This window comes from Streptomyces aculeolatus (assembly GCF_020400605.1).
GTDB lineage: Bacteria > Actinomycetota > Actinomycetes > Streptomycetales > Streptomycetaceae > Streptomyces > Streptomyces aculeolatus.
Genome location: NZ_JAINRD010000008.1, coordinates 228,104 through 285,774, shown reverse-complemented (window position 1 = coordinate 285,774; position 57,671 = coordinate 228,104). Strand labels below are relative to the sequence as shown.

The 57,671-nt window shown below is 73.0% G+C and carries 53 protein-coding genes (2 of these 53 running past the window's edge); 41 read left to right on the top strand and 12 right to left on the bottom strand.

The annotated features are described in order from the left end of the window. The 4 genes from metH to LG396_RS17020 form a co-directional block, all read left to right on the top strand. A protein-coding gene (metH, locus tag LG396_RS17035; protein WP_130455533.1) for a methionine synthase crosses the window boundary here: on the top strand, positions 1-1,174 show its 3' end. 2,366 nt of this gene lie to the left of the window's left edge; the window shows 1,174 of its 3,540 coding nt (coding positions 2,367-3,540); its start codon lies beyond the left edge, outside the window; its stop codon occupies positions 1,172-1,174. A gap of 168 nt (positions 1,175-1,342) precedes the next feature. Beyond that, positions 1,343-2,077, top strand: coding sequence for an HAD family hydrolase (locus LG396_RS17030; RefSeq protein WP_018852840.1), 735 nt, complete (start codon positions 1,343-1,345; stop codon positions 2,075-2,077). Positions 2,078-2,417: 340 nt separating this feature from the next. Beyond that, positions 2,418-4,022 (top strand): ABC transporter substrate-binding protein, encoded by a 1,605-nt coding sequence (locus LG396_RS17025; protein WP_225795387.1) that lies wholly within the window; start codon positions 2,418-2,420, stop codon positions 4,020-4,022. A gap of 59 nt (positions 4,023-4,081) precedes the next feature. Beyond that, positions 4,082-5,683 carry an ABC transporter substrate-binding protein gene (locus tag LG396_RS17020; RefSeq protein WP_225795386.1) on the top strand — a complete coding sequence of 534 codons (1,602 nt, stop codon included), beginning with the start codon at positions 4,082-4,084 and terminating at the stop codon, positions 5,681-5,683. A gap of 65 nt (positions 5,684-5,748) precedes the next feature. On the opposite strand, the gene LG396_RS17015 is transcribed toward LG396_RS17020, so the two are convergent. Continuing rightward, a complete protein-coding gene (locus LG396_RS17015) occupies positions 5,749-6,420 on the bottom strand; it encodes a response regulator (RefSeq protein ID WP_018836882.1) in 672 nt (223 codons plus the stop codon). Positions 6,421-6,452: 32 nt separating this feature from the next. Then, entirely contained in the window at positions 6,453-7,493 is a 1,041-nt protein-coding gene (locus LG396_RS17010; protein ID WP_225795385.1) for a RecB family exonuclease, read from the bottom strand. A gap of 115 nt (positions 7,494-7,608) precedes the next feature. Here LG396_RS17010 and LG396_RS17005 point away from each other — a divergent pair, with 115 nt between their 5' ends. The 8 genes from LG396_RS17005 (at position 7,609) to prcA (ending at position 16,452) form a co-directional block, all read left to right on the top strand. After that, entirely contained in the window at positions 7,609-8,778 is a 1,170-nt protein-coding gene (locus LG396_RS17005) for a site-2 protease family protein (RefSeq protein WP_018836880.1), read from the top strand. Positions 8,779-8,805: 27 nt separating this feature from the next. Then, a complete protein-coding gene (locus LG396_RS17000; protein ID WP_225795384.1) occupies positions 8,806-9,711 on the top strand; it encodes a tRNA (adenine-N1)-methyltransferase in 906 nt (301 codons plus the stop codon). 110 nt (positions 9,712-9,821) lie between these two features. Beyond that, positions 9,822-10,397 (top strand): hypothetical protein, encoded by a 576-nt coding sequence (locus LG396_RS16995; protein ID WP_018836878.1) that lies wholly within the window; start codon positions 9,822-9,824, stop codon positions 10,395-10,397. Positions 10,398-10,689: 292 nt separating this feature from the next. Continuing rightward, positions 10,690-12,456 (top strand): proteasome ATPase, encoded by a 1,767-nt coding sequence (gene arc, locus LG396_RS16990; protein WP_018836877.1) that lies wholly within the window; start codon positions 10,690-10,692, stop codon positions 12,454-12,456. Between the two features lie 244 nt (positions 12,457-12,700). Continuing rightward, positions 12,701-14,212, top strand: coding sequence for a depupylase/deamidase Dop (gene dop, locus LG396_RS16985; RefSeq protein ID WP_078523978.1), 1,512 nt, complete (start codon positions 12,701-12,703; stop codon positions 14,210-14,212). A 161-nt stretch (positions 14,213-14,373) separates the two neighbouring features. Further along, the gene (locus LG396_RS16980) at positions 14,374-14,592 is read left to right on the top strand and encodes a ubiquitin-like protein Pup (protein ID WP_018836875.1); all 219 of its coding nucleotides are present in this window, start codon (positions 14,374-14,376) and stop codon (positions 14,590-14,592) included. A 129-nt stretch (positions 14,593-14,721) separates the two neighbouring features. After that, positions 14,722-15,567: a proteasome subunit beta gene (prcB, locus tag LG396_RS16975; protein WP_225795383.1), complete on the top strand. Its 846-nt coding sequence runs from the start codon at positions 14,722-14,724 to the stop codon at positions 15,565-15,567. 54 nt (positions 15,568-15,621) lie between these two features. Further along, on the top strand, positions 15,622-16,452 hold the full coding sequence (prcA, locus tag LG396_RS16970; protein ID WP_225795382.1) for a proteasome subunit alpha: 831 nt from the start codon (positions 15,622-15,624) through the stop codon (positions 16,450-16,452). Between the two features lie 136 nt (positions 16,453-16,588). Here prcA and LG396_RS16965 read toward each other — a convergent pair whose 3' ends face one another. Then, positions 16,589-17,698, bottom strand: coding sequence for a LacI family DNA-binding transcriptional regulator (locus LG396_RS16965; RefSeq protein WP_225795381.1), 1,110 nt, complete (start codon positions 17,696-17,698; stop codon positions 16,589-16,591). Between the two features lie 101 nt (positions 17,699-17,799). On the opposite strand from LG396_RS16965, the gene LG396_RS16960 reads away from it, so the two are divergent. From LG396_RS16960 to LG396_RS16900, 13 genes are all read left to right on the top strand, one after another. Next, positions 17,800-19,050 carry an MFS transporter gene (locus tag LG396_RS16960; protein ID WP_037750988.1) on the top strand — a complete coding sequence of 417 codons (1,251 nt, stop codon included), beginning with the start codon at positions 17,800-17,802 and terminating at the stop codon, positions 19,048-19,050. Positions 19,051-19,059: 9 nt separating this feature from the next. After that, a complete protein-coding gene (gene pafA / locus LG396_RS16955) occupies positions 19,060-20,421 on the top strand; it encodes a Pup--protein ligase (RefSeq protein ID WP_018836870.1) in 1,362 nt (453 codons plus the stop codon). 127 nt (positions 20,422-20,548) lie between these two features. Further along, on the top strand, positions 20,549-21,532 hold the full coding sequence (locus LG396_RS16950; RefSeq protein WP_027746330.1) for an FKBP-type peptidyl-prolyl cis-trans isomerase: 984 nt from the start codon (positions 20,549-20,551) through the stop codon (positions 21,530-21,532). Between the two features lie 111 nt (positions 21,533-21,643). Further along, positions 21,644-22,018, top strand: a complete 375-nt coding sequence (locus LG396_RS16945; protein ID WP_018836868.1) for an FKBP-type peptidyl-prolyl cis-trans isomerase — start codon at positions 21,644-21,646, stop codon at positions 22,016-22,018. A gap of 185 nt (positions 22,019-22,203) precedes the next feature. Beyond that, positions 22,204-23,220, top strand: a complete 1,017-nt coding sequence (locus LG396_RS16940; RefSeq protein WP_225795380.1) for a helix-turn-helix transcriptional regulator — start codon at positions 22,204-22,206, stop codon at positions 23,218-23,220. 47 nt (positions 23,221-23,267) lie between these two features. After that, positions 23,268-24,194: a helix-turn-helix transcriptional regulator gene (locus LG396_RS16935; protein WP_037751024.1), complete on the top strand. Its 927-nt coding sequence runs from the start codon at positions 23,268-23,270 to the stop codon at positions 24,192-24,194. Between the two features lie 115 nt (positions 24,195-24,309). Further along, positions 24,310-24,522: a hypothetical protein gene (locus LG396_RS16930; protein WP_372483516.1), complete on the top strand. Its 213-nt coding sequence runs from the start codon at positions 24,310-24,312 to the stop codon at positions 24,520-24,522. Positions 24,523-24,656: 134 nt separating this feature from the next. After that, positions 24,657-24,965, top strand: a complete 309-nt coding sequence (gene tatA / locus LG396_RS16925; RefSeq protein ID WP_018836864.1) for a Sec-independent protein translocase subunit TatA — start codon at positions 24,657-24,659, stop codon at positions 24,963-24,965. A 125-nt stretch (positions 24,966-25,090) separates the two neighbouring features. Next, the gene (gene tatC, locus LG396_RS16920) at positions 25,091-26,032 is read left to right on the top strand and encodes a twin-arginine translocase subunit TatC (RefSeq protein ID WP_027766421.1); all 942 of its coding nucleotides are present in this window, start codon (positions 25,091-25,093) and stop codon (positions 26,030-26,032) included. Positions 26,033-26,049: 17 nt separating this feature from the next. Beyond that, complete coding sequence (locus LG396_RS16915; RefSeq protein ID WP_018843155.1) at positions 26,050-26,940, top strand: diacylglycerol kinase; 891 nt, start codon at positions 26,050-26,052, stop codon at positions 26,938-26,940. 117 nt (positions 26,941-27,057) lie between these two features. After that, entirely contained in the window at positions 27,058-29,895 is a 2,838-nt protein-coding gene (locus tag LG396_RS16910; RefSeq protein ID WP_130455527.1) for a DEAD/DEAH box helicase, read from the top strand. 38 nt (positions 29,896-29,933) lie between these two features. Next, a complete protein-coding gene (locus tag LG396_RS16905; RefSeq protein ID WP_225795378.1) occupies positions 29,934-31,415 on the top strand; it encodes an oxidoreductase in 1,482 nt (493 codons plus the stop codon). Between the two features lie 97 nt (positions 31,416-31,512). Beyond that, positions 31,513-32,199 (top strand): L,D-transpeptidase, encoded by a 687-nt coding sequence (locus LG396_RS16900; protein ID WP_225795377.1) that lies wholly within the window; start codon positions 31,513-31,515, stop codon positions 32,197-32,199. A gap of 30 nt (positions 32,200-32,229) precedes the next feature. Here LG396_RS16900 and LG396_RS16895 read toward each other — a convergent pair whose 3' ends face one another. Then, entirely contained in the window at positions 32,230-32,514 is a 285-nt protein-coding gene (locus LG396_RS16895) for a prealbumin-like fold domain-containing protein (RefSeq protein WP_372483515.1), read from the bottom strand. A gap of 24 nt (positions 32,515-32,538) precedes the next feature. Between LG396_RS16895 and LG396_RS39730 the strand changes: the two genes are divergently transcribed. The 4 genes from LG396_RS39730 to LG396_RS16875 all read left to right on the top strand — a co-directional run bounded on the left by LG396_RS39730 (position 32,539) and on the right by LG396_RS16875 (position 36,098). After that, positions 32,539-32,784, top strand: a complete 246-nt coding sequence (locus LG396_RS39730; protein ID WP_225795392.1) for a hypothetical protein — start codon at positions 32,539-32,541, stop codon at positions 32,782-32,784. Between the two features lie 623 nt (positions 32,785-33,407). Then, on the top strand, positions 33,408-34,109 hold the full coding sequence (locus LG396_RS16885) for a PadR family transcriptional regulator (RefSeq protein ID WP_018852852.1): 702 nt from the start codon (positions 33,408-33,410) through the stop codon (positions 34,107-34,109). 184 nt (positions 34,110-34,293) lie between these two features. Beyond that, positions 34,294-35,325, top strand: coding sequence for an ATP-binding cassette domain-containing protein (locus tag LG396_RS16880; protein ID WP_225795376.1), 1,032 nt, complete (start codon positions 34,294-34,296; stop codon positions 35,323-35,325). After that, the gene (locus LG396_RS16875; RefSeq protein ID WP_225795375.1) at positions 35,322-36,098 is read left to right on the top strand and encodes an ABC transporter permease; all 777 of its coding nucleotides are present in this window, start codon (positions 35,322-35,324) and stop codon (positions 36,096-36,098) included. The genes LG396_RS16880 and LG396_RS16875 overlap by 4 nt, the downstream gene beginning before the upstream one ends. Positions 36,099-36,134: 36 nt before the next feature. Here the strand turns inward: LG396_RS16875 and LG396_RS16870 are convergent, their stop codons facing one another. Together LG396_RS16870 and LG396_RS16865 are read right to left on the bottom strand one after the other, a co-directional pair. Further along, entirely contained in the window at positions 36,135-37,007 is an 873-nt protein-coding gene (locus tag LG396_RS16870) for a siderophore-interacting protein (protein ID WP_225795374.1), read from the bottom strand. A gap of 105 nt (positions 37,008-37,112) precedes the next feature. After that, the gene (locus tag LG396_RS16865; protein ID WP_018836854.1) at positions 37,113-38,024 is read right to left on the bottom strand and encodes a 5'-3' exonuclease; all 912 of its coding nucleotides are present in this window, start codon (positions 38,022-38,024) and stop codon (positions 37,113-37,115) included. Positions 38,025-38,259: 235 nt separating this feature from the next. On the opposite strand from LG396_RS16865, the gene LG396_RS16860 reads away from it, so the two are divergent. Together LG396_RS16860 and LG396_RS16855 are read left to right on the top strand one after the other, a co-directional pair. Continuing rightward, positions 38,260-39,330, top strand: a complete 1,071-nt coding sequence (locus LG396_RS16860; RefSeq protein WP_078523976.1) for a quaternary amine ABC transporter ATP-binding protein — start codon at positions 38,260-38,262, stop codon at positions 39,328-39,330. Continuing rightward, on the top strand, positions 39,323-41,953 hold the full coding sequence (locus LG396_RS16855) for an ABC transporter permease/substrate binding protein (protein ID WP_225795373.1): 2,631 nt from the start codon (positions 39,323-39,325) through the stop codon (positions 41,951-41,953). The genes LG396_RS16860 and LG396_RS16855 overlap by 8 nt, the downstream gene beginning before the upstream one ends. Before the next feature lie 75 nt (positions 41,954-42,028). Here the strand turns inward: LG396_RS16855 and LG396_RS16850 are convergent, their stop codons facing one another. Then, positions 42,029-42,751, bottom strand: coding sequence for a helical backbone metal receptor (locus tag LG396_RS16850; protein ID WP_225795372.1), 723 nt, complete (start codon positions 42,749-42,751; stop codon positions 42,029-42,031). Between the two features lie 4 nt (positions 42,752-42,755). After that, the gene (locus tag LG396_RS16845) at positions 42,756-43,859 is read right to left on the bottom strand and encodes a TDT family transporter (RefSeq protein WP_225795371.1); all 1,104 of its coding nucleotides are present in this window, start codon (positions 43,857-43,859) and stop codon (positions 42,756-42,758) included. A gap of 70 nt (positions 43,860-43,929) precedes the next feature. Between LG396_RS16845 and LG396_RS16840 the strand changes: the two genes are divergently transcribed. The 4 genes from LG396_RS16840 (at position 43,930) to LG396_RS16825 (ending at position 46,795) form a co-directional block, all read left to right on the top strand. Continuing rightward, the gene (locus LG396_RS16840) at positions 43,930-44,874 is read left to right on the top strand and encodes a LysR family transcriptional regulator (protein WP_225795370.1); all 945 of its coding nucleotides are present in this window, start codon (positions 43,930-43,932) and stop codon (positions 44,872-44,874) included. Positions 44,875-44,926: 52 nt separating this feature from the next. After that, positions 44,927-45,271: an ArsR/SmtB family transcription factor gene (locus tag LG396_RS16835; protein ID WP_225795369.1), complete on the top strand. Its 345-nt coding sequence runs from the start codon at positions 44,927-44,929 to the stop codon at positions 45,269-45,271. Then, positions 45,268-45,753: an SRPBCC family protein gene (locus tag LG396_RS16830; protein ID WP_225795368.1), complete on the top strand. Its 486-nt coding sequence runs from the start codon at positions 45,268-45,270 to the stop codon at positions 45,751-45,753. The genes LG396_RS16835 and LG396_RS16830 overlap by 4 nt, the downstream gene beginning before the upstream one ends. Positions 45,754-45,937: 184 nt before the next feature. Beyond that, complete coding sequence (locus tag LG396_RS16825) at positions 45,938-46,795, top strand: SAM-dependent methyltransferase (protein WP_225795367.1); 858 nt, start codon at positions 45,938-45,940, stop codon at positions 46,793-46,795. Between the two features lie 6 nt (positions 46,796-46,801). On the opposite strand, the gene LG396_RS16820 is transcribed toward LG396_RS16825, so the two are convergent. The 3 genes from LG396_RS16820 to LG396_RS16810 form a co-directional block, all read right to left on the bottom strand. Continuing rightward, positions 46,802-47,497 carry a gamma-glutamyl-gamma-aminobutyrate hydrolase family protein gene (locus LG396_RS16820; RefSeq protein WP_225795366.1) on the bottom strand — a complete coding sequence of 232 codons (696 nt, stop codon included), beginning with the start codon at positions 47,495-47,497 and terminating at the stop codon, positions 46,802-46,804. Beyond that, positions 47,497-49,041 (bottom strand): ethanolamine permease, encoded by a 1,545-nt coding sequence (gene eat, locus LG396_RS16815; protein ID WP_225795365.1) that lies wholly within the window; start codon positions 49,039-49,041, stop codon positions 47,497-47,499. The genes LG396_RS16820 and eat overlap by 1 nt, the downstream gene beginning before the upstream one ends. A gap of 134 nt (positions 49,042-49,175) precedes the next feature. Continuing rightward, the gene (locus LG396_RS16810) at positions 49,176-49,916 is read right to left on the bottom strand and encodes a FadR/GntR family transcriptional regulator (RefSeq protein ID WP_225795364.1); all 741 of its coding nucleotides are present in this window, start codon (positions 49,914-49,916) and stop codon (positions 49,176-49,178) included. Between the two features lie 96 nt (positions 49,917-50,012). On the opposite strand from LG396_RS16810, the gene LG396_RS16805 reads away from it, so the two are divergent. Genes LG396_RS16805 through LG396_RS16795 form a run of 3 tightly spaced genes read left to right on the top strand, consistent with a single transcriptional unit; the run spans position 50,013 to position 53,619 of the window. After that, positions 50,013-51,413: a glutamine synthetase family protein gene (locus tag LG396_RS16805; protein WP_225795363.1), complete on the top strand. Its 1,401-nt coding sequence runs from the start codon at positions 50,013-50,015 to the stop codon at positions 51,411-51,413. An 11-nt stretch (positions 51,414-51,424) separates the two neighbouring features. Continuing rightward, positions 51,425-52,828 carry an aldehyde dehydrogenase family protein gene (locus LG396_RS16800; protein ID WP_225795362.1) on the top strand — a complete coding sequence of 468 codons (1,404 nt, stop codon included), beginning with the start codon at positions 51,425-51,427 and terminating at the stop codon, positions 52,826-52,828. 5 nt (positions 52,829-52,833) lie between these two features. Further along, the gene (locus LG396_RS16795) at positions 52,834-53,619 is read left to right on the top strand and encodes a 3-oxoacyl-ACP reductase (RefSeq protein WP_225795361.1); all 786 of its coding nucleotides are present in this window, start codon (positions 52,834-52,836) and stop codon (positions 53,617-53,619) included. 52 nt (positions 53,620-53,671) lie between these two features. Here the strand turns inward: LG396_RS16795 and LG396_RS16790 are convergent, their stop codons facing one another. Further along, positions 53,672-54,892, bottom strand: a complete 1,221-nt coding sequence (locus LG396_RS16790; RefSeq protein WP_225795360.1) for an amino acid deaminase/aldolase — start codon at positions 54,890-54,892, stop codon at positions 53,672-53,674. A 485-nt stretch (positions 54,893-55,377) separates the two neighbouring features. Here LG396_RS16790 and LG396_RS16785 point away from each other — a divergent pair, with 485 nt between their 5' ends. The 3 genes in view from LG396_RS16785 to LG396_RS16775 are tightly spaced (each overlapping or abutting the next) and all read left to right on the top strand, a layout consistent with a single transcriptional unit that may run on beyond the window. Further along, entirely contained in the window at positions 55,378-56,232 is an 855-nt protein-coding gene (locus LG396_RS16785; RefSeq protein WP_225795359.1) for a hypothetical protein, read from the top strand. After that, positions 56,229-57,560: a type VII secretion-associated serine protease mycosin gene (gene mycP, locus LG396_RS16780; RefSeq protein ID WP_225795358.1), complete on the top strand. Its 1,332-nt coding sequence runs from the start codon at positions 56,229-56,231 to the stop codon at positions 57,558-57,560. The genes LG396_RS16785 and mycP overlap by 4 nt, the downstream gene beginning before the upstream one ends. Further along, positions 57,538-57,671, top strand: partial view of an SseB family protein gene (locus tag LG396_RS16775; protein WP_225795357.1) — the beginning only. The gene runs 619 nt beyond the window's last position; 134 of the gene's 753 nt are visible here — the first part of the coding sequence; its start codon is at positions 57,538-57,540; the stop codon falls past the right edge of the window. Before mycP ends, LG396_RS16775 begins: the two co-directional genes overlap by 23 nt.

The following is a 57,671-nucleotide window of genomic DNA, read 5'->3' as shown; positions in this document are numbered from 1 at the left end:
CGAGGCCGCCGAGGAGCACGCGGCCGACGTGATCGGGATGTCCGGGCTGCTGGTGAAGTCCACCGTGATCATGAAGGAGAACCTGGAGGAGCTGAACCAGCGCCGGCTGGCCTCCCGGTACCCCGTGATCCTCGGCGGCGCGGCGCTCACCCGCGCGTACGTCGAGCAGGACCTGCACGAGGTCTACGAGGGCGAGGTCCGCTACGCCCGCGACGCCTTCGAGGGGCTGCGGCTCATGGACGCCCTCATCGGCGTCAAGCGCGGCGTCCCCGGCGCCGAGCTGCCCGAGCTGCGCCCCCGCCGGGTGCGCGCGAGCGCCGCCGCACCCGCCGGCGAGGAGGAGGACGCCCCCGCCCGCTCCGACGTGGCCACCGACAACCCCGTGCCCGCCCCGCCGTTCTGGGGCACCCGCGTCGTCAAGGGCATCCAGCAGGCCGACTACGCCTCCTGGCTGGACGAGGGCGCGCTCTTCAAGGGCCAGTGGGGGCTGAAGGCGCCGCGCGGCAGCGGTCCGTCGTACGAGGACCTGGTCGCCACCGAGGGCAGGCCGCGGCTGCGCGGGCTGCTGGACCGGCTGCAGACCGGCAACCTGCTGGAGGCGGCCGTCGTCTACGGCTACTTCCCCTGCGTCTCCAAGGGCGACGACCTGATCGTCCTCGGCGACGACGGCGCCGAGCGCACCCGCTTCACCTTCCCGCGGCAGCGGCGCGGCCGGCGGCTGTGCCTGGCGGACTTCTTCCGCCCGGAGGACTCCGGCGAGACGGACGTCGTCGGCTTCCAGATCGTCACCGTCGGGTCCAGGATCGGCGAGGCCACGGCCGAGCTGTTCGCCGCCGACTCCTACCGCGAGTACCTGGAGCTGCACGGCCTCTCCGTGCAGCTCGCCGAGGCGCTGGCGGAGTACTGGCACGCGCGGGTACGCGCCGAGCTGGGCTACGGCGGCGAGGACCCGGCCGAGATCGAGGACATGTTCGCGCTGAAGTACCGCGGCGCCCGGTTCTCCCTCGGCTACGGCGCGTGCCCGGACCTGGAGGACCGGGCGAAGATCGCCGAGCTGCTGGAGCCGGAGCGGATCGGGGTGAAGCTCTCCGAGGAGTTCCAGCTGCACCCGGAGCAGTCCACGGACGCGATCGTCATCCACCACCCGGAGGCGAAGTACTTCAACGCCCGCTGAGCGCCGCCGGCGCCCGGCCCGTACCCGCGCACCCGGCCGCTGTCCGAAAAGGGCCCAGAAGGGCGCTCCACGGGCGCTTTTCGGACAGTCGGCATACACTGGTCGGTCCGGAACAGGCCGGTCGCTTCTGGCGGCCGGCCTTTGCGCCCCTTCGAGGGAGGTGAGCGGATGACCAGCAGCATTCCCGCTGAAGGCACCCGAACGGCTCAGAGCACCGCCCCGGCCCGCCGCGTGCGGTCCATCCGCGGTACGACCCCGCAGGCCGTACTGCTCGACATGGACGGCACCCTGGTCGACACCGAGGGCTTCTGGTGGGCCGCCGAGGTCTCGGTCTTCGCCGAGTTCGGCCACGAGCTGACCGAGGAGCAGCGCCAGGTCGTCGTCGGCGGACCGATGTCGCGCAGCGCCGCGTACCTCATCGCCACCACCGGTGCCGACATCGGCCTGCCCGAGCTGACCGTCCGCCTCAACACCCGCTTCGAGGAGCTGATCGACGGCGACGTGCCCCTCATGCCCGGCGCCCGGCGGCTGCTCCTCGAACTCGCCGCGCACGACGTGCCCACGGCCCTGGTCTCCGCGTCCCACCGGCGCATCATCGACCGGGTGCTGCGCTCGCTCGGGCACGAGTTCCACCTCTCCGTGGCGGGCGACGAGATCGCGCGGACGAAGCCGCACCCCGACCCGTACCTGCACGCCGCGGCCGCCCTCGGGGCCGATCCGCGGCGCTGCGCCGTGGTCGAGGACACCCTCACCGGCGTGACGGCGGCGGAGGCGGCCGGCTGCGCCGTCGTGGCGGTGCCGTCGGTGGCGCCGATCGACCCCGCGCCGGGGCGGCACCTCGTCGGTTCCCTCACGGAAGTCGATCTCCCCTTTCTCCGCTCCGTAGTCGAGCGCCTCCAGTGAGAAAGCGGCGGGGAAACTCCGCGCAGCGGTTCATGTATTTTGCGTGACGAAAGCCGTTACCCCATTGCTGCGTCACGGCGCGGATTCGCCGAGGTGAGCTTTCTCACGCGCACAGCTCTCGACAGGTGAGCGGCGGTGTGCTGGACCCGTCTCCGGGGTCCGGCGGAGTGCCGCCCTGTGCCCGGTTTGATTCGGGTTCGCGGCCATTGTTCCCGCGTCCGGTTATCGGAAGGGTGCCGGGCGTAATCGGCACGTGATTCTTTCTCAACTTCCCTGCGGCCCAGCCCGGCTGGGTGCTCCGGCTAATCTCTCCGGGGACGCCCGAGGGAGAAAGTCGACCATGATTCGTAAGTCGTTGGTGCTGCCCGCGCTGCTGGGCATGCTGGTCCCGGTTCTTGCCTCCTGCGGCATGGTGGGCGGCTCCGGCGGAGACGGCGACGCGATCGTGGTGGGCACGACCGACAAGCTGGAGCTGACCGAGGAGAACCCCGCCCCCCTCGACCCCGCCACCGCGTACGACATCAACTCCTGGAACATCCTGCAGAACACCTTCCAGACGCTGATGCGCATGCCGCGTACGGGTTCGGAGCCCGAGCCGGACGCCGCCGAGCGGTGCGCCTTCGCCGACCGGCTCAGCGAGCAGTACCGCTGCACCCTCCGCGACGGCCTCACCTTCACCAACGGGCACGACCTCACGGCCGAGGACGTCAAGTTCTCCGTCGAGCGGATGCTGAAGATCAAGAACCCCAACGGCCCCTTCCCGCTGCTCGCCAACGTCGACACGGTGGAGACCCCCGACGAGCTGACCGTGGTCTTCCACCTCAAGACGCCGGACGCGACGTTCCCCCTCAAGCTCGCCACCCCGGCCGCCGCCATCGTCGACAGCGAGGTCTACGAGAAGGACAAGCTCTACGAGGGCTTCGAGATCGCCGGCTCCGGCCCGTACAGCCTGAAGGTCGAGCACGAGGACGACGTCGCCACCAAGGCCGTCTACACCGGCAACGGCGACTACAAGGGCGAGGTCGAGCCGCAGAACGACGGCGTCGAGGTCCGCTACTTCGACACCTCCCAGCACATGGAGGACGCCATCTCCGGCGGCGACATCGACGTGATGGGCCGCAGCCTGAAGCCCGAGCAGATCAACCGCCTCGACGAGGGCGCCGACGGCGACGTCAGCCTCTTCGAGACGCCCGGCGCGGAGATCGCCTACCTCGTCTTCGACGTGGAGAACCCGACCGTGAAGGACCGGGCCGTGCGCCAGGCGACGGCCGAGGTGATCGACAGGACGAAGCTCGCGCGCGACGTCTACCAGCGCACCGTCGAGCCGCTGTACGCGATGATCCCGCGCGGCATCATCGGCCACAACACGGCGTTCCACGACTCCTACGGCGACCGCCCGGACCCCGACGCCGCCCGCGAGCTGCTCCGGGAGGCGGGCGTCGAGACCCCCGTCGAGCTGACCCTGAACTACACCACGGACCACTACAGCGAGACGACGAAGGCGGAGTTCGAAGAGCTGCGCGACCAGCTCAACAAGTCCGGCCTCTTCGACGTGACCATCAAGGGCGAGACCTGGGAGACGTACAAGAAGAACTACGCGGAGAACCGGTACGCCGTCTACGGCCTGCACTGGTACCCCGACTTCCCCGACCCCGACACGTTCACCGCGCCGTTCGTCGGCGAGGAGAACTTCACCTACAACAACTACGAGAGCTCCGTCATCGAGGACCTGATCCCGCGGACCCGCCAGGAGGCGCAGCGGGAGCGCACGACGGACAGCTTCGAGCGGGTGCAGGACGTCCTCGCGACCGACGTCCCGTACCTCCCGCTCTGGCAGGGCAAGCAGTACATCGCGGCGCGCGACACCGTCACGGGGGCGGAGTGGGCGCTCAACTCGTCGTCGACGCTGCAGCTCTGGGAGCTGCGGCGCGGGCTGAGCGAGTAGGGGCCACCGGCGGTGCCGCGCCGGGCCAAGAACCGACCCGAGTGAAGGAACCCACACACGTGAAGAAGGCTGTCCCGCGGCTCGCCCCACCCCTCGGCGCCGCCATGGCCACCGTACTGCTCGCTGTCGGCTGCGGCTCGGACTCCGGATCGGGGGCCGGCTCCGGCGACGCGGTCGTGATGGGAATGACCGACAAGGTCACCGCCATCGACCCCGCGGCGGGCTACGACCCCGGCTCCTGGCTGGTGTTCAACAACGTCTTCCAGTCCCTGCTGAGCTTCCCCAAGGGGTCCACGGAACCCGAGCCCGAGGCGGCGGAGGAGTGCAGCTTCGAGGACTCCGACAGCCGCGTCTACACCTGCAAGCTGCAGGACGGGCTGAAGTTCTCCGACGGCTCCGAACTCACCTCCGAGGACGTGAAGTTCTCCTTCGAGCGCACCATCGCCATCGACGACCCCGACGGCCCCGCCGTCATGCTCGACTCGATCGGCGGGATCGAGACGCCCGACGAGCTGACCGTGACGTTCCGGCTGGACTACCCCGACGCGACCTTCCCCATGAAGATCGCCTCCGGCGCCGGCTCGATCGTCGACAGCGAGTCCTACCCGAAGGACAAGCTGCGCGACGACGACAAGGCCATCGGGTCGGGGCCGTACAAGCTGGACTCCTACCAGGAGGGCAAGGAGGCCGACTTCTCCGTCAACTCCGGCTACAAGGGCACCGCCAAGGTGCAGAACTCCGGGATGACGCTGAAGCTCTACGGCGGCACCGGCGGCGACGACAAGCTGAAGGAGGACCTGGAGAGCGGCGACATCGACCTGGCCTACCGCGGCCTGGCGATGAAGGACATCGCCGAGCTGCAGGACCAGGCCGGAGCCGGCCAGAAGATCCAGCTCGTCGAGGGCACCAGCGCCGAGGTCCAGCACCTGGTCTTCAACATGGACGACCCGGTCGCCGGCAACCCGGCGGTGCGCAAGGCGTTCGCGTACCTCATCGACCGCAACGCGCTGGTCCGCGAGGTCTACCAGGGCACGGCCGAGGAGCTGTACTCGATCGTCCCGGCCGGCATCACCGGCCACAACACCGCCTTCTACGACACCTACGGCGACCGCCCCGACCCGGCCAGGGCCGAACAGGTGCTGCGCCAGGCGGGCATCGACCAGAAGGTGAAGGTGACGCTGCACGCCACGCCCGAGCGCTACGGGCCCGGCACGGTGCCCTCCTTCGAGCTGATCGCCGAGCAGCTCAACGCCAGCGGCCTGTTCGAGGCGGACGTGGAGTCCGTGCCGCTGGACGACTTCGAGCAGGGCGTCGAGAAGGGCGCGTACGGCGTCTACGTCAAGGGCTGGGTGCCGGACTACCCGGACCCCGACAACTTCACCTCGCCCTTCTTCGGCGACGGCAACGTGCTGGCCAACAACTACCAGCCGGGCCGCATCACCAGCGAGCTGATCCCGGCGGCCGCCGGGCAGTCGGAGCGTACGGCCACGGTGGACGCCTACGGCGAGCTGCAGGACATCGTCGCCGACCAGCTCCCGGTGATACCGCTGTGGCAGGGCAAGCAGTACGCGGCCGCGCGGGAGAACATCCTCGGCCTGGAGTGGACGCTCGACGCCTCGACGGTCTTCCGCTTCTGGGAGATCTCGAAGGGCTCGGAGTGACCCGCGGCACCGCCTGACGCCGTACGGAACCGGGAGCCCTGCGCGGCGGGGCTCCCGGCCGGCGCTCAGGACCCGCCGGGGCGCACCAGCCCGCTCTCGTACGCGTAGACCGCGGCCTGCACCCGGTCGCGCAGGCTCAGCTTGGTCAGCACATGGCCCACATGCGTCTTCACGGTCGTCTCGCTGACGAAGAGGTCGGCGGCGATCTCCGCGTTCGACAGCCCGCGGGCGACCAGCTTGAGCACCTCCACCTCGCGCTCGGTGAGCGTGTCCAGGGTGTCCGGCACGTCCTGCTCTCCCGTCGGCAGCTTGGTCGCGAACTTGTCCAGCAGCCTCTTGGTGATGCTCGGGGCCAGCATCGCGTCCCCGGCGGCGACCACGCGGATCGCCTGCACCAGCTCCCCGGCCGGCGCGTCCTTCAGCAGGAAGCCGCTGGCCCCGGCGCGCAGCGCCTCCACCACGTACTCGTCGAGGTCGAAGGTGGTCAGCACCAGCACCTTCGCGGGCCCGTCCCGGCCGGCGCCGGTGATCTGCCTGGTGGCCTCCACGCCGTCCATCCGCGGCATCCGGATGTCCATCAGCACCACGTCCGGCTGCAGCGCCCGGACCTGGTCGAGCGCCTGCAGCCCGTCGCCGGCCTCGCCGACGACGGCGATGTCCTGCTCGGCCTCCAGGATCATGCGGAAGCCGGTGCGCAGCAACGGCTGGTCGTCGACGAGCAGGACGCGGATGGCCACAGGGTCTCCTCTTCCTCGGCCGGACCGAACTGTCAGGCGGTGTCCATTCTGCCCTGTGCACCGTCACCGGCCCCGGCCGGGCGGGGCTGCGGCAGGCCCAGGTCGACGCCGGTCAGCGGATACGGGGGCGGGGTCCCGCCGAAGGCGGGGCAGGAGTCCTTGAAGTCGCACCAGCCGCACAGCCGGCCCGGCCGCGGCCGCCAGTCGCCGCTCTCCGTCGCCCGCCGGATCGCCTCCCACAGGGCGAGGACCTTGCGCTCCACGCCGCGCAGATCGGCCTCGTCGGGGTCGTACGTCAGCACATCGCCGCTGCCCAGATAGACCAGCTGCAGCCGGCGCGGGACGCTGCCGCGCAGCCGCCACAGCACCAGCGCGTAGAACTTGATCTGGAAGAGGGCGTCCGCCGCGTACTCCGGCGGGGGCGCCTTGCCCGTCTTGTAGTCCACGACGCGGACCTCGCCCGTCGGCGCCACGTCGAGCCGGTCGATGACGCCGCGCAGCTTCAGCCCGGAGGCGAGCACGGTCTCCACGAACAGCTCCCGCTCCGCGGGCTCCAGCCGCGCCGGGTCCTCCAGCGTGAACCACCGCTCGACGAGCCGCTCGGCCCCCGCCAGCCACTCCGCCAGCCGCTCGGCGGCCCCGGCCGCGGCGGCGTCCCCGCCGTCGCCGGACCCCCCGTCACCGTCCCCGCCGACGTCTCCGCCGCCGTCCCCGTCACCGTCCGTGAACAGCTCCGCCAGCTCCGGCCGGTCCGCGAGCAGCCGCTCCCACGCCGGCGCCACCAGCGATCGCGCCCGCGGCGGCGTACGCTCGGCGGCAGGGTCGTCGAAGAGCCGCTCCAGCACCGCGTGCACCAGCGTCCCGCGGGCCGCGGAGGCGCGCGGCTTCTCCGGCAGCCTGTCGATCACCCGGAAGCGGTACATCAGCGGGCAGGTCATGAAGTCCGCCGCGCGGGACGGCGACAGTGCCCGGGGCGGCGCCGGCGCCCGTGGCGCGTCCGGCCCGCCGCCCTCCCCGGACGGCGGCGGGGCGGGGTCCGCGGGGTGGTTCCCGGTGTCGGTGCGGGTACTCATGGTGTACGACCCTAGAGCCCGGGACCGACAACCGGCGGCATACGATGCAGACCGGACCGGCGGGCAGGAGAACGAGCGCCACGAGCGGGTACACGAGCGGGCAGGAGTGGAAGTCGTGAGCGAGGAGCGCAGGGGCGATCGGCCCGGCCGCGGCGGCGGCATCCTCATGGGCCGCCCCTTCGGCGTGCCCGTGTACGTCGCCCCGAGCTGGTTCCTCGTCGCCGCCCTCATCACCTGGGTCTTCGGCGGCCAGCTCGAACGGATCCTGCCCGAGCTGGGCGCCCTGCGCTATGTCATCGCGCTCTTCTTCGCCGTCGCCTTCTACGCCTCCGTGCTCGTCCACGAGCTGGCGCACACCCGCGTCGCCCTCCACTACAAGCTGCCCGTACGCCGCATCCAGCTGCAGTTCTTCGGCGGCGTCTCGGAGATCGAGAAGGAGTCCGAGACCCCGGGCCGCGAGTTCTGGCTCGCCTTCGCCGGACCGCTGCTCTCCCTCGTGCTCGCCGGCGGCTTCTACGGCGCCCTCCAGCTCGTCGAGCAGGACACCGTCCCCGCCGTGCTGCTCGCGGCGCTGACGATCTCCAACCTCATCGTGGCGATCTTCAACCTGCTGCCCGGCCTGCCGCTCGACGGCGGCCGGATGCTGCGCGCCGTGGTGTGGAAGGTCAGCGGCAAACCGATGACCGGCACCGTCGTCGCCGCCTGGGTGGGCCGTGCGCTGGCCGTGGCCACCCTCATCGGCCTCCCGCTCTTCACCCACTCCCGCGCCTCCGACCCCGGCAGCGTCGACACCGTCACCGACGCCCTGCTGGCCGCGATCCTCGCCGCGATCATCTGGACCGGCGCCGGCAACAGCCTGCGCATGGCCCGGCTCCGCGAGCGGCTGCCCGAGCTGCGCGCCCGCGCCCTCACCCGCCGTGCGGCGCCCGTCACCGCCGACACCCCGTTGTCCGAGGCGCTGCGCCGGGCCGACGCCGCCGGCGCCCGCGCCCTCGTCGTCGTCGACGGCCGCGGCGACCCCACCGGCGTCGTACGCGGCGCCGCCATCGCCCAGACGCCCGCCCACCGGCGCCCCTGGGTGGCCGTCAGCTCGCTCTCCCAGGACCTCACGGACGAGATGAAGCTCTCCGCCGAGCTGACCGGTGAGCAGCTGCTGGAGCACCTGCGCGAGAGCCCCCACAGCGAGTACCTGGTGCTGGAGGAGACCGGCCACATCTACGGGGTGCTCGCCACCTCCGACGTCGAGCGCGCCTTCGTCGCCGCCATGGCCCGGCCGCAGGTCTGACCCCCGCCGGCCGGTAGGGTGAGCGGCATGTCCGAGCCGACCGGTGCCGCCCGCCGCCGCGGGCCCTTCCAGGTCGGGGACCAGGTACAGCTCACCGACCCCAAGGGCCGCCACTACACGTTCACGCTCGAAGCCGGGAAGGCCTTCCACACCCACAAGGGTTCCTTCCCGCACGACGAGCTGATCGACGCCCCCGAGGGAACCGTCGTGCGCACCACGGGCAACGTCCCGTACCTCGCGCTGCGCCCCCTGCTCCCCGACTACGTCCTGTCCATGCCGCGCGGAGCGGCCGTCGTCTACCCGAAGGACGCCGGCCAGATCCTGGCGTTCGCCGACGTCTTCCCCGGCGCGCGCGTGGTCGAGGCGGGCGTCGGCTCCGGGTCGCTGACCAGCTTCCTGCTGCGCGCCGTCGGCGACAGCGGCATGCTGCACTCCTACGAGCGCCGCGCGGACTTCGCCGACGTCGCCCGGCAGAACGTCGAGCGCTACTTCGGCGGCCCCCACCCGGCCTGGCAGCTCACCGTCGGCGACCTCCAGGACAACCTCTCCGACACCGAGGTCGACCGCGTCATCCTGGACATGCTCGCGCCCTGGGAGTGCCTGGACGCGGTCGCCAAGGCCCTCGTGCCGGGCGGCATCGTCTGCGCCTACGTGGCCACCACCACCCAGCTCGCCCGCACCGTGGAGTCCATTCGCGAGCACGGCAACTTCAACGAGCCCCAGGCGTGGGAGACCATGCTGCGCAACTGGCACGTCGAGGGCCTGGCCGTACGGCCCGACCACCGCATGATCGGCCACACCGGTTTCCTGCTCACCGCCCGCAGGCTCGCCGACGGCGTCGAGCCGCCGCTGCGCCGCCGCCGGCCCGCGAAGGGGGCGTACGGGGAGGATTACACCGGTCCCGGCCGCCAGCGGGCCGCCGCCGACAGCTGAACGGGCACAGAACCCGCAGAGAAGCGGCAGGGGACGTTCCGCGGGCGGCCGGCGTGTGACACCATGCTGGCCTCCCCACGGCCCTCCCAGCCCTCACAGGAGCCTCACCCGTGCAGCCTCTGCCCGGCGCCGACCTCCCGCACGCACACCCCCGCGCGGTGCACTGGATCGCCACCGCGGCCGCCATGGCCGCCGTCGTCGCCCTCGCGGCCCTCATCCAGCCCCCGACCGTCGCCGCCGGCAACGACGGCAAGAGCGACCACGGCGGCAGACCCGCCCCCGGGCCGGACCCGAGCGCCGCCCACTACCCGGTGGACTGCGCCGGGACCGAGCCGGAGGTGTTCAAGCACGGCTCCGCCGACTTCGACGCCGACGGGCGGGCCGAGACCGTGGCCGTGGTGCGCTGCCGGGCCGCCGCCGGCTCCCCGCCCAGCGGGATGTACGTCGTCTCCGCCACGAAGCCCGGGGTGTCACCGCGCGTGACCGAGACACTCCTCGACCCCGCCGAGGGCATGAGCGTCGGGGCATTCGCTGTCCGCGAAAACGAGATTTCGGCCACCCTCCTCGGCTACTCCTCGCCGGACGTCCCCCGCAGCAAGCCGGACAAGCAGCGCAACGTGACCTGGAAGTGGGCGGACGGCCGCTTCCGTCTCACCGCCGAGCCGGTCCCCGGCACCCAGGTCTGAGCCGTTCCGCCGCGACCCCTCCGCGCCGACTTCCCGCCGGTCCCGGGAACGGACGGGGGAGGAGTCGTCGTTCCGCTGCAATTCCAGGCACCCTTGGCGGGTGTTGAACGTTGTAGACGAAACAAATGGCTGCTTTCCGATGTTGCTGGATGGGTATTTGCCTGGCGTGAGGACGGGCGCACGGGTGAAGATCGGATGCACCCCGACCGTCTTTGTGATCTAGGGGTTTCAAGTGGGACGCGGCCAGGTAGGGTCAGGAAGCGTCCAGCTCCCCTTGGAGGAGGTGAGGACCGTGGCAGCCCACGACGACGACACCAACCGCGGCATCCGGCCGGGTCGAGGGTCCGAAGACCCTGCCGGTCAGGTCGCCTACCTTGAGCAGGAGATCGCCGTCCTGCGACGAAAGCTCGCCGACTCGCCGCGTCACACGAGGATCCTCGAAGAACGCATCGTCGAGTTGCAGACCAACCTCGCCGGAGTGTCCGCGCAGAACGAGCGCCTGGCCAACACTCTCCGTGAGGCGCGCGACCAGATCGTCGCCCTGAAGGAAGAAGTCGACCGGCTGGCCCAGCCGCCCGCCGGCTTCGGAGTCTTCCTCCAGGCCACCGACGACGGCACGGCGGACATCTTCACCGGCGGCCGCAAACTGCGGGTGAACGTCAGCCCCAGCGTGGAGCTCGACGAGCTCCGCCGCGGGCAGGAGCTGATGCTCAACGAGGCGCTGAACGTGGTCGAGGCCATGGAGTTCGAGCGCTCCGGCGACATCGTCACCCTCAAGGAGATCCTGGAGGACGGCGAGCGCGCCCTCGTGATGGGGCACACCGACGAGGAGAAGGTGGTGCGGCTCGCCGAGCCGCTCCTGCACACCACCATCCGCGCCGGCGACGCCCTGCTCCTGGAGCCCCGCTCCGGGTACGTCTACGAGGTCATCCCCAAGAGCGAGGTCGAGGAGCTGGTCCTCGAAGAGGTCCCCGACATCGACTACACCAAGATCGGCGGCCTGGGCAACCAGATCGAGCTGATCAGGGACGCCGTCGAGCTGCCGTACCTCTACCCCGACCTCTTCAAGGAGCACGAGCTGCGGCCCCCCAAGGGCGTGCTCCTCTACGGCCCGCCCGGCTGCGGCAAGACGCTGATCGCCAAGGCGGTCGCCAACTCGCTGGCCAAGAAGGTCGCCGAGCACACCGGCCGCCCCGCGGGCAAGAGCTACTTCCTGAACATCAAGGGCCCCGAGCTGCTCAACAAGTACGTCGGCGAGACCGAGCGGCACATCCGCCTGGTCTTCCAGCGGGCCCGTGAGAAGGCCAGCGAGGGCACCCCCGTCATCGTCTTCTTCGACGAGATGGACTCCCTCTTCCGCACCCGCGGCTCCGGCGTCAGCTCGGACGTGGAGAACACCATCGTCCCGCAGCTGCTCTCCGAGATCGACGGTGTCGAGGGCCTGGAGAACGTCATCGTCATCGGCGCCTCCAACCGCGAGGACATGATCGACCCCGCGATCCTGCGCCCCGGCCGGCTCGACGTGAAGATCAAGATCGAGCGCCCCGACGCCGAGGCCGCCAAGGACATCTTCTCCAAGTACCTCACCCGGACCCTGCCGCTGCACGCCGAGGACATGTCCGAGCACGGCGAATCCGCCGAGGCCACCGTGGACGCGATGATCCAGTCCGTCGTGGAGCAGATGTACGCCGAGTCCGAGGAGAACAGGTTCCTCGAAGTCACGTACGCCAACGGCGACAAGGAAGTCCTCTACTTCAAGGACTTCAACTCCGGCGCAATGATCGAGAACATCGTCGACCGCGCCAAGAAGATGGCCATCAAGGCGTTCCTCGACCACAACCAGAAGGGCCTGCGCGTCTCCCACCTCCTCGCCGCCTGCGTCGACGAGTTCAAGGAGAACGAGGACCTGCCCAACACGACCAACCCCGACGACTGGGCCCGTATCTCCGGAAAGAAGGGCGAGCGGATCGTGTTCATCCGCACCCTCGTCACCGGAAAGCAGGGCGCGGACACCGGCCGGTCGATCGACACGGTGGCCAACACCGGTCAGTACCTGTAAATGCGGCGATCCGGCTGCGGGGGGCACCACACGGCCGCCCGCAGCCGGACACGTATTTCCACGGGTGCGAACCGACCGGAGCAAAGACTGTAATGATCTCCCCACTGCCGCCAAGGCGTTCTAGGCTCTTCCGTACCGGCGCGCGGCGCAGCGCATTGCCGCCGCAGGGACCACACGTGCCGCAGACGCAGCGGTACTTGAGTGCCGTCCAGGGCCACGGACGGTACCGGGCAAGGAGGGCCGCATGACCGTACGGCGAGTAATGGGCATCGAGACGGAGTACGGAATCTCCGTCCCGGGCCATCCGAACGCCAATGCCATGCTCACCTCATCCCAGGTCGTCAACGCCTACGCGGCGGCGATGCACCGGGCGCGCCGCGCCCGCTGGGACTTCGAGGAGGAGAACCCGCTGCGGGACGCCCGCGGCTTCGACCTCGCCCGCGAGGCCGCGGACGCCAGCCAGCTGACCGACGAGGACATCGGCCTCGCCAACGTCATCCTCACCAACGGCGCCCGGCTCTACGTCGACCACGCCCACCCCGAGTACAGCGCCCCCGAGGTCACCAACCCACGCGACGCCGTCCTCTGGGACAAGGCGGGCGAGCGCATCATGGCCGAAGCCGCGGAACGCGCCGGCCAACTGCCCGGTGCCCAGCCCATCCACCTCTACAAGAACAACACCGACAACAAGGGCGCGTCCTACGGCTGCCACGAGAACTACCTGATGAAGCGGGAAACCCCCTTCTCGGACATCGTGCGCCACCTCACGCCCTTCTTCGTCTCCCGCCAGGTCTTCACCGGCGCCGGCCGCGTCGGCATCGGCCAGGACGGCAACGAGCACGGCTTCCAGATCAGCCAGCGCGCCGACTACTTCGAAGTCGAGGTCGGCCTGGAAACCACCCTCAAACGCCCCATCATCAACACCCGCGACGAGCCGCACGCCGACGCCGAGAAATACCGCAGGCTCCACGTCATCATCGGCGACGCGAACCTCTCGGAAATCTCCACCTACCTCAAGCTCGGCACCACCGCCCTGGTGCTGTCGATGATCGAGGACGACTTCATCGCCGTCGACCTGGCCGTCGAGCAGCCCGTGCGCACCCTGCACCAGGTCTCCCACGACCCAACGCTGCGCCACCAGGTCGTGCTGCGCAGCGGGCGCACGCTCACCGCCGTACAGCTCCAGATGGAGTACTGCGAGCTGGCCCGCAAGTACGTCGAGGAGCGCTTCGGCGCGGACGCGGACGACCAGACCAAGGACGTGCTCACCCGCTGGGAGGACACCCTCAACCGGCTGGAAGCCGACCCCATGAGCCTCTCCGGCGAGCTGGACTGGCTGGCCAAGAAGGAGCTCCTGGAGGGCTACCGCCGCCGCGACGCCCTGGAGTGGGACGCGGCGCGCCTCGCCCTGGTCGACCTCCAGTACGCCGACGTCCGCCCCGAGAAGGGCCTGTACAACCGGCTGGCGGCCCGCGGCCGCCTGAAGCGGCTCCTGACCGAGGACGAGGTCCTCCAGGCCGTGAAGAACCCGCCGGAGGACACCAGGGCGTACTTCCGCGGCCGCTGCCTCGAACAGTACGCGGACGACGTCGCCGCGGCCTCCTGGGACTCGGTCATCTTCGACCTCCCCGGCCGCGACTCCCTGCAGCGGGTCCCCACGCTGGAACCCCTCCGGGGTACCCGCAACCATGTCAAGGAGCTGCTGGACCGCTGCCGCACGGCGGAGGAGCTGGTCCGGGTCCTCTCGGGCGGCTGATCCGGGACGGACCGGGCTAAAGGCGGCGCGGCGGGGAATCATCCGGGTGGCCTCCGAGCGTTGAGAGAGCACCGGGCCGATGTCGGCCCCAGCTTGTAGGGTCGGATCTTGTAGGGCGACGCAGTCAGGACCATCGGGCGACACCGAGCGGGGTGAGGGATATGGCGACCAAGGACACCGGCGGTGGTCAGCAGAAGGCCACGCGGTCCCAGGAAGAGGTCGAGGAGCAGGCGCAGGACGCCGAGGTCTCCGAGGACCTGAAGGAGCGGCAGGAGAAGCTGTCGGAGGACGTGGATTCCGTCCTCGACGAGATCGACGATGTGCTCGAAGAGAACGCCGAGGACTTCGTGCGTTCGTTCGTGCAAAAGGGCGGCGAGTAGCCGCCCCGGGCGTCCGTCCGGGTAGCAACCGGGCGGACGCCCGGACGGGGGCACGGGTAAGGTCCGTGCCCAGCGCAAGTCACCGGCTCGGCCCGTGGGGGGCGGGCCGCCGTACCCGGAAGGATTCGCGTGGAAGCCAACCCTCGGAGTACCGGGCGTCTGCCAGCCGCCTTCCTGACGCCGGGCTCGTCCTCGTTCATGGACTTCCTGGGTGAACACGCTCCGGCGGCTCTGCCGGGCAATCGGGAGGTGCCGCCCGTGAAGGGTGCCGTCGAGGCACCGCACGGCACCACCATCGTGGCCGTGACCTTTCCCGGCGGGGTCGTCCTCGCCGGGGACCGGCGCGCCACCATGGGGAACATGATCGCGCAGCGTGACATCGAGAAGGTCTTTCCCGCGGACGAGTTCTCGGCCATCGGCATCGCCGGCACCGCGGGCGTCGCCGTCGAGATGGTGCGGCTGTTCCAGCTGGAGCTGGAGCACTTCGAGAAGGTCGAGGGCGCGCAGCTCTCCCTGGAGGGCAAGGCCAACCGGCTGTCCACGATGATCCGGTCCAACCTGGGCATGGCGATGCAGGGTCTGGCAGTCCTGCCGCTCTTCGCGGGCTGGGACCCGGCGCGGGAGAAGGGCCGCATCTTCTCGTACGACGTGACGGGCGGCCGGACCGAGGAGCGGGGCTTCGCCTCCGTGGGCTCGGGATCGGTGTTCGCGCGCGGTGCGTTGAAGAAGCTCTTCACGGACGAGCTGACGGAGGCGCAGGCCGCCACCGTCGTCGTCCAGGCGCTCTACGACGCGGCGGACGACGACTCCGCCACCGGCGGGCCGGACATGACCCGCCGTATCTTCCCCATCGTCACGTCCATCACCGACGAGGGCTTCCGCAGGTTGAGCGAGGCCGAGGTCTCCGAGATCGCCCGCTCGGTGGTCGACGGCCGGCTGGAGCAGCCCGACGGCCCGCGCGCGTCCGTGCTGTGACGGTCGTGCGGCCCCACGAGATTTCTCAACGAGCAGAGAGGGACGGATAAGCCGGTGTCGACACCGTTCTATGTCTCACCCCAGCAGGCCATGGCGGACCGCGCGGAGTACGCCCGCAAGGGCATCGCGCGCGGGCGCAGCGTGGTGGTGCTGCAGTACAGCGACGGCATCCTGTTCGTCGCCGAGAACCCGTCCCGGGCCCTGCACAAGGTCAGCGAGATCTACGACAGGATCGCCTTCGCCGCCGTCGGCAAGTACAACGAGTTCGAGAACCTGCGGATCGGCGGCGTCCGCTACGCCGATCTGCGCGGGTACACGTACGACCGCGAGGACGTCACGGCCCGCGGCCTCGCGAACGTCTACGCGCAGACACTCGGCACGATCTTCTCCAGCGGCGCGGAGAAGCCGTACGAGGTGGAGCTGATCGTCGCGGAGGTGGGGGAGACCCCCGCCGACGACCAGATCTTCCGGCTGCCGCATGACGGTTCGATCGTCGACGAGCATGGTTCGGTCGCGGTCGGCGGCAATTCCGATCAGATCAGCAGCTATCTCGATCAGCGGCACCGCGAGGGCATGACCCTGGCGGAGGGGCTGAAGCTGGCGGCGGAGTCCCTCGCCCGGGACAACAACGGCGGCGAGCGCGAGCTGACGTCGAAGCAGCTGGAGGTCGCGGTCCTGGACCGCAACCGGCCGCAGCAGCGGAAGTTCCGCCGGATTCTGGGCAGTCAGCTCTCCCGGCTGCTGGAGGAGGACGGCGACGGCGCTGCGGGCGCCGCCGGCGCGGACGACGCCGAGGGAGCCGAGGCCGCCGAGGCCGCCGAGTCGGACAAGGACGCCGCGGCGGAGAAGCCCGAGGGCGGCTCCGGCACCAAGAAGAAGAAGTAGCAGAAGTACGGCGTCGACCGGGCGGGCCCAGAGACGGGCCCGCCCGTCGTCGTGTCCGGACCCGCCGGAGGCGGGCCCGTCGTCCCCGGCAACCCGCTGCCGAAACCGGCCGCCCCGTCCGGATGTCCGCTCCCCGTCACCGGCGCTGTGCGTCCGGTGCCGGGGCCGTGGAGGTGCGTACCGTCAGCCGGGCCGGGACCGTCGTGCTCTCCGCGCCGCGGCCCGCGACGGCGTCGAGCAGCGCCGTCATGCCGGCCGCGCCCACGGTGCCGGCCGGGAGCCGCACCGTGGTCAGCTCGGGCTCGACGGCGGTGGCCAGCGCCAGGTCGTCGAAGCCGGTGACGGACACGTCGTACGGGACCCGCAGCCCGAGGCGCCGTACGGCCTTCAGGGCGCCGGCGGCGAGCAGGTCGTCGTCGCAGACCAGCGCGGTGGGCCGGGCGGCGGCCGGGCCCGCCAGGGCGCGCTGCGCCGCCGCCAGCCCGCCGGCGACGGACAGTTCGGCGGGCTCGGTGCGCAGCCGGGCGCCGGGCACGGCGATCAGCGCGTCGGCCAGGGCGCGGCCGCGGGCGGTGAAGGTCCAGGAGTCTATGGCCGCGGCGAGGTGGGTGATCCGCCGGTGGCCCAGTTCGAGCAGGTGCCGGGCGACCTGGCGCATGCCGTCGGCGACGTCGGCGTTGACGGTGGCGACGGCGCCGGCGTCCGCCGGGTCGCTGTCGAGCATGACGAGCGGCAGTCCGCCGGCGCGCAGGGCCCGTACGGCGTCGGTGGCCATGGAGGAGGCGATGACGCCGTCGACGGCGGTGTGGGCGGCGGCGAAGGGGTCGCGGGCGGGCCCGATGCCTTCGGGGGAGGGGTAGAGCACCACGCCGAAGTCGTGGGCGGCGGCGGCGCGGGCGGCGCCGGCGTGGACGCCGGCGAAGAACTCGTTGGTGAGCGCGGGGACGACGAGGAGCGCGGTGCGGGTGCCGCCCGTGCGCAGGGTGCGGGCGGCGGCGTTGGGGCGGTAGTCCAGTTCGCGGGCGGCGGCGCGGACGGCGTCGGCCTTGGCGGCGGAGACGCGGCCGCGCCACTTGTCGCCGAGGACGAGGGAGACGGCCGCCTGGGAGACGCCCGCGGCGCGGGCGACGTCGCGGCTGGTGACGCCGCCGCCGCGGCCGGCGGCGGACCGCGGGGCCGGCTCGCGGGCCTCGGGCGGCCCGGTGCGCGCCGCGGCGTGCCTTCCGTCCTCGTGCGCGCCCCGCATGGTGCCTCCTCGTCCCGTTCCGGCGTACGGGGTCGACCCTCGCCCGTGTTACGTATAACCTACGACGTTATACGTAACACTTCAGCGTCTCGGGAGGGCCAGTGCTGCGCGGATACACCGAGCTGCTGCGCGTCAGACACGTCGGCCGGCTGCTCGCCGGAACGCTCATCGGGCGGCTGCCCAACGCCACCGCCGCGTTCGCGATCGTGCTGTTCGTCCGGGCCGAGGGCGGCTCGTACACCCTGGGCGGGGTCCTCTCCGGCGGCTACGGCCTGGCCACCGCCGTCGGGCAGCCGCTCCTCGGCCGCGCCGTCGACCTGCGCGGCCAGCCGCGCGTGCTGCTGCCCAGCGCCCTGCTGTCCGCCGCCGGCATGGCCCTGTTCGCCGTCGTGGGCACCGACCCGCTGCCGCTGGCCTGCGCCGCCGTCCTGGTCGCCGGGCTCTTCACACCGCCGCTGGAGGGCGCCCTGCGGGCGCTGTGGCCCAGCGTCCTCAAGCGACAGGACCGGGTGCACGGGGCGTACGCGCTGGACGCCGTCGCGCAGGAGGTGATGTTCGCCGTCGCGCCGCTGATCGTCACCCTGCTGGTCGCCACCGGCTCCGAGGCCGCCGCGCTGCTCGTGCTCAACGCCCTCGGCGTGCTCGGCGCCCTGTGGGTCGTCCTCTCGCCACCGGCCCGCCGGTGGCGCTCCGAGCCGCGCGAGGCGCACTGGCTGGGGGCGCTGCGCGCGCCGGGGCTGCTGGTGATCCTCGGCGCCTTCTTCTTCGTCGGCGTCGCCCTCGGCGGTACGGCCGTCGCCTCCGTCGCGTACGCAGACGCCCGCGGCGACGACGCCATCGGCGGATACCTCCTCTCCGCGCTCGGCGCCGGCGCCCTGGTCGGCGGCGTCGTCTACGGTGCCCGGCAGTGGCCGGGCCGGGCCGAGCGTCGGCTTCAGTTGCTGCTGGCGGGCCTGGCGGTCGGCTACCTGCCGCTGATGCTCACCCCCGGCACGGTCCCGATGACCCTGCTCTCCGGTGTCGCGGGCCTCTTCCTCGCCCCCGCGCTCGCCTGTTCCTTCGTCGTCGTCGACCGGCACGCGCCGCGCGGTACGGCCACGGAGGCGTTCTCCTGGCTGGTGACGACCTTCGGTTTCGGCGCCGCTGCCGGCACGGCGATCAGCGGTCCCGCGGTCGAGCACGGCGGCGGGACCGGCGGCTTCGCGGTCGTCGGACTCGGCGGTGCGGCGGCGCTGCTGGTGCTGACCGGCTTCGTCCGGGTTCTCGCGCGGACCGGCCCTTCGGCCCGGCCGGTCGAAAAAGATCGAATCGGCGGAGCTGCACCCGGTTTCGAAACAGAGCGACAGGCGTAATGTTCAGTCATGGACCGCCGCATTTTCGGGCTTGAGAACGAGTACGGCGTCACGTGCACGTTCCGGGGACAGCGCCGCCTGTCCCCGGACGAGGTGGCGCGCTACCTCTTCCGCCGGGTCGTCTCCTGGGGCCGCAGCAGCAACGTCTTCCTGCGTAACGGCGCACGCCTGTACCTGGACGTCGGCTCGCACCCCGAATACGCAACTCCCGAGTGTGACAACGTCATCGAGCTGGTCACCCACGACAAGGCGGGCGAGCGCATCCTCGAGGGCCTCCTCGTGGACGCGGAGCGCCGGCTGCACGAGGAGGGCATCGCCGGCGACGTCTACCTCTTCAAGAACAACACCGACTCCGCCGGCAACTCCTACGGCTGCCACGAGAACTACCTGGTGGCCAGGCACGGCGAGTTCTCCCGGCTCGCCGACATCCTCATTCCGTTCCTCGTCACCAGGCAGCTCATCTGCGGCGCCGGCAAGGTGCTGCAGACGCCGCGCGGCGCGGTCTACTGCGTCAGCCAGCGTGCGGAGCACATCTGGGAGGGCGTCAGCTCCGCCACGACGCGCTCCCGGCCGATCATCAACACCCGCGACGAGCCGCACGCCGACGCCGAGCGCTACCGCCGGCTGCACGTCATCGTCGGCGACTCCAACATGTCCGAGACGACCATGCTGCTCAAGGTCGGCGCCACCGACCTCGTGCTGCGCATGATCGAGGCCGGCACGGTGATGCGTGACCTGACCCTGGAGAACCCGATCCGGGCCATCCGCGAGGTCAGCCACGACATGACCGGGCAGCGCAAGGTGCGGCTCGCCAGCGGGCGCGAGGCGTCCGCGCTGGAGGTCCAGCAGGAGTACTACGAGAAGGCCGTGGACTTCGTGGACCGCCGGGGCATCCGCACCGGTGTCGTCGAGCAGGTCCTGGAGCTGTGGGGCCGCACCCTGGAGGCGATCCGCTCCCAGGACCTCGCCAAGGTCGGCACGGAGATCGACTGGGTGATGAAGCACCAGCTCATCGAGCGCTACCGGGCGAAGAACAACATCACCCTCTCCCACCCCCGGATCGCGCAGATAGACCTCGCCTACCACGACATCCACCGCCGCCGCGGGCTGTACTACCTGCTGGAGAAGCGGGGCCAGGCCGCCCGGGTCTGCAACGACCTGAAGATCTTCGAGGCCAAGTCGGTCCCGCCGCAGACCACCCGCGCCCGGCTGCGCGGCGACTTCATCCGCCGGGCGCAGGAGCAGCGCCGGGACTTCACGGTGGACTGGGTGCACCTGAAGCTGAACGACCAGGCGCAGCGGACCGTGCTGTGCAAGGATCCGTTCCGCTCCGTGGACGACCGGGTGGAAAAGCTGATCGCCGGAATGTAGGCGGGGCGCGCGGTGTGGACGGGACCGATGTGATGACGGGGATCCGGGCGCGAAGGCCGTAGAGTGGCCGGAGCTGCCCGGACCCCCTACACGAGTTGGACTCATGACACATCGCAAATTGACCCGCATGGGGGCGGCCCTCGTCGTGCCCGCCCTGCTGTTCGCCGCGGCCTGTGGCTCCGAGGACTCCTCCGATTCCGACAACGGGGGCAAGGGCGCCGCCGTGACCAAGGTCACGGGTGCCTTCGGCAAGGAGCCGAAGTTCGACGTACCGGACGACGCCAAGGCGTCCGACGAGCCCGTCGTCAAGGTCCTCAGCGAGGGCGACGGCGCCAAGGTCGGCAAGGGCGACCAGGTCCGGCTGGACTTCGCCGGCAAGACCATGAAGGACGACCAGGACCTGGGCAGCACCTGGGCGGCGCAGGCCGCGGGGGGCGGCGGCCGGCAGGGCGCGGGCGCCGTGCACCAGCAGCTCATGGGCAAGGTCGGCGAGCCGAACCAGTCGCTGCCGCCGGACGTCCTCGACTCCGTCGAGGGCCACACGGTGGGCAGCCGCCTGCTGGTCGAGGGCACCGCGGGCGCGCTCGTCGGCGAGAGCCTCAACCCCGAGTCGGGCATCAAGAAGAGCGACGGCCTGGTCTGGGTCATCGACGTCGCCGGCGCCGGGAAGGTCGACCCCAAGGCCGAGCTGAAGGGCGAGTCCGCCGAGCCGCGCGACGGCATGCCGGAGATCGAGATCCCCGCGGGCAAGGCCGCGAAGATCACCATCCCGGACGGCGCGGACGCCCCGAAGGAGCTGGAGGAGCAGGTCCTCATCAAGGGCAAGGGCGCCGAGGTCGAGGCCGGCCAGGGGCTCGTCGCCCAGTACACCGGCTACGCCTGGGAGGACGGCAAGAAGTTCGACGCCTCCTGGGACAACGCCGGCGCGGCCACCTTCCAGATCGGCACCGGCTCGGTCGTCGAGGGCTGGGACAAGGCGCTGGTCGGCAAGAAGGTAGGCGACCGGGTGCTGCTGGTCATCCCGCCGGACCTGGGCTACGGCAAGTCCAAGGGCCACGAGCTGGAGAAGAAGACGCTGGTCTTCGTCGTCGACATCCTCGGCACCGTCTGAGCTGCGGTCCGCGCGGCCGGTCCGGTCCTGCGGCCCGCGACGCGGGGCGTCCGGGGTGTCTGCGAGACTTGGCAGCCCACTCACCCCCATCCATGCGCGAGGAGTTCTTCCGTGAGCATCGACAAGCCCGAGGTCGACTTCCCCGAAGGCCCGCCGCCGGCCGACCTGGAGGTCCAGGACCTGTGGGAGGGCGAAGGGCCCGTCGCGAAGGCCGGTGACACCGTCTCCGTCCACTACGTCGGCGTCGCCTTCTCCAGCGGCGAGGAGTTCGACGCGAGCTGGAACCGCGGCAAGCCGCTGCAGTTCCAGCTCGGTGCCGGCCAGGTCATCCCCGGCTGGGACCAGGGCGTGGCGGGCATGAAGGTCGGCGGCAGGCGCCGGCTGACCATCCCGCCGAACCTGGCCTACGGCGAGGCCGGCGCCGGCGGCGGCCGGATCAAGCCGGGCGAGACGCTGATCTTCGTCTGCGACCTGGTCGCGGTCTGACGCCGGCGGCACCGTCCGCACCAAGCAGAGCGCAGGGCCCTCGCCGCAAGGCGGGGGCCTTCGCTTTGGCCGCCGGGCCCAGGCGGAGTACGGTCGTCATCTGCGAACACCAGCGACACGTGCGGACGACGGTCGCCGGCGGCGGCCGAGCGCCGCGCCGGACGCGCAATAAGGAGACCCCCTCGATGGCGATCGCCAAGGCGGAGCGGCTGATGTGCCTGGCGCTGTGCCTGCTCGGCACCGGCCGCCCGCTCAGCAAGCGTGAGCTGCGCACGTCCATCGAGGCGTACGTGGAGGCTTTCGGGCCCGGCCGCGGGACGGCCTTCGGCTCCGACACCTCGGGTGAGGACGCCTTCAACCGGATGTTCGAGCGGGACAAGGACGACCTGCGCGAGCTGGGGATGGTCATCGACACCGTCGAGAGCCTGGACGGCGAGCCCGGCTATCTGGCGCGCCGCGACAACAACCGGCTGCCGCCCGTCACCCTGGACGCCGAGGAGGCCGCCGCACTCGGAGTGGCCGCGAAAGTCTGGCAGCAGGCCCGGCTCGCGGGCGCGGCCAGCGGGGCGCTGCAGAAGCTCCGCGCCGCCGGGATGCCGCTCGCCGGGGCCGCCGACGACCCCGAGACGGGCGCAGCAGAGCAGGTCAGCGCCTTGGAGCCGAGGATTCCGGTACGTGAGGCGGCGTTCGAGCCGCTGATGCTGGCCTGCCGCGACCGCCGGCCCGTGGTCTTCCCGTACCGCAAGGCCAATGCGGCCCGCCCGGAGGACCGGCACGTGGAGCCGTGGCAATTGGAGTGCTGGCGGGGCCACTGGTACCTCGTCGGCCACGACCGCGGCCGCGACGCCGAGCGGGTCTTCCGGCTCTCGCGCATCACCGGCCGGGTCCGCAACCGCGGCCGCGGCTTCACCGCCGAGGTGCCGGACCGCGTGACCGTACGCGAGACCGTCGAGCGCTGGGCCGGCGAGAGCGCCGACCGCTCGGCGCTGATCCGGCTGCGCGCCGGCGCCGGCTACCCGCTGCGCGCCCGCGCGTACGGGATCCGCGAGGCCGTGCTGCCCGGCTGGGACGAGCTGGAGATCCCGTACGGGCACGGACTCGACGCCTGGCTGGTGGAGTTCGGGCCCGACGTGGTCGTTCTGGAGCCCACCGAGCTGCGGGCCGACGTCATCGACCGGCTGCGCGCCGTGGCCAAGGGCTGAGGGGGAGCGGGGGAGCAGTGGCCAGTGCCATCGACCAGACCAGGCGGATGCTGTCGCTGGTGACGTATCTGAGCGAGCGCAACGGCGCGTACCTCTCGGACGTCGCCCGCGCCTTCGGCGTCACCGAGGACGAGCTGATCTCCGACCTGGACGTGCTGCCCATGTGCGGGACGAGCTTCCGCGGCGGCGACCTCCTCGACATCGACACCGACGGCGAGCGCATCTGGTTCCGCAATCCCGAGTCCACCGGCACCGGCGAGCCGCTGCGACTGGCCGCGGACGAGGCCACCGCCCTGCTGGTGGCGGCCCGGGCAGTGGCCACTTTGCCCGGACTGCGGGCCGGCGACCGGCAGGCACTGCTGCGGGCCACCGCGAAGCTGGAGGCCGCGGCCGGTGAGTCGGCGGCGGCCAGCTCCAGCCTTTCGGTGACGTTCGAGTCCGAGGGTGGTGTCTTCGCCGAAGTGGACCGGGCCATCTCGGAGCGGCGCCGGCTGTGGCTGCGGTACTACTCGCCGTCACGGGACGAGCTGACCGAGCGGGAGATCGACCCGATCCGGCTCGTCTCCGTCGGGCACACGTACGTGGAGGCGTGGTGCCGGCTGTCGGAGGCGCGGCGTACGTTCCGGCTCGACCGGGTCGCCGCGATCCGGATCCTCGACGCCCCGGCCGACCCGCCGCCCGTCGAGCTGCGCGACCTGTCGGAGGGCATCGTCCAGCCGTCCGCGGAGGACCCGGAGGTCGTCATCGAGGTGGGCCCGGGCGGCCGTTGGGTCGCCGAGTACTACCCGCACGACAGCGCGGAGGAGCTGCCCGACGGCGGCCTGCGGATCTCGCTGCGCGCGCCGGACCCGGCTTCGCTGCGCCGGCTGGCGCTGCGGCTGGGGCGGGACGGGCGGATCGTCGCGCCGGGGGACCTGGCGGACAGCGCGCGGGACGCGGCGGTCAAGGCGCTTGCGGCGTACGACGTCCAGTGAGGAAAGCCCTGATTCCGGTAGGTACGGCATGTCGTACGTATCGGTCGTGGCCCGTGCCGACGCCGGTGACTTCCGCGGCCGCGGCGGCCGCTAGGCTTCGCCCATGCTGTGGCCCATGACCGCCGTCGCGCTCGGTTTCCTCGGCCTCGTCGCCCTCGCCGTCCCCGCCGCTAGAGTCGGACTGGAGGCGCGCCGGCTGGCCCGCCGGCTCGACGACGCGGCGCAGCAGGTCAGCCGGGCGACACGGGATCTCGAACACTCGGCGGCGGACGTCGCCAGGCGGGCGGGCTCGACACGTGACCTCCCCGGATCCGAATTCGAGAGGTAGGCTGCAGATCGCGGCGCCGGTGCGAGGCGGGGGCCGCGATTGGTGGACGACGGGGGATTGCCTGAAGTTCACCCCCGGGGGTTACGATCGATCACGCCCAAACCCACGCAGCCTCGGTGAGAAGGTAGACGCATATGTTCGGACGGCTCGGCCCTACCGAGATCATCCTCATTCTCGTCGTCGTCATCCTGCTGTTCGGCGCGAAGAAGCTTCCGGACATGGCCCGTTCGCTGGGCAAGTCGGCCCGCATCCTCAAGAGCGAGGCCAAGGCCATGAAGAACGAGGGGAAGACGGACGAGGCCGCCCCGGCGGACCCGCCGCAGCCCGCACCCAAGACCATCCAGGCCGCCCCCGGCGACGTGACCAGCTCCCGCCCGGTCAGCGAGCCGCAGGTGAACGAACAGCAGCCGCAGACGCAGCAGCAGTCGCAGTCGCAGCGCTGAACGAATCCGCAGGGGCACTCCGCGGCCGGAGACGGCCTCGCGGCACGAGATGAGGACGTGGGTTGCTAAGCGTTGCCCGCCGTAAGGAGCGCAAGGAGCGCGAGGAGAAGGACCCCGAGGGGCGCATGCCGCTCGCGGAGCACCTCAGGGAGCTACGCGACCGGCTCGTGAAGGCCGTCGGGGCCATTCTCGTCGTCTGTATCGCGTCGCTCTTCTTCTATCAGGACATCGTCGACTTCCTGATGGACCCGGTGCTCGAATCCGTCGGCTGCCCGGACGACCTGAAGGCGTCGGACGTCGGCAAGGAGGAGGACTGCGCCTCCTTCACCGTCAACGGCCTCATCTCGCCGTTCACCATCATGCTGAAGGTCTCCTTCATGACCGGCATGGTGGTCTCGACGCCGATCTGGCTGTACCAGCTGTGGGCCTTCCTCGCGCCCGGGCTGCACAAGGAGGAGAAGAAGTACTCCCTCGGCTTCGTCGCCGCGGGCGTGCCGCTCTTCCTCGGCGGCGCCTTCTTCGCGTACAAGATCCTGCCGACGACGGCAGAGGTGCTGCTGGAGTTCACCCCGTCGAACGCCACCAACCTGCTGCCGCTGCCGGAGTACCTCGACCTGCTGACCCGCATGGTCGTGGTCTTCGGGCTCGCCTTCGAGCTGCCGCTCGTGCTGGTGATGCTCAACATGGGCGGCGCCGTCACCGGGCGCCGCATGCTCGGCTGGTGGCGGGCCATGATCTTCGGCATCGTCGCCTTCGGCGCCATCGCCACCCCCAGCACCGACCCGATCGGCATGTTCGCGCTGGCCGGCCCGGTGATCGTGCTGTACTTCCTGGCGACCGGGTTCTCCCTGCTCAACGACCGCCGAAGGGCCCGTATCGCGGCCCGCGGCCCGGCGGACGACGAGGCGTCCGACCTCGACCTCACCCCCGAGGACGTGGGCGACGCGGAGTCCGTGACGGCCTCGGCGACGCTGCCGGAGCAGTCCACCGGCGAGGCCGACAGCGACGGCGGCACCGGGAGCGGCGACAGCACGCCCCGCAGAAATGGTTACGACGACGCCACCTGACCGCTAGGGTCACGCGGGTGACCAGCGATATCACCGTGTTCGTCAACCCCACCGCGGGCCGCGGCCGGGGTGCCAAGGCCGCCCCCGTCGTCGCCGAGGCGCTGCGCGACGCCGGGTACGAGGTGACCACCGTCCAGGGCAGCGACGCCGCCACCGCGCTCGCCGGCGCCCGCGAGGCCGTCGCCGCGGGCACCGGGGCGCTCATATCGGTCGGCGGCGACGGCATGGCGGCCCTGGCCCTGCAGGCCGTGGCCGGCACCGAGGTGCCCGTGGGCCTCGTGGCCGTGGGCACCGGCAACGACTTCGCCCGCGCCACCGGGCTGCCCGTGCGCGACCCGGCCGCCGCGGCGGAGGTCGTCGTCGGCGCCCTGGAGTCCGGCAGCACCCGGGCGATCGACCTGGGCAAGGCGGGGGACACGTACTTCGGCACCGTGCTGGCCTCCGGATTCGACTCCCGCGTCAACGACCGCGGCAACCGGATGAGCTGGCCGCCCGGCCGGTTCAAGTACGACGTGGCGATGGTCGCCGAGCTGGCCTCGTTCCGCCCGATCCCGTACAGGATGCGGCTCGACGACGGCCCCGAGACCGAGATCGAGGCGACCCTCGTCGCCGTCGGCAACGGCCCGTCGTACGGCGGGGGCATGCGGATCTGCCACGAGGCGCGGATGGACGACGGGCTCTTCGACATCACCGTCGTCGGCCGGTGCAGCCGGCGCACGCTGCTGCGGGTCTTCCCGCGGGTCTACAAGGGCACGCACCTGACCCATCCGGCCGTCACCGTGCACCGGGCCGCGCGCGTGTCGCTGACGGCCGCCGACGTCACCGGGTACGCGGACGGGGAGCCGCTGGGACCGCTGCCGCTGACCGCGGAGTGCGTGCCGGGCGCGGCGCGGGTGCTGGTGCGCTGAGCAGCCCCCGCGGGCGCCGGACGCGCTCCCGGAGCTGCCGCCGCCGTCCTGCTGACCTGGGGGGGTCCGTAAAGATCGGGTGCGCTGTCGGTGCTGCCCGGTAGGCTCGTACTCACGATGACCGACGAGCACATCCCTCCCGCCGAGGCGTACGCGGCGCACCGCCGCCGGGCCGCCGAGGAAGCCACCGCACTCGGCTCCTTCCGCGGGCTGTACGAGTTCGCGCTCGACCCCTTCCAGCTCGACGCCTGCCGGGCCCTGGAGGACGGCCGCGGCGTGCTGGTCGCGGCGCCCACCGGCTCCGGCAAGACGGTCGTCGGCGAGTTCGCCGTGCACCTCGCCCTGGAGCAGGGCCGCAAGTGCTTCTACACGACGCCCATCAAGGCGCTGTCCAACCAGAAGTACGGCGACCTCGTCCGGCGCTACGGCCCCGCGAACGTCGGCCTGCTGACCGGCGACAACACCATCAACTCCGACGCCCCGGTGATCGTCATGACCACCGAGGTGCTGCGGAACATGCTGTACGCGGGCTCCCAGACCCTCCTCGGCCTGGGCTACGTGGTCATGGACGAGGTGCACTACCTCTCCGACCGCTTCCGCGGCGCCGTCTGGGAAGAGGTGATCATCCACCTCCCGGAGTCCGTCACCCTGGTCTCCCTGTCGGCGACGGTCTCCAACGCCGAGGAGTTCGGCGCCTGGCTCGACACCGTGCGCGGCGACACCGCCGTCATCGTCTCCGAGCACCGCCCCGTGCCCCTGTGGCAGCACGTGATGGCCGGCCGCCGGATGTACGACCTGTTCGAGGAGCGCACCGCCGCCGGCGGCCGGCAGGAGCCCGCCAAGGCGGTCAACCCCGACCTGCTGCGGCTGGCCCGGCAGGAGTACTCCCGCCCGTCCGGCCCCCGCGAGCGCCGCCGCGGCCGGGGCCGCGAGGCGGACCGGGAGCGCGAGCGCCGCTCCCGCTCCCGGGTCTGGACGCCCAGCCGGGTCGACGTCATCGAGCGGCTGGACGCCGAGGCGCTGCTGCCGGCGATCACGTTCATCTTCAGCCGTGCCGGCTGCGAGGGCGCCGTACAGCAGTGCCTCTACGCGGGCCTCAGGCTCAACGACGAGGAGGAGCGCGCCGCGGTCCGCGAGATCGCCGAGCTGCGCACGGCGGCGATCCCCCGCGAAGACCTGCACGTGCTGGGCTACTTCGACTGGCTGGAGGCCCTGGAGCGGGGCATCGCCGCGCACCACGCCGGGATGCTGCCGACGTTCAAGGAGGTCGTCGAGGAGCTGTTCGCCAAGGGCCTGGTCAAGGCGGTGTTCGCGACCGAGACGCTGGCCCTGGGCATCAACATGCCGGCGCGCTCGGTCGTGCTGGAGAAGCTGGTGAAGTGGAACGGCGAGACCCACGCCGACGTCACGCCCGGCGAGTTCACGCAGCTGACCGGCCGCGCGGGCCGCCGCGGCATCGACATCGAGGGCCACGCGGTGGTGCTGTGGCAGCGCGGCATGAGCCCGGAGTACGTGGCGGGCCTGGCCGGCACCCGGACGTATCCGCTGCGCTCCTCCTTCCGCCCCTCGTACAACATGGCGGTCAACCTCGTCGCCCAGTTCGGCCGGCACCGTACGCGCGAGCTGCTGGAGATGTCCTTCGCGCAGTTCCAGGCGGACAAGTCCGTCGTCGGCATCTCCCGCCAGGTGCAGAAGAACGAGGAGGGCCTGTCGGGCTACCGCGAGGCGATGACCTGCCACCTCGGTGACTTCGAGGAGTACGCGCGGCTGCGCCGCGACCTGAAGGACCGCGAGACGGAGCTGGCCCGCCAGGGCGCCGCGCAGCGCCGCGCCGCCGCCGCGGGCTCGCTGGAGAAGCTCCGCCCCGGTGACGTGATCCACGTGCCCACCGGCAAGTTCGCGGGCCTCGCCCTCGTCCTCGACCCCGGCACGCCCGCCGGCCGCACCAACGGCCACCGCGGTCTCGAGCAGCACGACGGCCCCCGCCCGCTGGTGCTCACCGCCGCACGGCAGGTCAAGCGGCTGGCCGCGATGGACTTCCCGGTGCCGGTGGAGCCGCTGGAGCGGATGCGCATCCCCAAGTCGTTCAACCCCAAGAGCCCGCAGTCCCGGCGCGACCTGGCCTCCGCGCTGCGCACCAAGGCGGGGCACCTGGAGCCGCGCCGGCACCGCAAGGAGCGCGCCCCCGCCGCCGACGACACCGAGATCGCCCGGCTGCGCAAGGCGATCCGCGCCCACCCCTGCCACGGCTGCGACGAGCGCGAGGACCACGCCCGCTGGGCCGAGCGCTACCACCGGCTGCTGCGCGACACCCACCAGCTGGAGCGCCGTATCGAGGGCCGGACGAACACCATCGCCCGCACCTTCGACCGGGTCTACGCGCTGCTCACCGAGCTGGGCTACATCGCGGAGGAGCGCGGCGGCGAGCAGGTCACCGAGGACGGCCGCCGCCTCGCCCGGCTCTACGGCGAGCTGGACCTGCTGGCCTCCGAGTGCCTGCGCGAGGGCGTCTGGGAGGGTCTGGGCCCCGCCGAGCTGGCCGCCTGCGCCTCCGCGCTGGTCTACGAGGCCCGGCAGTCCGACGACGCCATGGCGCCGAAGCTCCCCGGCGGCGGCGCCAAGCGGGCCCTGGGCGACATGGTGCGCATCTGGGGCCGGCTCGACGCCCTGGAGGAGGAGCACCGCATCAGCCAGACCGAGGGCGTCGGCCAGCGGGAGCCGGACCTCGGCTTCGCCTGGGCCGCGTACCAGTGGGCGTCCGGGGCCGGCCTGGACGAGGTGCTGCGCGAGGCGGACATGCCGCCCGGCGACTTCGTGCGCTGGTGCAAGCAACTGATCGACGTGCTCGGGCAGCTGTCCGCCGCGGCCGACCCCGAGGGGACGGTCGGGGGCAGCGCCCGCAAGGCGGTCGACAAGCTGCTGCGCGGCGTCGTGGCGTACAGCTCGGTGGGCTGAGCAGGACCGCTCCGGCGGGCGGGCACTACCCTTCCCGGGTGATCTCCTACGACGATCTGACGCCCCCGGAGCGGGAGTTGTGGGCCGCGTTCCCCGAAGGCCGCGCGGTGGACCTGCGCACCGGCGACGCGGAACGCGACGACCCCGCCGGCGGTGCGGGCTGGGGGCCGGAGCGTACGGTACGGGCCGCGGTCCTCGCCGCGCTGCTGCTGGGCGCGCACCCGCCGCAGCCGGGCGCCATAGCCGCGCTGCGGCTGGCGGGGGCGCGGATCACCGGGGCGCTGGACCTGACGGGGGCGGAGACGGCCCACCGGATACGGCTGGAGCACTGCTTCCTGCACGAGGAGGTCGTCCTCACCTCGGCCACCACCGCCAGCGTCCACCTCGACGACAGCGTGCTGCCCCGCGTCGACGCCCGGCTCGCCCGGGTCGAGGGCGTGCTGTCGGTGCGGCGCAGCCGCGTCGCCGGTGCCCTGCTCGCGACCAACGCCCGGATCAGCGGTGAACTCCTCCTGCACGGCGCCCGGTTGACCGGCGAGAACGGCTGGTCCCTGTTCGCCGGCGGGCTGGAGGTCGACGGGGCGGTGTTCTGCACCCACGGCTTCACCGGTGGCGGCGGGATACGGCTCATCGGCGCCCGCCTGTCCGGCGGGCTCTTCCTCGACGGCGCCCGGATCGGCGCCGCGGACGGCCTCGCGCTCGTCCTCGACCACGCCGAGGCCACCATCGTCCGGCTCGCCGACGGCTTCGCCCCCGCGGGCCGCCTGGAGCTGCGCGGCGCGCACCTGGCCGACCTGCTCACCTTCGACGCGGCGCGGCTCGGCGACTGCACCGGGATCGACTGCGCACGGATGCGGGCCGCCGACTTCCGCTTCACGCCCGCCGTCCGGCCCGCCGGTCCGGTCTCACTCGACGGCACGCAGGTGACCACGCTCCACGACGACCTGCGGAGCTGGCCGCCGATTGTCCTCCTCGACGGGTTCTCCTACGGTTCCATCCAGTCGGCGGATGCCGCCGGCAACGACTCCGTACCTCGCCGGCTCGACTGGATACGGCGCGGCGCGGGCTACGCCCCGCAGCCGTACGAGCAGCTCGCGGCCTGGTACCGGCAGATCGGCCACGTCGACGACGCCCGCCGCGTCCTCCTCGCGAAGCAGCGCGCCCGCCGCCGCATCCTGCGCCCCGCGGGCCGCGCCTGGAGCCTGCTGCTCGACGGGACGGTCGGCTTCGGCTACCGCCCCTGGCTGGCCGGGCTGTGGCTGGCGGCGCTCACGCTGCTGGGCAGCCTGGTCTTCGCCGCGGGGGACGGCAGGCGCGTACGCGAGGGCGAGGGCCCGGAGTTCCAGCCCGTCGTCTACGCGCTGGATCTGCTGATCCCCGTCGGGGGACTGGGCCAGCGCGACTCCTGGTACATGTCCGGCGGCCCGGCGGAGATCCTGTCGTACGTCCTCGTCGCCACCGGCTGGCTGCTGACCACGGCGCTGGTGGCCGGGGTGACGCGGACCCTGGAGCGCACGTAGCGGCCCCGCCGTGGCGGGGTGACGCCGCTGCCCCGAACGTGGGAGGGGCACGGGGTGTTGCGCCGCCGGCCCGCCGCGGGCCGTGACCCTGTGAGCCATGCGTTGGACCAGACTCTGTTCCGCGGCGGTCTCCACCGCCGCCCTGTCCGTACTCGTGGCCGCACCGAACGCCGCCACGGCCCCCCGCGAAGAGCCGCCGTGCACGGCGGGCACCGCCCCGTACCAGCGGGAGCTGGAGGAGGAGTTGGGACTCGAAGCCGACGGCCGGCAGAGCCCGGAGGACTGCGCCGCGATCCGGGAGCTGCAGCGGCACCTGGGCATCAGCCCGGCCGACGGCCGCGCCGACCTGCGGACGTACCGCTACGTGCTCGCCGACCGCGTCCGCCGCGATCCCGCGGAGCGCGGCGGCTGCCCCGCGCGTGCGTACCGCGTGACGTGCGTGGACCTGAACAGGCAGCTGCTGTGGGTGCAGCAGGACGAGGGGCTGGTCTTCGACCCGGTGCCGGTGCGCACGGGCCGCGACGGGCTGGAGACCCGGGGCGGGTGGCACCGGATCTACTGGCGCAACATCGACCACTTCTCCACCATCTACAACGTCCCCATGCTGTACGCCCAGTTCTTCGACGGCGGCCAGGCCCTGCACGGCACGGAGGACGACCTGTTCTCCTCGGGCTCCGGCGGCTGTGTGAACCTCACGCTCGCGGACGCGGAGGCGCTGTGGGACCTGCTGCGCGACGAGGACCACGTCTACGTCTGGGGCACGAAGCCGGGCACGGGCGGCTGAGCGCCGCACCGTGCCCGGACCGGGTCGCGGCTACTTCTTGCCGCTGTCGTCGCGCTTGTTGTCCAGCTCGACGGTGACGCCCTCCCCGGCGTTCACCCCGGTCACCTCGTACGGGCCGCTGACGCGGTCCTCCGGGATCCGGTAGCCGTCGGGGACGGCGGTCTCCTGGAGGTAGTACTCGCCGTACTCCAGGTCACCGAACCCGCACCGGCCGCGGCTGTCGGTGGCACAGGCGGAGCCCATCCGGGTGTCCGGGTCGGCTCCGCCGGTCTGCAGGCCGTCGACGCCGTTGGTCTCGCGCCAGAGCTGGAACACCGCGCCGGCGAGGGGGCTCCCGTCGTGCTCGTCCGTCTTGACGAGGGTGATCCCGCCGGTCCGACGTACGGGGCGGTGGCGTTGTCGTCCTGCTCCAGCGTGGAGTTGACCTGCCCCGTGACCGTGCCGGCGTGGCGGACCACGCCGCGCTCGGCGAGCAGCCGCTTGCCGTCGGCGATCCTGATGTCGCCGCCGGTGGTCAGCCAGTCCGAGCCGGGGGAGGGCGCGACGCCGCGCCGGGCGGCGCGGGCGGCGGAGCACCGCGTGTGAGCCTGGCGCGACGACCCCCCACCCCCATGGAGTCCGTACGTATGCAGATCACCCGTCTTCTCAGACGCCGGCTGGCGCCGGCGGCCTGCGCACTGGCGATCGCCGCGGCCCCCGCCGTGACCGCCGCGAGCGCCGCCGAAGCCCCCGCACCCGACCCCGTACGCGGCACCACGACGCCGGCGACCCCGGCGACCCCGGCGACCGCGGCGCTGGCCGCGCCGCTGCCGGGCGGGCTCGGGCCGTGCGTGCCGGGCGCCTGTCCGCCCGACGGCTACCCGCCCGTCAACAACGGCCCCCTCACCTACCGGGACGACGCGATCAACATCTACGTCGGCCAGGACTACCTCGTCCGCGAGCGGGCCGCCGAGGCCGAGGGCCGCATCGTCGTGCTCGACGACTTCGACATGGACAAGAGCCCCGAGGCCAGCCAGATCTACAACATCGGCGAGGTCGGCGTCGGCTCCCGGGCCGGACCGAAGAGCACTGCAAAGGACCAGGGGCCGCCGCCACTCGCCTGGACTCGGCCGCGAATTCGCGATACATCTCGTCTTGACGGGCTCGCGAAACACGCGATATGTTCGGCCACGAATATACGGTGCCGGACAAAACGGAGGGGAGGGCTCGTGTCCTCGAAGCGGCGGAAGCTGAGCAACCCGCTGGCCCTGGCCGTGCTGGCCTTCCTCGCCGAGCGGTCGATGCACCCGTACGAGATCGCCCAGCTGCTGCGGCAGCGCGGCAAGGAGGAGAGCATCAAGATCAATTTCGGCTCCCTCTACACCGTGGTGCAGAACCTGGAGAAGCACGGCTTCGTCGCCGCCGCCGGGGTGCAGAAGCAGGGGAACCGGCCGGAGCGCACGGTCTACGCCATCACCGACGCCGGCCGAGAGGAGATGCACGACTGGCTCACGGAGATCGTCGCCGCCCCCCGCCGGGAGTACCCGCACTTCGAGGCCGCCCTCTCCCTGCTCGGTGTGCTGCCGCCGGACGAGGCGGTCGAGGCCCTGCAGACGCGGCTCGCGCGGCAGGAGATCACGGCGGCGGGGCTGCGCGGCGCGCTGGCGAAGCTGTACGAGACGCTGCCGCGCGTCTTCGTCGTCGAGACGGAGTACCAGGCGCACATGCTGGAGGCCGAGGCCGCATGGCTGCGCGGCCTGCTGGCGGAGCTGGCGGACGGCTCCCTCAGCGGCGTCGCGGAGTGGCGCGCGTGGCACGAGACCGGTGAGATGCCGGCCGAATGGCGGGATGCGGAGGAGGAGTTGCCCGGCGGCGCGGGCGGGACGCCCGGCGCCGCGCAGGAGACGCAGGACGCGAGGAGGGGCCCGTAGCGCCCCCGGAAGAAGCGTCCCGGCGGGCTGCGCCAACAGCCCGCCGGGACGGACCCCGAACATCCGGACCTGCGCGAGGGCAGGCGCCAGGCGTCGAGGTGCGGCACACCCCAGGATAGCCAGGCTCCGCTTTCGCCGATCGTCCGGCAGAACCCACGCACACCGTGCGAGAGCGGAGTTCGCCATGCCCGGGAACGGGACGCTCGCCGTCGAGGCGCGCGAGCTGAGAAAGACCTATCCCCACGACGTCACGGCCCTGGACGGCATGTCCCTGGCCGTCCCGGCCGGCACGGTCTTCGGACTGCTCGGCCCGAACGGCGCCGGCAAGTCCACCACCGTCAAGATCCTCACCACCCTGGCCAGGCCCGACGGCGGCACCGCCGCCGTCGCCGGCCACGACGTGCTGCGCCGCCCCGGCCGGGTCCGGCGCGCGATCGGCGTCGTGGCGCAGAAGTCGGGCGCCGACCCGATGGCGACGGGACGCGAGAACCTGCTGCTGCAGGGCCGGTTGTACGGGCTGCGCGGCGCCCCGCTCGGCAGGCGCGCCGACGAACTGCTGGAGCGCTTCGACCTGGCCGCCGCCGGGAGCCGGCTGGTGCGCGGCTACTCCGGCGGCATGCAGCGGCGCCTCGACGTGGCGCTGGGCCTGGTGCACCGGCCCGAGGTGCTGTTCCTGGACGAGCCGACGACGGGCCTGGACCCCGAGGCCCGTACGGCGATGTGGGAGGAGATCGCCCGGCTCGCCGGCGGCGAGGGGCTCACGATCGTGCTGACCACGCACTACCTGGACGAGGCCGACCGGCTCGCCGGGCGCGTCGCCGTCGTCGACCGCGGGCGCGTGGTCGCCGAGGGCACACCCGAGGCGCTCAAGGGCGAACTGCGCGGCGACGCCGTGCACGTCGAACTCGCCGTCGCGCCGGGGGAGGTGGACGCCGGACTGCTGCGGGCCGCGCTCACCGAGTTCGCGGGCGTACGCGAGGTGGCGCTCGACGGGCGCCGGCTGAGCGCCCGGGCGGCGGACGGCGCCGCCGCCGTGCCGCGGGTGCTGACCGCGCTGGAGCGCCAGGGCGCGGAGGTGGCCGCGGTCACCGTCGCCCGGCCGTCGCTGGACGACGTGTACCTGCGCTACGCCGGGCGCCGGTTCGCCGAGGCGGACGGCGCGGGCGCCGGCGCCCCGCGGACGGCCGCCCCGGCGGTCGCGGGGGGTGCGCGATGAGCGCCGCGGCGGCCCAGACCTGGTACATGACGCAGCGTCAGCTGACCGCGTTCGTACGGCAGCCGGCGTACCTGCTGATCACCCTGCTCCAGCCGGTGATCTGGCTCTTCCTCTTCGGCAACCTGTTCCGCCGGATCACCGACCTGCCGGGCTTCGGCACCGGCTCGTACCTGGACTACCTGGTCCCCGGCGTGGTGGTGATGACCGCGCTCAGCTCCAGCATGTGGGCCGGTATGGGCACGCTGGAGGAGATCGAGCGCGGCACGCTCAACCGGTTCCTGACCACTCCGGTCAACCGCGGGGCGCTGATGAACGCCAATGTGATCAACAACGGTCTCAGCGTGCTCGTGCAGGCGGTGGTGATCATCCTGCTGGGGCTGGTCGCCGGCGCCGACTACGCGGGCGGGGCCGCCGGGCTGCTCGTGCTGGTGGTCGCCGCGATCCTGCTGGGCACCGTCTTCGGCGCGATGTCCAACGCGATCGGCATGATGGTGCGCCAGCGGGAGTCGATCATCGGCATCAACACCTTCTTGCTGCTGCCGCTGACGTTCCTGTCCTCGTCGTTCATGGCGCCGGCGCTGATGCCGTCCTGGATGCGGCACGTCGCCGACTTCAACCCCGTCGACTGGGCGGTGGTGGCCGGCCGGGGCGCGCTGTCCGCGGACCCCGACTGGGGCGAGGTGCTGGGGCGGGGCGGCGCGCTGCTCGCGGTGGCGGTGGCGGCGGTGCTGCTGTCCACCCGTACGTTCCGTACGTACCAGCGCTCGGTCTGAGGGGCCCGGCGGTCCGGGCGGAGGACCGAGCGGGTCTCAGGGTGCGGAGCCGGCGGCGGGCTCCGCACCCTCCCGGCCCTCCTGCTCGCGCTCGACGGCCTCGTTCCACTGCTTCTTCGAGGACTGCCAGCCGTCCTCGTCGTGGCCGACCCTCCAGTAGCCGGAGATCGACAACTGCTCGCGCGGCACCTGCCGTTCCATCCGCAGGTGCCGGCGCAGCTCCTTGACCATCCCGGCCTCGCCGTGCACGAAGACCTGCGCCCGGCCCGGCGGGAACTCCAGCGCCTTCACCGCTTCCACGAGCGCCCGGCCCACCGGCCGGCCGTCCCGGTACAGCCAGGTGACGCCGGCGCCCTCGGGGGCCGCCAGGGGCTGCCGCTCGGCCGCGTCGGCGACCTCGATCAGCACCTGCGCCACGGCGCCGTCGGGCACCCGCTCCAGCGAGGCGGCGATGGCCGGCAGCGCGCTCTCGTCGCCCGCCAGCAGGTGCCAGTCGGCCGCCGGGCTCGGCGCGTAGGCCCCGCCGGGGCCGAGGAAGCGCACCACGTCGCCCGGCCGGGCGCGCTGCGCCCAGGGCCCGGCCACGCCCGCCTCGCCGTGCACGACGAAGTCCAGCGCCAGCTCCCGGGCCTTGGCGTCCCAGGCGCGCACGGTGTACGTGCGCATCACGGGCCAGCGGTCACGGGGCAGGTCGCGGCGGATGGCGTCCAGGTCGTACGGCTCGGGGTAGGCCGCGCCCGGCGCGGGGAAGAGGAGCTTGACGTAGTGGTCGGTCCACTCGCCCGCCGTGAACCCGGACAGCTCGTCGCCGCCGAGGACCACGCGCACCATGTGCGGGGTGAGTTGCTCGGTGCGCACCACGCGGGCGGTGTGGACCTGGCGCTTCCGGCCGGCGGGGCGGTCTGCCACGTGAACCTCCGGGACGAGAGTCAAGTTAGGGTTACCTAACCTACACCCCGTCGCCCCGCTCCGCGGCCCGGCACCGCCGGGCGCACCCCACGCCGGGCCGCGCCGTCAGCCGCGCAGCGTCGTCAGCAGCCGCTCCAGCGAGCCCCCGAGCCCCCACTGCTTCGCCAGCGCCGCCAGCCGCTCGGGGTCCAGCGGCGTCCGCGGCAGCTCCGGGTCGTACGCCGGCAGCGGCACGTCGGCCGCCACCCGGACCACCTTCGGCGCCACCTCGACGTACGGCCGCGCCTCGGCCAGCCGGCGCCGCTGCGCCGGGGTGAGCCGCGAGGCCGGGTCGTCGACGGCGGCCATGATGCCGGCGAGGTCGCCGTAGGCGTCGAGGAGCTTGGCCGCGGTCTTCTCGCCGATCCCCGGTACGCCCGGCAGGCCGTCGCTCGGGTCGCCGCGCAGCAGCGCGAGGTCGGCGTAGCCGGAGCCGTCGACGCCGTACTTCTCGCGCAGCGCCGCGCCGTCCATGACGGTGGCGTTGCCGACGCCCTTCACGGGGTAGACCACCCGTACCCCGCGGGCGTCGTCGATCAGCTGGAACAGGTCGCGGTCGCCGGTGATGATGTCGACCGGCCCGGTCGCGTGCGCGGTCAGGGTGCCGATCACGTCGTCCGCCTCGTACGGGGCCACTCCCACCCGCGCGATGCCGAGGGCGTCCAGCACCTCCTCGATGACCGGCACCTGCGGCGACAGCGTGTCCGGCACCTCCTCCTCGTCCGCCTCCGCCTCGCCGGGGTGCTCCTCGGCGACCCGGTGCGCCTTGTACGAGGGGATGAGGTCCACCCGCCACTGCGGCCGCCAGTCGGCGTCCATGCAGGCGACGAGGTCGTCGGGGCGGTGGTCGGCGACGAGCCGGGAGATGAAGTCGAGCAGCCCCCGCACGGCGTTCACGGGGGTGCCGTCGGGGGCCGTGACCGATTCCGGTACGCCGAAGTACGCGCGGAAGTAGAGGCTGGCCGTGTCGAGCAGCATCAGGCGTCGGGTCATCCCCTGATGATGCCGCATGCACCGCGACCAAACGCGATCGCGATGTGAACTGGATCACGCCATGGTTTGGACACCGGGATCCTGGGCAGCGGCCGAAGTGGAGTGAACCGATGGTCTATACACGGACAATTCGGTAAGCATCAGGGCAGAACCCGCGTCACTCCACGACCTGCCGACGGGGGAGGCAGGTCGATTTTTCCGTTCGAGGCGTGAGGTGTATGTGAGCAGGCTCCAGGCGGAGCGCCTGTACAAGGTGTTCGGCAAACGGCCAGACGATGCGGTCGCCAAGCTAGAGGCAGGCGAGGATCGGGAGAAACTTCGCAAGAAGGGCACAACCGCGGCGGTGGTGGACGCCTCCTTCACCGTCGAGTCGGGCGAGATATTCGTGGTCATGGGCCTCTCCGGGTCCGGCAAGTCCACGTTGCTGCGCATGCTCAACGGGCTGCTCGACGCCACGTCGGGCCGGGTGCTCTTCGACGGCCAGGACCTGACGTCGCTGACGGACCGCGAGCTGCGCGAGGTGCGCTCCAAGAAGATCAGCATGGTCTTCCAGCACTTCGCGCTCTTCCCGCACCGCAGCGTCCTGGAGAACGCCGCGTACGGTCTCGAGGTCCAGGGCATACCCCGGCAGGAGCGCGAGAAGCGCGCCACCGAGGCCCTGGAGCTGACCGGCCTGAAGGGCTGGGAGCACCACTGGCCCGACGAGCTGTCCGGCGGCATGAAGCAGCGCGTGGGCCTGGCCCGCGCCCTGGCCACCGACGCCGACCTGCTCCTCATGGACGAGTCGTTCAGCGCGCTCGACCCGCTGATCCGGCGGGACATGCAGGACCAGCTCATCGAGCTGCAGTCCAAGCTGAAGAAGACCATCGTCTTCATCACCCACGACCTGAACGAGGCCATGCGCCTGGGCGACCGCATCGCCGTCATGCGCGACGGCCGCATCGTCCAGATAGGCAGCCCCGAGGACATCCTCGTGCGGCCCGCGGACGACTACGTCCGCCGCTTCGTCGAGGACGTCGACCGCACCCGGGTGCTCACCGCCGGCTCCATCATGGAGGAGCCGCAGGACGGCCTCTCCCCGAAGGAGCTGCGCGCCGCGGCGCCCGTCAGCGTCACCGAGGACACCCCCGTCGCCGAGCTGTTCGGCCCGTTCGCGACCGGCGACGACGCCGTGGGCGTCACCGATGCCGACGGCGACCTCGTCGGCCTCGTGGAGCGCGGCCGGCTGCTGTCCATCCTGGGCGACCAGGCCGGCGACGACGAGGGCGAGAAGGTGATCGCCGGTGCCTGAGATCGACTTCGGGTCCCGGGTCGAGTCGGTCGTCGACTGGCTCAAGGACCACCTCGGCTGGCTCTTCGACTTCATCGACACGGTCCTCACCGGCATGTACGACGGCGTCAACGCCGTCCTCGACGCGCCGGAACCGCTCGTCATGGCCGGCATCTTCGCCGTGATCGCCTTCTGGCTGCGCGGCCCGCTGCCCGCGGTGCTCGCGTTCGCGGGATTCGCCGTCATCGACTCGGTGCAACTGTGGCCCGAGGCCATGGAAACCCTGTCGATGGTGCTGGTCGCCACCGCGATCACCGTGGTGATCGCCGTGCCGCTGGGCATCTGGGCGGCCCGTAACAAGGTGGTCAGCGCGGCCATCAGGCCGATGCTCGACTTCATGCAGACGATGCCCGCCTTCGTCTACCTGATCCCGGGCGTCATCTTCTTCTCCATCGGCATCACCCCGGGCATCATCGCCACCATCGTGTTCGCGATGCCGCCCGGCGTGCGCATGACCGAGCTGGGCATCCGGCAGGTCGACGCGGAACTCGTCGAGGCCGCCGAGGCGTTCGGCACCAAGCCCGCCGACACCCTGCGCCGCGTGCAGCTGCCGCTGGCGCTGCCGACGATCATGGCCGGCGTCAACCAGGTCATCATGCTCGCGCTGTCGATGGTCGTCATCGCCGGCATGGTCGGCGGCGGCGGCCTCGGCGAGGTCGTCTACAACGCCGTCACCCGGGTCGCCATCGGCACCGGCTTCGAGAGCGGCCTCGTCGTCGTCATCCTCGCCATGTACCTGGACCGGATGACCGGCGCGCTCAACCAGCGCGTCTCGCCGCTCGGCCGGCGCGCGCTCGCCAAGACCGCGGCCGCGGTCGACCGGTGGAAGTTCCTGCACTACAAGCCGACCACCGCGATCGCCACCGTCGGCATCGTCGTGCTGGCGCTGCTCGCCGGCGGCCTGAACCTGGCCGAGAGCGAGGACGAGGGCACCACGCAGGAGGCCGCCGCGTCCACGGACGTCGGCCAGGGCCGGCAGATCGACATCGGCTACATCCCCTGGGACGAGGGCATCGCCTCCACCTTCCTGTGGAAGGAGGTGCTGGAGCAGCGCGGCTTCAAGGCCGAGGCCAAGCAGCTCGACCCGGGCCCGCTCTTCACCGCCGTCTCCGAGGGCCAGGTCGACTTCCAGACCGACGCCTGGCTGCCCGTGACCCACGAGCAGTACTGGGAGAAGTTCGGCGACAAGATGGAGGACATGGGCTCCTGGTACGGGCCCACGACGCTGGAGCTGTCCGTCCCGTCGTACATGAAGGACATCAAGTCCCTCGAGGACCTGAAGGACCACAAGGGCGAGTTCGACGGGAAGATCATCGGCATCGAGGCCAGCGCCGGCATGATGGGCATCCTGAAGGACAAGGTCGTGGGCGAGTACGGCCTGGAGGACTGGGAGGTCGTCTCCTCGTCCACGTCCTCGATGCTCGCCGAGCTGGAGCGCGCGTACGCGGCCGAGGAGCCGGTGGTCGTCACGCTGTGGTCGCCGCACTGGGCGTACAGCAAGTTCGACATGACCAAGCTGGAGGACCCGAAGGGCGCCTGGGGCTCCGGCGACGACGTCCACACCACCGCCCGCAAGGGCTTCGCGAAGGACGAGCCCGTCGTCGCCGACTGGCTGCGCGACTTCACCATGAAGGAGAAGGAGCTCACCAGCCTGGAGGAGATGATCGTCGAGGCCGGCGAGGGCAAGGAGCAGGAGGCCGTCCGCGCCTGGCTGGACCAGAACAAGGGCTACGTCGACAAGATCGCCCCGCTGCCCGAGGGCGGCAGCGGCGGCGGCACCCAGGGCAAGGACGCGGGCAAGACCGTGAACCTCGGGTACTTCCCGTGGGACGAGGCCATCGCCTCCACGTACCTGTGGCAGAACGTGCTGGAGGACCGCGGCTACAAGACCAACGTCAAGCAGCTCGACCCCGGCCCGCTCTACACGGCGCTCGCCGAGGGCCAGATGGACGTGCAGTTCGACGCCTGGCTGCCGGTCACGCACGAGCAGTACTGGGAGAGATTCGGCGACGACCTCACCGATATCGGCTCGTGGTACGGGCCGACGACGCTGGAGTTGTCCGTCCCGTCGTACATGAAGGACATCAAGTCCCTCGAGGACCTGAAGGACCACAAGGGCGAGTTCGACGGGAAGATCATCGGCATCGAGGCCAGCGCCGGCATGATGGGGATCCTCCAGGACAAGGTCGTCAACGAGTACGGCCTGGAGGACTGGGAGGTCGTCTCCTCGTCCACCTCCTCGATGCTCGCCGAGCTGGAGCGCGCGTACGACAAGAAGGAGCCCATCGTCGTCACGCTCTGGTCGCCGCACTGGGCCTACGGCAAGTGGGACCTGACCAAGCTGGAGGACCCGAAGGGGGCCTGGGGCGAGGGCGACGACATCCACACCGTGGCCAAGAAGGACTTCGCCGAGGACTTCCCGGAGTTCCACAAGTGGCTGAAGGACTTCAAGCTCTCCGAGGAGGAGCTGTCCTCGCTGGAGGTCGAGATCCAGAACGGCGGCACCGGCAAGGAGAAGGAGTCCGCCCGCAAGTGGCTGGACGACAACCCCGAGGTCATCGACAGGATCGCACCGCTGTCCTGACCGGAGGAAGCCTCACCGGCCCGCGCCCCGCCGCCCCCTTCCGAGGGGGCGGCGGGGCGCCCGCGCGTGTGCTCCTCACGTCCCGTGCAGCGCCGCGCCCAGCACCTCGGGCGCCCGCGCCAGCGACGGCCCGTACCACGTCAGATGCCGCCCGCTCACCAGCGCCGCCGCCAGCCCCGGGAACGCCTCCGGACCGTCGTCGGCGGCGAACGCGTACGGCTCGTCGGGCAGCACCACCAGCTCCGCCCCGCTGCCCCGCAACTCCGCGAGCGGCACCCGCGGATACCGCTCCGCGTGCCCCGCGTACACGTTCGCCACCCCCAGCCGCGCCAGCAGGTCCCCGGCGAACGTCTGCCGGCCCAGCACCATCCACGGCCGCCGCCACACCGGCACGACCGCGGGCCGGCGCGCGGCCGGCGGCCGTACGTCCCGCCACGCCGCCTCCGCGGCGGCCAGCCAGTCCGGTCGCGCCGCCGCCCCGCACGCCGCCAGCACCCGGGCCAGCTCTGCGAACGCCTGCTCCAGCGTGCGGACTTCGGTGACCAGCACCTCCAGGCCCGCCGCCCGCAGCGCGGCGAGGTCGGGCGCGCGGTTCTCCTCCTCGTTCGCGACCACCAGGTCCGGGGCCAGCGCGACGATCCGCTCGACGTCCGGGTTCTTCGTCCCCCGGACCCGGGCGACGTCCAGCCCCGCCGGGTGGCTGCACCAGTCGGTGGCGCCGACGAGGACGCCGGGCGCCGAGACGGCGACCGCCTCGGTCAGCGACGGGACCAGGGACACCACACGTCTGCGCGCCATGCGCTCAGGCTACGGTCCGCTCCGGAACCGGGGCCGGGGCCGCGAGCAGCCCGCCGCGGGCCACCGCCGCCCCGGTGCGCACCGCGGCCGTCAGCCAGGCCGCCACCAGCAGCCCGTACAGCAGCACTGCCAGCCCGCGGAACGCCGTGAGTCCGGTGTGCTCCGCCAGGGCCACCGCGCCCGTCACGCACGTGCCGACCGGGAACGTGAACGCCCACCAGGTCAGCGCGAACGGCATGCCGCGCCGCGCCGCCCGTACGACCATCGCGCCCGCCACCGCCAGCCACAGCAGCGCGAACCCCAGCACCGGCACCCCGTACAGCGTCGCGAACGCCCCCGGCACCGCCGCCGAGCCGTCCGCCAGTGCCCCCGCCGCCGTCGTCGACTGCCCGAGCGGCCCCAGCACCAGGAACAGCGCCGGTGTCAGCGCGAGCGGCAGCGGCCCCCGCTCGACCAGCCGGGCGAAGACCAGCGGCAGGATCAGCAGCGTCGCCAGCAGGCTCATCCCGAACATCGCGAAGCACCCCAGCACCAGCGACTCCCGCCACTGCCCCGCCGGCAGCCGCGGGGCCAGCGCCGGGCCCGTCGCGGCCGACACCATCGGCGCCACGACCGGCAGCAGCCACACCGGCGAGGCGTCGCCGGGGCGCACCCGGTGGCGTACGACCATCAGATACGGCACGGCGACCGCGGCCGCCAGCCCCACCGCGGTACCGGCCGTCCACAGCCCGGCGTGCACGGCGAACGCCGCGTCCGCGCCCGTCGCCCGCCCGCCCACGGCGGTCGTCGCGGCGCCGACCGCGAGCAGGGCCATCGACAGGCACCCGTAGAACGGCGCGACCGCGGGATCGGCAAGGTGCTCGCGGGCGCGGTCCGGGTGCCGGGCCCAGTGCACGGCGCGCGCGGCCAGCAGCACGGCGAGGAGGACGGCCGACAGTGCCCAGACGGGCACGAGGGCGGCGGCCGGCAGGCCGAGCGCGGCACCCGCGGTGGCGACGATGGCGGTGCCCATGACGCCCGCGTACCAGTTGGGGCCGAGGTCGCGGGTGGAGAGCCGCCGGTGTGCGCGGGTGGCGGGGCGGGGGCGTACGAGCGCGGTGGCGGCCATGGCGCCAGCCTCGCCGGGGCGGCGGGCGGCCGGTAGGGACCGATCCGCTATCGGCTCATAAGCTGGGGTTATGAGTGAGTACGAGGCCGGGGATGCCCCGGAGCCGTCGCTGGCCCGCCGGGTGCCGGACCTGGCGGCGCTGGAGCTGCTGCTCGCCGTCGCCCGGCTGGGCAGCCTCGGGCGGGCGGCGAAGGCCGTCGGCGTGAGCCAGCCCGCCGCCAGCGCCCGCATCCGGTCCATGGAGCGGCAGCTCGGCGTCGCGCTCGTCCACCGCTCGCCGGCCGGCTCGCGGCTCACGGACGCGGGCGGCGTGGTGACGGAGTGGGCCCGGCGGGTGGTGGAGGCGGCGGAGGCGTTCGACGCGGGCGCGGCCGCGCTGCGCGGGCGGCGCGACTCGCGGCTGCGGGTGACGGCGAGCCTGACCGTCGCGGAGTACCTGCTGCCGGGGTGGCTGGTCGCGCTGCGCGCGGCACGGCCGGAGACGGCGGTGTCGCTGCAGGCGGGGAACTCGGTGGCGGTGGCGGCACAGGTCCGCGCCGGGGCGGCGGACCTGGGGTTCGTGGAGGGCTCGGGGGTGCCGGAGGGGCTGGACGGCGCGGTGATCGGGCACGACCGGCTGCTGGTCGTGGTGGCGCCGTCGCATCCGTGGGCACGCCGGCGGCGGGGGCTGCCGCCGGCGGAGCTGGCGGGGGCGGCGCTGGTGCTGCGGGAGCAGGGGTCGGGCACCCGGCAGGTGCTGGACGAGGCGCTGGCCCCGTACGGCGGGCTGGGGGTGCCGCTGCTGGAGCTGGCGTCGACGACGGCGGTGAAGTCGGCGGCGGTCACGGGGGCGGGGCCCGCGGTGCTCTCGGAGCTGGCGGTGGCGGACGAGGTGGCGGCTCGGCGGCTGGTGGCGGTGGGGGTGTCGGGGCTGGACCTGACCCGGGCGCTGCGGGCGGTGTGGCCGCGGGGCCAGCGGCCGTCAGGACCGGCCAGGGACCTGCTGTCCCTGACGCGGACCGGGAAGGGCGCGTAGCCGCGGCGGGTTCCCTTGCGCTCGCGTATTCGTAAGTCTATGCTTACCGTTCGTGGCGACTTACGAACCGGACGACGGGTGGAGCGCGGTGGGCGATCCCACCAGGCGGGCGATCATCGCCTGCCTGGCCGAGCGGGAGCGCGCGGTCGGAGAGCTCGCGGAGGAGCTGCCGGTCAGCAGGCCGGCCGTCTCTCAGCATCTGAAGGTGCTCAAGAACGCGGGACTGGTGACGGAGCGCACCGCGGGCACGAGGCGGATCTACCGGCTCGACCCGGCGGGAGTCGCCGCGCTCAGGGACCAGCTGGAGACGTTCTGGAGCCGCGCCCTGACCGGATACGAGGATGTCGCGGAAGGCCGCGGCACCGGCGGACGAGACCAGCGTGAGGAGAAGCCATGACGACGCGGGACAACCCCGTGGTGCGACGGCAGACGGTCGTCGCAGCACCCCTGGAGAAGGCGTTCACCGCCTTCACCGAGCGGTTCGGCGACTTCAAGCCGCCGGAGCACAACCTTCTCGGCAAGCCCATCGCCGAGACCGTCTTCGAGCCGCGGGTGGGCGGCCACATCTACGACCGGGCCGAGGACGGCAGCGAGTGCCGCTGGGCCCGCGTGCTGGCGTACGAGCCGCCGGTGCGGGTGGTGTTCAGCTGGGACATCGGCCCCAGCTGGCAGTTGGAGGCCGACCCGGAGAACGCCAGCGAGGTGGAGGTCCGGTTCGTCGCGGAAACCCCGGACCGCACCCGCGTCGAGCTGGAGCACCGGGGCATCGAGCGGCACGGCCCCGGCTGGCGGTCCGTCGCGGACGGCGTCGGCTCCGACGACGGCTGGCCGCTGTACCTGGACCGGTTCGCCGCGCTCCTCGGCCCGCAGGCGGCCTGACGGCCGCACCGGGACGGGGCGCTCGGCACCGCCCCGTCCCGGCCGCGCCCGGCGGGCGCGTACCGGCGCCCCGCGGCGCCCGCACCCCGCCGTCCGCACCCCCTGCGGGGGGCGGGCCGCTGGGATACCCTCGTGCCAACCTGTCTCGATCTTCGAGGCGTCGAGTGGACGCGGGGAGCACGTGGTGTCAGCAGACGACGAGTCCTTCATACCCGGCGTGTCGGTCGAGCAGCCGACGTCCGCCCGCGTCTACGGCTGGCTCCTCGGCGGCAAGGACAACTACGCCGTCGACCGGGAGTTCGCCCTCAAGCAGCTCAAGGAGTTCCCCGCCGGGCTCGACATCACCCGCGAGAACCGGCAGTTCCTCTACCGGGCCGTGCGCTGGCTCGTGCAGGAGGCCGGCATCCGGCAGTTCCTCGACATGGGCTGCGGACTGCCCACGGACAACAACGTCCACCAGGTCGCCCAGCGCTTCACCCCCGACGCCCGCGTCGTGTACGTCGACAACGACCCCATCGTCCTGGCCCACGGCCGCGCGCTGCTCGCCGAGGACGCCTCCACCATCGTCGTCGACGGCGACCTCCGCGACCCCGGCACCATCCTCGACGACCCGCTCGTCACCCGGCTCCTCGACTACGACGAACCGCTCGCCGTTCTCTACCTGTCGGTCATGCACCACGTACCCGACGAGGACGACCCCGTCGGCGTGCTCGGCGCCGTGCTCGACCGCGCGCGGCCCGGCAGCTGCGTCTGCCTGTCGCAGGTGGTGACCGACGACCCCGCCACCAGCGCCGCGATGACGGAGAGCGTCCGCGCCAAGGGCATCCCGTGGCAGACCCGGACGCCCGCCGAGGTCGACGCCCTCGTGGCGGGCCTGGACCCGGTCGAGCCCGGGCTCGTGGACCTCGTCGACTGGCGGCCCGACCGGTTCCAGCCGCCGCTGGCCCCCGTCGACCCGTCCCTCAGGCCCTACCTCGGCACGACGAAGCACAGCAAGCCCGTGTACGAGTACGGCGGCATCGTCCGCAAGCCCGCCGGCTGAGGCCGGTCAGCCGCGCGCCGCCGCCACCAGACCCGCCATCACCCGCACGTCCTCGCCCATCTCCGGGTGCCACTGCACCCCCAGCGCGAAGCTCCGCGCCTCCGGCAGCTCCAGCGCCTCGACCACCCCGTCCGCCGCGTACGCCGACGCGACCAGGCCGTCGCCCAGGTCCGCCACCGCCTGGTGGTGGTACGCCGGGACCGTCACCGCCTCCGGCAGCAGCGCGGCGAGCCGCGTGCCCGGGACCGGCTTGACCTCGTGCGCGCCGAAGACCCCGGGGCGTTCGCGGTGGCCGTCCAGGTGCTGGCGCAGGGTGCCGCCGCGCGCGACGTTCAGCAACTGCGCCCCGCGGCAGATCCCCAGCAGCGGCAGCTCCGCCGCCAGGGCCGCGTCGATCAGGGCCAGCTCCCAGGTGTCCCGCTTGCGCGACGTCGGGGTGACCGGGTCCGTTCGGGCGTCCGCCGCGGCGCCGTAGCGGGCCGGGTCCAGGTCCGGGCCGCCCGCGACGACCAGGCCGTCCAGGCGCCGCAGCGTTTCCGGCGCGCGGGCCGGGGCGTCCGGCGGCAGCAGCACGGCCAGGGCGCCGGCGCGCTGGACGAGGCGGTGGTAGCCGGCGGGCAGGAGGGCGGCGGGCAGCCGCCAGTCGCCCCACCGGGCCTCGTCGAGGAGGTAGGTGGAGATGCCGATCAGGGGCCGGTCCATCACTTCTCCTTCCCGGCGGTGCGTTCCAGCTCGGCCTCCGCCGCCGCCAGCGCCGCGAACTCCTCCTCGGGCGCCGCCGCGACCAGACGGTGCCGACTGTAGAGGGCGAAGTACCCCACGGCCACCGCGTACACGCAGCCCGCGATCATCGCCGCCCACTTGTCCACCAGGAACGTCGCCACCAGCGCCGACAGCGCCAGCACGAACGCCACCGAGGACGTCAGCGCCCCGCCCGGCGTGCGGTACGGGCGGTGCAGCCCCGGCTCGCGGCGGCGCAACACGATGTGCGAGAGCGCCATCAGCGCGTACGAGATGGTGGCCCCGAACACCGCGACGTTCAGCATCCGCGCCCCGTCCCCGGTCCCGGCCGCGAGCGCGAAGCCGATGGCGCCGGGCACGAGCAGGCCCAGGTACGGGGCCTTGCGGCGGGAGGTGAGGGACAGGACGCGCGGCAGGTAGCCGGCCCGGGAGAGCGCGAAGAGCTGGCGCGAGCCGGCGTAGATCAGGGAGAAGAACGACGCGACGAGCCCGGCGAGGCCCGCGTAGTTGACGAACCGGCTGAGCGCCGTCGCCTCGCCGTCCGGCTGCAGCGCCTCCACCAGCGGGTTTCCCGCGCCCTGCACGGCGGCGGAACCGCGGGCGCCGGCCGCGGCGATGAAGGTGACGACGGCGAGCAGCAGCAGCACGCCCATCGCCCAGGCCATCGCGCGCGGCAGCGTACGGGACGGGTCCTTCGTCTCCTCCGCCGCCAGCGGCACGCCCTCGACGCCGAGGAAGAACCACATCCCGAACGGGAACGCCGCCCAGATGCCCATGATCCCGAACGGCAGCCAGGAGTTGGCGCCGAGGGCGCCGTCGTCGACGGGGATGTCGTTCAGCGAGCCGGCGCTGAACTCGGTGAGGGCGCCGACGGCGAAGATGAGCAGCGCCGCGACTGCGACGGCGGTCACCACGAGGCTGAAGCGCAGCGCCTCGCCGACGCCCCACAGGTGGATGCCGAGGAAGAGGACGAAGCAGGCGAGGTAGACGGGCCAGCCGGAGGTGAGGCCGAACAGCTCCAGCGACTCGACGTAGTCGCCGATGAAGATGACGATCGCGGCCGGTGCGAGGACGTACTCGATGAGGATCGCCGTGCCGGTCATGAACCCGCCCCAGGGGCCCAGCGCCTTGCGGGCGAAGCCGTAGCCGCCGCCCGCCGTGGGCAGGACCGCGGCCAGCTCCGCGAGGGCGAAGACCAGGCAGGTGTACATCACGCCCATGAGCAGCGCGGCGATGGCCAGGCCGCCGAACCCGCCCTCCGCCAGGCCGAAGTTCCAGCCGGAGAAGTCGCCGGAGACGACGTACGCCACGCCGAGGCCGGTGAGCAGCAGCGGCCCGGCGCTGCCGGCGCGCAGCGCGCGGCGCTGGAGGTAGGCGTCGTCCGCGGCGGCGTGCCCGGCGGGACCCGAGCCCGGGTCGGGGCCGGGTCCCGGGGCGGCGCCGGGGCCGTCGGGGGCGGCGCGCGGGCCGGGCGGTGCCGTGCGGGACTCGGTGCCTTCGCTCATGGTGCCGCTCCTGCCTCAACGGACGGTGGGGGACCCAGCAATGGTGTGGCCCCATACCTTTGCGGCGCCGGGGTGACGAGCGCAAGCCCCGTGCATGAACGTCCTGTTACGGGGCCCGGCGGCCGGGGTGCCGCTCAGCCCAGGAAGCCGCGCAGCAGCGCCGCCGTGCCGGCGCAGTGCTCCCGCATCACCTCGCGGGCGGTGTCCGGATCGCCGTCGAGCACCGCCCCGACGAGCGCGGCGTGCTGCGCCTGGCTGTGCTCCAGGTTCCGCACCAGCAGCGGGATGCAGTCCAGCAGGTCGTTGACGGAGGCCCGGACGGCGGCGTACTGCGCCGCGAGCCTCGGTGAGCCCGCGAGTTCGGCCAGGGTCAGGTGCAGCAGGGTGTCCAGCCGCCGGTAGTCGCCGAGCGGCGCGTCCTTCGTGGCCTGGAGCGCGGCGTGCAGCCGGGCCCGCTGCTCCGCCGCCAGCCCGGTGCCGGCGCACAGTTCCGCGGCGCCCGTCTCCAGCACCTCGCGGAAGCGGAGCACGTCCTCCAGGTCCGTACGCTCCGTGCGCCGGCGCAACTCCTCCTGCGCGTCCCGGCGTGCGGGCGTGCGCTCCCTGACGAACGTCCCCCCGTAGCGCCCCCGGCGGCTCTCCACCAGGCCCTCGTCCGCCAGCACCTTCAGGACGTCGCGCAGCGTCACCCGGCTGATCCGCAGCCGTTCGGCCAACTCCCGCTCCGCGGGCAGCCGCTCGCCCGGCGGCACCAGGCCCAGGCGCAGCACCTGCAGTATCTGCTCCAGTGCCTCTTCGAATCCGTTGCCCGCGCGCACCGGACGCAGTACGGTCCGCAGCCCGTCTCCGGCCGCCGCGCTGGTGAACGCCCTCATCCCGACCCCGCCCTCCGACCCGCTCGTCCCGCCTACTTCCCAACCAAAGGTATCCATGCATACCTTAAGACGTCCGCAGAAGAGGAGACCGCTCCCGTGACCGACTCCGCACGCACCCCCGCACTACCCGTGGCCGAACTGCGCCGGCTCGTCGAGGCCGGCGAGCTGGACACCGTAGTCCTGGCCTTCACGGACATGCAGGGCAGGCTCCAGGGCAAGCGCTTCGCCGCGCGCTTCTTCCTCGACGAGGTCATGGCGCACGGTACCGAGGGCTGCAACTACCTGCTCGCCGTGGACGCCGACATGAACACCGTCGACGGCTACGAGATGTCGTCCTGGGAGCGCGGCTACGGCGACTTCGCCATGCACGCCGACCTCGCCACCCTGCGCCGCATCCCCTGGCACCCCGGCACCGCCATGGTCACCGCCGACCTCGCGTGGCACGACGGCACCCCGGTCACCGCCTCGCCGCGGCAGGTGCTGCGGCGCCAGCTCGACCGGCTCGCCGAGCGCGGCTGGACCGCGTACGCGGGCACGGAGCTGGAGTTCATGGTCTTCAAGGACACCTACGAGCAGGCGTGGAGCAGCGCGTACCGGGACCTGACCCCCGCCAACCAGTACAACGTCGACTACTCCGTCCTCGGCACCGGCCGCGTCGAGCCCTTGCTGCGCCGCATCCGCAACGAGATGGCCGCCGCCGGTATGACCGTGGAGTCCGCCAAGGGCGAGTGCAACCTCGGCCAGCACGAGATCGCCTTCCGCTACGACGACGCGCTCACCACCTGCGACCAGCACAGCATCTACAAGACCGGCGCCAAGGAGATCGCCGCCCAGCAGGGCACGGCGCTGACCTTCATGGCCAAGTACGACGAGCGCGAGGGCAACTCCTGCCACATCCACCTGTCCGTACGCGACGCCGACGGCGCCCCCGTCTTCGCCGCCCCCGCCGGGTCCGACGCCCCCGACGGCGGTGACGCCCCGTACGGCATGTCCGAGACCATGCGGCACTTCGTCGCCGGACAGCTCGCCTGCCTGCCCGAGCTGACCCTCCTCTACGCCCCGAACATCAACTCCTACAAGCGCTTCCGCCCCGGCTCCTTCGCCCCCACCGCCGTCGCCTGGGGCCCCGACAACCGCACCTGCGCCATCCGCGTCGTCGGCCACGGCGGCTCGCTGCGGCTGGAGAACCGGCTGCCGGGCGGCGACGTCAACCCGTACCTCGCCGTCGCCGGGATGATCGCCGCCGGGCTGCACGGCGTCGAGCGGAAGCTCGAACTCCCGGAAGCCTGCACCGGCAACGCCTACACCGGCGACGCCGCGCACGTCCCCGCCACCCTCCGGGACGCCGCCGAGCTGTGGAGCGGCAGCACCCTGGCCCGCGACGCGTTCGGCGAGGACGTCGTACGCCACTACCGCAACATGGCGCGGGTCGAGCAGGAGGCGTACGACACCGCCGTCACCGACTGGGAACGCTTCCGGTCCTTCGAGCGCATGTGAGGTCGAACCCCTTGGCACCATCGGCACCAGCGGCACCGCCACCCCCCGCGCCGCACGAGCACACCGTCGTCAACCCCGCCACCGAGGAGGCCGTCGCCACCGTCCCCGCCGCCGGCTCCGCCGAGGTCGACGCCGCCGTCGCCCGCGCCGCCGCCGCCCAGCGGAGCTGGGCCGCCCTCGCCCCCGGCGACCGGGCCCGGCTGCTGCGCCGCTTCGCCGCCGAGGTCGACGCCCGGATCGAGGAACTCGCCCGGCTGGAGGTCACCGAGGCCGGGCACCCGGTGGCCGCCGCCCGCTGGGAGGCGGGCAACGTACGCGACCTCCTCGACTACGCCGCCGGGGGAGTGGAGCGCCTGACCGGCAGCCAGATCCCGGTGGCCGGCGGGCTCAACGTCACCTTCGCCGAACCGCTCGGCGTCGTCGGCGTCATCGCCCCGTGGAACTTCCCCATGCCCATCGCCGCCTGGGGCGCCGCCCCCGCGCTCGCCGCCGGCAACGCCGTCGTGCTCAAGCCCGCCGAGACTACCCCGCTGACCGCGCTGCGGCTCGCCGAGCTGGCGCTCGAAGCGGGCCTGCCGGAAGGGCTGTTCCAGGTCGTGCCGGGCGCGGGACCGGTCGCGGGCGCGGCGCTCGTCGACCACCCGGACGTCGCGAAGATCGTGTTCACCGGCTCCACCGCCGCCGGCAAGCGCATCGCCGCGCGCTGCGGGGAACAGGTCAAGCGCGTCACCCTCGAACTCGGCGGCAAGAGCCCGAACATCGTCTTCGCCGACGCCGACCTGGAGCGCGCCGCGGCCGCCGCCCCCGCCTCGTTCCTCGACAACACCGGCCAGGACTGCTGCGCCCGCAGCCGCATCCTCGTCCAGCGCAGCGTGTACGACCGCTTCCTCGCCCTGCTGGAGCCCGCCGTCCTCGCCTTCACCGCCGGCGACCCCGCCGACGCCGGCACGCAGATGGGCCCGCTGATCTCCGCAGCCCACCGCGACCGGGTCCGCGGCCACGTCCCCGAGTCCCGCCCCGCCGCCATCCGCGGCACCGTCCCCGAGGGCCCCGGCTACTGGTACCCCGCCACCGTCCTCACCGACGCGCCGCCCGACGACCCGGTCAGCCGCGAAGAGGTCTTCGGCCCGGTCGCCGTCGTCCACCCCTTCGAGGACGAGGCCGACGCCGTACGCCTCGCCAACGCCGGCCCGTACGGCCTCTCGGGCTCGCTGTGGACCCGTGACACCGCCCGCGCCGTCCGCGTCTCGCGCGCCGTGGCCGCGGGGAACCTCTCGGTCAACTCGCACAGCAGCGTGCGCTACTGGACCCCCTTCGGCGGCTTCAAGCAGTCCGGCCTCGGCCGCGAGCTGGGCCCGGACGCGCTCGCGTCGTTCACCGAGACCAAGAACGTCTTCATCAGCACCGAGGAGTGAGCACGTTGACCGACGAGACCCCCGTCTGCCGCAGGCTGCCCGGCCGCACCGCCGTCGTCACCGGAGCCGGCAGCGGCATCGGCCTGGCCACCGCCCGCCGGCTCGCGGCGGAGGGCGCCCACGTCGTCTGCGCCGACATCGACGAGACCGCGGGAAAGGCGGCGGCCGAGGCCGCCGGCGGCCTGTTCGTACGGACCGACGTCACCGTCCCCGAGGACGTCGAGGCGCTGTTCCGGACCGCGTACGAGACGTACGGCTCGGTCGACGTCGCGTTCAACAACGCCGGCATCTCGCCGCCCGAGGACGACTCCATCCTCCTCACCGACATCGACGCCTGGCGCCGCGTGCAGGAGGTCAACCTCACCTCCGTCTACCTGTGCTGCAAGGCCGCCATCCCGTACATGCAGCGCCAGGGCCGCGGCTCCATCGTCAACACCGCCTCCTTCGTGGCCGTCATGGGCGCCGCCACCTCCCAGATCAGCTACACCGCCTCCAAGGGCGGCGTGCTGGCCATGTCCCGCGAGCTGGGCGTGCAGTTCGCCCGCGAGGGCATCCGCGTGAACGCCCTGTGCCCCGGGCCGGTCAACACCCCGCTGCTCCAGGAGCTGTTCGCCAAGGACCCGGAGCGCGCGGCCCGGCGGCTGGTGCACATCCCCGCGGGCCGCTTCGCGGAGGCGGAGGAGATCGCCGCCGCGGTGGCGTTCCTGGCGAGCGACGACGCGTCGTTCGTCAACGCCGCGGAGTTCCTGGTCGACGGCGGCATCGCGGGCGCGTACGTCACGCCGCTGTAGGCGCAAACCGCCCGGGGGCCGCGTCGGTCGGGTCCTGGAGGTCGGTCGGGTCCTAGAGGAACGTGCGGCCCTCGCCGCGGTACGTCGGGACCGTCTCCGTGACGCGCTCGCCCTCGATGAGGTGCAGCGCGTCGAACCGCTCGCACAGCTCGCCCGCCTTGGCGTGCCGGAACCACACCCGGTCGCCGATCAGCAGGTCGTCGGCGGGCGGGCCGAGCAGCGGGGTCTGCACCTCGCCGGCGCCCTCCTGCCGGTCGTAGCGCAGCCCCTGCGGCAGGTACGGCACGGGCGGCCGGTCGGAGCCGGCGGGGCCGGAGGCGGGGTAGCCGCCGCCGAGGACGGTGACGACGCCGACGCCCGGCCGGCGCACGACGGGCAGCGCGAAGACGGCGGCGGGGCGGCCGTCGAACGCCGTGTAGTGGTCGAACAGCCGCGGCTGGTACAGCCCCGAGCCGGCGGCCACCTCGGTGACCGCGTCCTCCGCGGCGGTGTACTGCACGCTGCCCGTACCGCCGCCGTTGACGAACTCCAGGTCCGCGACCCGGCGCACCGCCGCCACCGCCTCCGCCCGCCGCACGGCGAGCTGCCGCCGGGCCACCGACTGCATCAGCCGTATCCCGCGCGACGTCAGCGGCCACCCGGGGACGTCGTCACCGACGCCGGCGATGTGCCCCTCGTACGCCATCAGCCCCACCAGCCGGAAGCCCGGCCGGCGCACCACCTCGCGGGCCACCGCCGCCAGCGAGGCCGCGCCGGACAGCGGGGAGCGGCGGGCGCCGACGCGCACCCGGCCCCCGAGCAGCCGCAGCGAGGTGTCCAGTTCCAGGCAGACGCGCACCTCCTCGCGCCCCCGCCCGCGTGCCGCGTCCACGAGGTCCAGCTGCGCGGGGTCGTCCACCATCACCGTCACCGCGGCGGCCAGCTTCGGGTCGCCGGCCAGCTCGGCGAAGCCGGCGCGGTCCGCGGACGGGTAGGCCAGCAGCACGTCCTCGAAGCCGGAGCGCGCCAGCCACAGCGACTCCGCCAGCGTGAAGGACATCACCCCCGCGAAGCCCGGCTTGGCGAGGACCCGCTCCAGCAGCGCCCGGCAGCGCACCGACTTGGTCGCCACCCGGACCGGCTTGCCCGCCGCGCGGCGCACGAGACCGGCCGCGTTCGCGTCGAACGCCTCGGCGTCGACGGCGGCGAAGGGGGCGTCGAGGTGGGCCGTCGCGCGGTCGTAGCGGGCGCGCAGCGCCGCGTGGTCCGGGCGGGAGGCGGTGTGGTCCGGCATGGGGGAAGCCTGCCACCGCGTGGCCGGGAGGCGGTAGTGGGTACGGACAGGATGAGGCATTCGGGCGGCGCACCGTCCGTCGCGGGAGCCCAGTAGAGTGTCGCGAGCGCCTGTCAGCAGGTCATCCGGGGGCTACTCACAGGAGGGGAGTGAGGGGGCTGTTGAGCACTGACGCAGAGCAGACTCCCGCGGCCCCGCCGTCGCCGGACTCCCCGCCCGCGGCCCCGCCGCGACAGGGTGCGGAGTCCGCCGGACCGGCGGGTACCTCCGGCACCGCGGCACGGCCCTCCGGGCCGGCTCCGGCCGCCGATCCCGCATGCCCCCCGCGCACCGCGCCGCCGGCCCAACCCGCGCCGCCCGCCGCCGAGTCCGCGGCCGCCGCGCCGACCGCGCCGACCGGGTCCGGGGGGACCCCGCCGGCTGCGCCCCCGCCGTCCGCCGGGCCCCGCACCCCGCACCACCCGCCGCGGCCGTACGCCCCGCCCGTGCCCGCCGAGCCGCCCACGCCCGTCGGCGCCCCCCTGCACATGGCGTCCGTGCTCCCCTCCGACATCCCGCGCCCCGAGCCGGAGCCGCCCGCGGAACGGCGGACCGTCGCGCGCACGGTGGCCGCCGCGGTCGCCCTCGTCACGGGCGTCGGGCTCGTCGCCGGGGCCGCCACCGGCAGCCTGCTCAGCGACGGGCCCGAGGCGCAGGCCAGGCCCGGTGCGTACGAGGTGGCCCGCGACCTGTGGCACACCGCCCCCGTCGACACGCTCTTCCCGCCCCGGCTCGAAGGCGACGGCGCGGGCCCCGGCGGCGCCGACCGCGTCTGGGTGCGCGTCGCCGTCGCCCCGCCCGCCGACTGCAAGGAGGGCCTCGACGCGGCGCTGGCACGGGAGTTGCGCCGCGTCGGCTGCGAGAAGCTGCTGCGCGCCACGTACGCGGACGCCACCCGCAGCAGCGTCACCACCGTCGGGCTGGTCTTCACCACGGCGGGCACCGCGAAGATGGGCCGGTTCGAGGACCGCTTCGAGGACCGCGGCCTGGACACGCGGGAGGACATGCTGCCGAGCGCGTACGGCACGGAGGGCGGCCCCGCCGCCGGCTTCGGCGACGAGCAGCGCGCGACCTGGACCGTACGCGTCCTGTCCGACGCCCCCGTCGTCCTGTACGCCGTCACCGGCTTCGCCGACGGCCGCGCCGTCGCCGGGCCGCAGCCCGCCAACGAGGCCGTCCACCCCGGCGCGACCACCGCGCCCGCGCAGGCCGGCCTCGGCCACGACGCCGAGGGCATCGCCGACCGCGTCGAGCGCGGCCTGCGCAAGACCTCCGCCCAGGCGACGGAGTCCCCGCGGTGACCCGGCCGCCGCGCGCACGCCGCCGCGCCGCCGCGCTCCTCGCCGCGCTGGCCACCGCCGCCCTGCTCGGCACCGCCGCCGCGCCCGCGCACGCCGACGGCCTCCAGTCGCTCCAGTGGGGCCTCGACGACGTCCGCGCCCCCGAGGCGTGGGACACCACTCGGGGCGAGGGCATCACCGTCGCCGTACTCGACACGGGCGTCGACGCCGGCCACCCCGACCTCACCGGGCAGGTGCTGGACGGCAAGGACTTCGTCGGCTTCGGCGCCCGCCGCGGCGACGACTCCTGGGCCCGGCACGGCACCGCCATGGCCGGCATCATCGCCGCGCACGGCCACGGCCCCGGCGCCGCCGAGGGCGTCACGGGCGTCGCGCCGGAGGCGAAGATCCTGCCGGTACGGGTCATCCTGGAGGACGGTGACGCGCAGCGCGGCAAGGCCCGCGAGACCCGCGGCAGCGCGCTCGCCGACGGCATCCGCTGGGCCGTCGACAACGGCGCCGACGTCATCAACCTCTCCCTCGGCGACGACAGCAAGTCCGCGCACCCCGAGCCCGGCGAGGACGCCGCCGTGCAGTACGCGCTGCGCAAGGGCGTGACCGTGGTGTCGTCCGCCGGCAACAGCGGCGAGAAGGGCGACCGCATCTCGTACCCCGCGGCCTACCCCGGCGTCATCGCCGTCACCGCCGTCGACCGGTCGGGAGCGCGCGCCGACTTCTCCACCAAGCACTGGTACGCCACCGTCTCCGCCCCGGGTGTCGACGTGGCCATCGCCGACCCCGACCGCACCTACTACGAGGGCTGGGGCACCAGCGCCGCCGCCGCGTTCGTCTCCGGCGTCACCGCGCTGGTCCGCGCCGCCAACCCCGACCTCACCCCCTGGCAGATCCGCGACCTGCTGCGGGACACCGCGCAGGACCCGCCCGAGGGCGGCCGCAGCGACGAGCTGGGCTCCGGCCGGGTGGACGCGGCGGCCGCCGTGGCGGCGGCGCGGGAGCTGAAGGCCGCGCCGCAGGAGCCGAAGTCGGCCGCGTACGACGAGAAGCGCTTCGGCGCGGCGCCGGTGCTCGTCACCGCGGAGGACGACGGGCCCAACGGACTGGCGCTCGCCGCCGGAGTCATAGGCGTGGGGCTGATCGCGGGCGCCTGGTTCCTGTGGCGCGGCCCGCGGTCCCGGGCGGCCGGCGTCTGGCGCGGCCCCGAGCCCCCGTCCTTCGCGCCGCCGCCGGCCGCGCCGCCGCGGTCGTCACCCGCGCCCGGCGGACCGCGCCCGCAGGGCGGCGACGGGCCACCGCTAGGCTCGTCGGGTGCCGCTGAAGAACATTCCTGACCCCGGTTTCGCCGCCGACGACGGCTCCGCCGACCCCGGCCTCGCCGCCGCCCTCACCGCGTACGCCGAGGCCCCCGACGACCCCGCCGCCGCGCCCCGGGTGCTCGCGGC

Bases quoted from the DNA above. Each gene is read 5' to 3' on its own strand.
- LG396_RS17000 (WP_225795384.1), top strand. From the start codon at position 8,806: ATGTCCGAGCCGACCGGTGCCGCCCGCCGCCGCGGGCCCTTCCAGGTC.
- LG396_RS17025 (WP_225795387.1), top strand. From the start codon at position 2,418: ATGATTCGTAAGTCGTTGGTGCTGCCCGCGCTGCTGGGCATGCTGGTC.
- LG396_RS16850 (WP_225795372.1), bottom strand. From the start codon at position 42,751: ATGGCGCGCAGACGTGTGGTGTCCCTGGTCCCGTCGCTGACCGAGGCG.
- LG396_RS16810 (WP_225795364.1), bottom strand. From the start codon at position 49,916: ATGAGGGCGTTCACCAGCGCGGCGGCCGGAGACGGGCTGCGGACCGTA.
- eat (WP_225795365.1), bottom strand. From the start codon at position 49,041: ATGAGCGAAGGCACCGAGTCCCGCACGGCACCGCCCGGCCCGCGCGCC.
- LG396_RS16840 (WP_225795370.1), top strand. From the start codon at position 43,930: ATGAGTGAGTACGAGGCCGGGGATGCCCCGGAGCCGTCGCTGGCCCGC.
- LG396_RS16865 (WP_018836854.1), bottom strand. From the start codon at position 38,024: ATGCTGCTCGACACGGCCAGCCTCTACTTCCGCGCGTACTTCGGCGTA.
- LG396_RS16910 (WP_130455527.1), top strand. From the start codon at position 27,058: ATGACCGACGAGCACATCCCTCCCGCCGAGGCGTACGCGGCGCACCGC.
- pafA (WP_018836870.1), top strand. From the start codon at position 19,060: ATGGACCGCCGCATTTTCGGGCTTGAGAACGAGTACGGCGTCACGTGC.
- LG396_RS16950 (WP_027746330.1), top strand. From the start codon at position 20,549: ATGGGGGCGGCCCTCGTCGTGCCCGCCCTGCTGTTCGCCGCGGCCTGT.
- LG396_RS16820 (WP_225795366.1), bottom strand. From the start codon at position 47,497: ATGGACCGGCCCCTGATCGGCATCTCCACCTACCTCCTCGACGAGGCC.
- LG396_RS16980 (WP_018836875.1), top strand. From the start codon at position 14,374: ATGGCGACCAAGGACACCGGCGGTGGTCAGCAGAAGGCCACGCGGTCC.
- LG396_RS16875 (WP_225795375.1), top strand. From the start codon at position 35,322: ATGAGCGCCGCGGCGGCCCAGACCTGGTACATGACGCAGCGTCAGCTG.
- LG396_RS16790 (WP_225795360.1), bottom strand. From the start codon at position 54,892: ATGCCGGACCACACCGCCTCCCGCCCGGACCACGCGGCGCTGCGCGCC.
- LG396_RS16930 (WP_372483516.1), top strand. From the start codon at position 24,310: ATGACCGCCGTCGCGCTCGGTTTCCTCGGCCTCGTCGCCCTCGCCGTC.
- LG396_RS16830 (WP_225795368.1), top strand. From the start codon at position 45,268: ATGACGACGCGGGACAACCCCGTGGTGCGACGGCAGACGGTCGTCGCA.
- tatC (WP_027766421.1), top strand. From the start codon at position 25,091: ATGCCGCTCGCGGAGCACCTCAGGGAGCTACGCGACCGGCTCGTGAAG.
- tatA (WP_018836864.1), top strand. From the start codon at position 24,657: ATGTTCGGACGGCTCGGCCCTACCGAGATCATCCTCATTCTCGTCGTC.
- LG396_RS16900 (WP_225795377.1), top strand. From the start codon at position 31,513: ATGCGTTGGACCAGACTCTGTTCCGCGGCGGTCTCCACCGCCGCCCTG.
- LG396_RS16935 (WP_037751024.1), top strand. From the start codon at position 23,268: ATGCTGTCGCTGGTGACGTATCTGAGCGAGCGCAACGGCGCGTACCTC.
- LG396_RS16965 (WP_225795381.1), bottom strand. From the start codon at position 17,698: ATGCGGGGCGCGCACGAGGACGGAAGGCACGCCGCGGCGCGCACCGGG.
- dop (WP_078523978.1), top strand. From the start codon at position 12,701: ATGACCGTACGGCGAGTAATGGGCATCGAGACGGAGTACGGAATCTCC.
- LG396_RS16845 (WP_225795371.1), bottom strand. From the start codon at position 43,859: ATGGCCGCCACCGCGCTCGTACGCCCCCGCCCCGCCACCCGCGCACAC.
- LG396_RS16940 (WP_225795380.1), top strand. From the start codon at position 22,204: ATGGCGATCGCCAAGGCGGAGCGGCTGATGTGCCTGGCGCTGTGCCTG.
- LG396_RS17010 (WP_225795385.1), bottom strand. From the start codon at position 7,493: ATGAGTACCCGCACCGACACCGGGAACCACCCCGCGGACCCCGCCCCG.
- LG396_RS17030 (WP_018852840.1), top strand. From the start codon at position 1,343: ATGACCAGCAGCATTCCCGCTGAAGGCACCCGAACGGCTCAGAGCACC.
- LG396_RS16880 (WP_225795376.1), top strand. From the start codon at position 34,294: ATGCCCGGGAACGGGACGCTCGCCGTCGAGGCGCGCGAGCTGAGAAAG.